Consider the following 57671-nt stretch of genomic DNA (forward strand, 5'->3'; position numbering starts at 1 on the left):
TTAAAAGAGCTTCGAAAAAAAGGACTGATAGAAATGGAAAGAAAGGGCAGAACAACCAACTACACGTTGACAAAGAATGGCAGAGAAGAAATGGAAAAAGCTTGCAGATACTTCTGCAGTGCTTTTGGAGAGATTGTCCACGAATATGAGGAGAAACAATAGAAAAATTTCATGATCAACTTATGTACATGTGGTTCTATGATCATCAAAGAAACCTACGCAAAAACAATCCTATCAAAATCCAAAATCTCAGACTACACGATAAACCCATACATCGGCTGTGAACATGGATGCACCTATTGCTATGCACGGTTTATGAAGAGATTCACTGGTCATAAGGAGCCATGGAGTACATTCGTTGATGTGAAAATCAATGCCGCAACTCTACTGAATCGTGAAATAAAAAGGAAACAACCTGGCAGAGTTTGGGTGAGTGGAGTATGCGATCCATATCAACCCATCGAAAAAAAATATCGAATAACCCGGAAGTGTCTTGAAATCCTGTCGAAGCAGGATTGGCCGGTAACAATCCAAACTAAATCTCCTCTTGTGTTGCGTGACTTAGATTTGCTGATGAAATTCAGTGACCTTGAGGCAGGGTTTTCAATAGCTACAGCTGACGAAAATATCAGAAAGATTTTCGAGCCCAACTCACCTACAATTAGAGAAAGGATTGATACTTTAGAGAAACTACACTATTCAGGTCTTAAAACTTACGCGATGATAGCACCGTTACTCCCAGGAGCTGAAGAATTAGTGACGCTTCTAAGCGATAAAGTTGATCATGTGCTAATCGACAGAATGAACTATCATTATGCTGATTGGGTCTATAAAAAGTATGGACTGGAATATGCGATGACTGACAGATTCTTCAGAGAGAAGAAAGAAGAACTTGCCAGAGCATTAGAAAGGAAAGAGACTCCTTATCAACTACTATTTTAACACACCTACAACAGACTTTCTAATTTATAATTTCTAACTAGAGGAAAAATCTTAGAATCTTCTATCTTTAACTAGGTTAGAAAGTAGAAACTTAGAAACTTCAGGCCATGTAGTTAACCTATGTATTTATGCTCTTTTCTGAAGCTAACAATGAGAATAGCAAATTAAGTCTCCTTCAATGTTTGGATTGTTCTCAAGGATAATACCTCTTACCTTAATGAAGTATTCAACTCCCATTTTGTGTTCTCTGATGCCTTTCAAGATATGATTAGCATACTTAGAATTTGTTCTAGGTCTTTCTTCTTTGTTGACAACAACATATGTTGTTGCAAGCATCTTCTCTCTTGTGTCATTCAATGCATCATCAAGCCTTATCACAACAAAATCATCGATCCTCTTATAAGACTTTGAATGCGCCCCTTCAAAACTATCTAGACTCGGCATTTTATCTTCTGGTATCTCAAATAGACAACCAATGACATAATCATCAGCATTAGCTTTTACGACATCAGAAACTCCAACTCCATCTTTATTAGTATGGGTGAAAGCCAACTTGTATCCTCTCTTTATTGCTAGCCCAGCAAACCTGGCAGCATCTTTTAGTCTTTGATTAATCCGCTTTTCATGCATATTGGAACCATACTGCCAGACCTTTACCATAGCAACATCTCATTATAACATTCGCCTGTGTATGTTAGGCATAAGAGTATTGCTTGATATTTGATGCGCACGCGCGAAGCTATAGAAAGCAGAACCCGCTAAGTTTCTCGTTCTAGAAATCCTTAAGCAAAAGGAAGAATTGCGGAATCTATAAAGCCTCGAGTCAGTCTATACGTTAGAAACTTACGCCAACGGGATTTGTATGAAAATTTTGATTGTGTGCTCGGGAAATGCTTATCGGAGTCCAGTAGCAGAAGCTTTACTGAAGAAGTCCAAGCCAGAGATCGAGGTAGACTCTGCAGGGACAGATCCAGCAATTCCAATATCTGAAGCTGCAAAAACGTATTTAGCAAAAGAAAACGCTCAAGAATATCTGAAGCGTGCCCCCGAGAGTTTAGATGAGAAAGAACTTGGGAACTACGATCTTATCGTAGCTATGAAGCCTAAACACAAAGAAAGTATCTTGAACGTGTGCCCACAATGTGCAAGCAAAATTGTTGTGTGGAACATTGACGATCCGTACTTTTTACCCCATGGATACGCTGGGAAGATATTCAATCAGATCAAAGATAAGGTTGCAGAGTTGGCCAATTCACTATAAAAAATGGCAAGGGAGCTTGCAACGCATGTTTCATACATTGTGCGCGTGTAAAAACGATAGGTTAAAATAGTTTAGAAAATAAACTAGACAGCAAGGTGAAAAACAAAATGTCTTGTTGTGGATCCAAAAAAGCAAAACCCGAACCTGACGATCCATGTAAATGTGGAAGCGGAAAGAAGTATAAAGAATGCTGCGGACAATAAGCATGCAAAAGTAGCCAAGAAACATATCACACCTTTTTTCTTTTAAACACACACCTTATAATCAAAGGCAAACAGCAACTCTAATTATGCTGAGCAAATAATAGAGGGTAAAGTGAACTATCCGTGAAGGTCGTTCTCATTATCGCAGATGGAATGGCGGATGTTCCCCTCAAAGAACTAAACGCCAAAACCCCCTTAGAAGCAGCTGAAAAACCATCCCTCAATCGTGTAGCAGAGTTCGGCATCTGCGGCATGATAGATGTCATAGCACCAGGCATTCCTCCAGGAAGCGACACAGCTCACCTTGCCCTACTGGGCTACAATGTAATAGAAGTTTACACTGGAAGGGGAGCATTAGAAGCAATTGGCTCAGAAATAGACATTCTTCCAAACGACTTAGCTTTTCGATGCAACTTTGCCACTGTCGACGAGGAGTTCAAGGTAATAGACAGAAGAGCTGGAAGAATAGAGAACGATGATGCAGCGAAGTTGACAGTTGCTATCAAGGAATCACTTCGAGCAGACCCACCCCAAGTAGGTGACGTGCTGTTTAGAAACACCGTTCAACATCGCGCAATACTGCGCCTTAGCGGGCCAAACCTGTCCATCATGGTTTCTGACACCGATCCCCATAAAACCGGAGTCAAAGTATCAAATGCTCGTCCTCTTGAAGGAAGCAGAGAAGCAAAAAACACCGCGGACATTCTAAATAAGCTCACACGTCAATTCCACGAAGCACTGAAAAATCATCCGGTGAACAAAGAAAGAAAGAAGAAAGGACAACTGCCGGCTAACATGATTCTTTGCAGAGGCGTTGGACAGCTACCTGAGATTGACCCACTTGCCCTCCTTTATGGGATTCGTCCAGCAGCAATCGCAGCCATGCCTCTTGTAAAAGGTGTTTGTAAAACTGCTGGGATGCGTTTGATTTCGGTTCCAGAAGCTACGGGAACGTACGAAACTGATGTCATTGCGAAGGCAAGAGCGGCAGTAAGTGCTTTGCAATCCTACGATTTTGTGCTTGTTCATGTAAAAGCTACAGATCTTGCAAGCCACGATGGCAAGCCTGAGAAGAAAATAGAGATGATTGAAAAAGTAGATGCATTGGCCGGTCACATCATAAAAAATGTTGATATGGACGAGACGTTGATTGTGGTGACTGCGGATCATACAACTTCGTCGATAAGGAGGGCGCACAGCGGTGAGCCAGTGCCTGTTGCGATTATGGGACATGGCGTCCGTACAGATGATGTTAAAGAGTTCGGTGAAAGGGCTTGTGCAAAAGGAGGACTTGGTCGAATCAGAGGGCAAGACTTGATGCCTATACTTGTCAACTTGCTTGGAAAAGCTGAGATGGCAGGCTCCTAATTTTATCTGATCCGTAATAGTCTCCATTCGCGATAGTCTGTCGCTACTTTTATGTATCCTCTGAGCATCTTATCCACTTGTGCATCACCTGTGTCGACTCTCAAAACTCCTCCTTCAATGCTTCGAATTTTGCTTCTGGTCGCCAACACGATAATCTTCTCTTTTTCAACAAGTCTAATAATTCTCGGACTAATCTGCTGATTACCTCGCCCGAACAAGATTCCTTGTCTCCCAATCGGGGAAACAACAATCCACGTGCTCTGCCAATCGTCTATTTCTTTCATCAATATCCGCTCGTTAACATCCTTTACCACTCTGCCTTCGTGGTAGATGTCAACTCCAAGGAGAGTTTTTTCCACCCCCAGAAAGTCCGCTACACATTTTATGGTGGTGCCGGGGCCGAGGATACATGTGGCTTCAGGGCCAATCTCTTCAACTATGAAACGAGCGACAGCTAGTTGATTTTCATGTTCATCTAACGTCTCTGGCGATACCTGTTTGCTTCCTTGAATGCGCATAGGCAAGAAAGGACCTTTTAGAAAGCCATAGAGCCGAATGTTGAAACGGTCGCTTCTGATGACTGCCTCATCTGCGTCCATTATCTCAAAGTCTGCAAGTTGGGCTTCTTCTTTGAGAAAGGCCTCAATGATGTAGGCTGCATCTTCAGGATTGATAGCAAATATTCCGCTATACATTTTCACGCCAGACGGAATACCCAGAACCGGTACGGAGCCTAAACCGGATAACGCGTCTAGAACGTCTCTTGCCGTGCCATCGCCGCCTACGAAAAGAATGAGGTTGACCTTGCACTCAGCCATCAACCTTACCGCCTTTTTGGTGTCTTCTGCTGTTGTTCTGGTTGTTATTTTCATTGGCAATATGTCAGCTTCCAGACTCGTAGAATGAATCACTTCTTCGCCCATTGTGGCTGGGCATGTTACTAATTGGATTCTCTGATTTAGTCCAAGTTCTTTCAGTTTTTTCAAAAACTCTATTCCTCTTTCAGTGGCAATAGGTTTCGCTCCCATCTCAACGGCTTTTTCGAAGACGCCGTCTGTCCCTTTTAATCCGACTTTTCCACCCATGCCTGCAATGGGGTTTATAAGAAAACCTATTCTCATAATACGTCTTTTATCAAGACCCAAATATTAATGCATGCACATCTTGTTGAACTGTGGTTCGGGCTTGTTCTTCTATGAACTCCGCGAAATGCAAGCATAAGAATAGTCTAGGGCTTCTTCAACCATAGACGCGCTTGAAAGCCTTCTCCGTCAGTACATGCATGCATGCAGATTGATAAAAACCAAACCAACAACCAAACCAACGTCTCTAACTAACGGTTCTGGAGTGGAAAGGGGATTTGGTTTTATTTGTTGTTGGTTGATTTTTTAAAGGGTAAAGGAGTGTAGTGGGGTTTGGTGGCTTAAAGCCTCAATTGATGGAAATATCATGGTGTCTACGTAGTTCCTAATTTGGAGCATACGGTTTAACCGTATGTTAACTTACTAAAAACGCACAAGTATATAGGAGAGAGACATAAGAGATGCATGCGAAGGCTCGGGCTGAGAGATGGAGAATAAAACGAGAAAGAGAACTTGAAGGAGAAATTAGTAATGCCAATAAAAGTATCCCAAGGTAAGCCCCGATTCACAATCTACATATATGACAATGAACACCGAGGCAAAAAACACATCCTGCAAGTACATGCGGACGATAAAACTGCGCTTGTAGATGTCGCAAGAATGATAGAGGATGCACTAGCATGAAAACCACTGAGTATTTCCTGTTAGATAGGCAAGGAAAAATCAATGCGCGCGCGTGCAAACAAGCTAAAGAGACGACATGGAAACGGGAAATGCGATGGTTGTGCTTTTCTATGTTAGCAGTGGAGCTGTCTCCCGATTTCCCCGCGAACTCCCTTTTTTCTTTTTTCAACTGACCATCAATATCCGCTGATACCAAAGCCTATATCAAACCACAACAAAACGATCAGTTGAGATGCATCGCCCTAAGCTTTCGAGAAGGCAAATCAAAATTCTCGTGTGTGTATCAATAATCGCGGCTGTCGTTATAGCGTTTTTCTATGGCTCTTGGCTTAATTTCCAGACGTACTACTTGGGCGTAATGAAAGACCTGAACAGTTCTGAAACCAAAGCATACATGCGCAATAAGATCAATGGATCCCACAACTTTATTGAACTTCTGAACTGGACAAGTCAGAATCTCAATTGGTCCGAGGAGAGCTTTACGCGATACTCTAAGCCTCAACAGATTCTGAACCAAGGGAAAGGCAGATGTGGAGAATTCACTATTGTTTATATAGCTGCCTGTTTGGCGTTTGGCTATGAGGCCAGAATCGTTGTTTCCCGGCAATTCTATCAGATTGGTCACGGTTTTCATACATGGGCGGAAGTGAAATTGGATGGCGTTTGGACTCACGTCGATCCCAGTCCTACAGCTTTCTGGAATGACACTTCACGTTACAGAAGCTGGAATTGGGGACCAAGAATCACACTGAACGTTTTTGCTTTTGAAGATGGCCAAATTGAAGATGTCACTTCACGATACAGATAAGCAAACGCAACTCTCTTTTTTCTAAAAACTGTTAGTAAACGGGCACTCATATGCATGCATGCAAATTCAGAAAACCAGACATGGACGCTTGTGGCATCGGGGAACAGACCAAAGGGTGCTTAGGACTCGTAGGAGCTCAGGCGCAGTCCCATATTCTCCGCAGAAGCCTCGAAACGCAGGGTTCGAGCGCGTAAGAGGGAGAGCGAGCCAACACCAGGGGATATCCACACCCGATTCAAATTGAACACATGAATTAAAAGGTTGAACAACCGTTTTTCAACGGTTGAAAAATCCTGAATTTCCCATGATTTTCTTAAATGATGGTGCACTGTTCAGAACAAAGCTTTGAATTGATGAAGAAATACATAGATATTCCTGACAAAAATCAGAAACTAGGAATCTAGAATCAAATTTCAGTTCTGGAGAAGTGAAACTAATATGCACAAATTATGAGACTTGCCTAAAAGTGGCGGGCCCGTGGGTACTCGAAACGAATTTGTAGCGGGTCCTTCCTTAGAAGCTTACACACCATTAACGAGCGCGTGCTCTCTGTCTAGAGCTGGCAGGGTTTAGCGATAATCTCCTTGATCACCGTGTCAAAGAGTCTATGTGAGTTTGCAGGCTTGATGACAACAGCAGTATCTGCACCCCTTCCTGAACCAGCAATCGCTATCACGTCTTTATCTGCAGGAATTACTCCAGCATCCGTGGCCATCGCAACGATCTCAACTGCTACTTTCGTTCCCTGACCAAACATCCGCAACGTCTGCGCTATAATGCCCACAGGAAACATCGTATCAAACTTGGCTTGTATAGCTCTATTTACCCCTGAGAAAGCATGCGTAGCTATCACTATTTTGCCTCCACTCGCTCTAATCTTCTCTTGAATTTCGTTGATAAGTTCTTGTACGCCGGGTTCCTTGAGACCCGTAACATGGGGTACTACTACAACGCTGTTACCCTTGAAAACCTCGAGTGCTTTAACCGCTGTATTGCCTCTTGTGCTGGCCACTACTATATGCTTAATGCCAAGCTCATCAGCACGAATCTTCGCTTCTTTAAGCGTTTCATCTGTATTAACCTCTCCAGGACCAGGGAAGTATAGAACAGACTTTTTCAAATACAAACACCAACACATAGAATGTGACACATACTTATATCGATTCACCGTATGCATGCATCCACTGTGAGGAGGGATTCAAATCCCACCCTCTCACTTTTCAGGCAAAGCTCATGATTTGTGCATATGGACGATTCCTCGTCGAACCAAAAAGCAATGTCTGGACGTCTCTTAGGCTTAGGCGGCATCTCACTAGAAAAAGGGTGTGAAATTAATCCCGGGATTAATTACCCCCCTCCCCCCCTGCATGTATGTATGCCTCAAGGGAGCCCGCACGGAGCTGGATGAAGCAACCGAAAATAAACGTGGATTTAATTTCAAACGGCCCATGTTACATATGATTTTGCAAAGCTTGTTTTAGATAAGTTTTTTAGCATAAAAGCTAAATGGATTATTTCTCTCAAGCTTATGCCAGCTTGTATGCATACGGAGAGATGAAGAATATGTATGCTGTTGTTAAGACAAAACGAGCACCTGGCGCAGAAGTCACTATTGTGAATATTCCGAAGATTGAAAGAAGCGAAGTTCTTGTAAAAGTTAAAACAGCTGCAATATGTGGCACAGATGTTCATATTTGGGATTGGAATAAGTGGGCACAGGAACGAATGAGGAAAATCCCATTAATATTTGGACACGAGTTTTGCGGTGAGGTTATAGATATAGGCGTAGACGTAACCAGTGTAAAGGTTGGCGACTTTGTATCCGCAGAGACACACATAGTAGACGGCACTTGCTATCAATGTCAAACCGACCGCATGCACGTTTGTCGACATATGGAAATATTAGGTGTTGACAGAGACGGCGTATTTGCAGAGTACGTTGCCTTACCCGAGAGAAACGCGTGGAAAAACGACCCGAAACTTGATCCAGCAGTTGCATCCATCCAAGAACCCTTGGGAAATGCCGTTCAAACAGTCTTGCCGAAGGACAATGTTGAAGACATTGCTGGAAAAGACGTCGCTGTCTTAGGCTGCGGCCCAATCGGATTGATGGCTATTGCTGTCGTTAAGACGTTAGGCGCGGCAAGAATTTTCGCCACTGCAGGTGGTTCAAACAAAATGCGCATGGATTTAGCTACGAAAATGGGGGCAGACTTCGTTCTTAGCGCCAGAGAGGAAGGCGAGAACATTCCTCAGAGAATACTTACCGAAACCGATGGAAACGGCGTCGATGTTGCTTTAGAAATGTCAGGATCTCCGATGGCTTTGAAGCAAGCCTTCGAGATACTAACGCCTGGTGGAAGAGTTTCCTTGCTAGGGCTCTTCGATACATCAGTCATGTTTGATTTCAACGATGCCATGATATTCAAGGCGGCAACGGTGTATGGCATTTCTGGCAGACGCATGTTCCAAACTTGGCATCAAGTCAAGGGTTTACTCTCCAATTCAGAGTTTAGAAATAAGATTGCGTCCATAATTTCGCACAAACTTGCCATGGAGGACGTAGAGGAAGGCATCGAGTTAATTAACTCAAAAAAAGCCGCGAAGGTTGTCTTAGAGCCTAAATGGTAAAAAAAATATTGAAAAATTGAACGTCGTAGTCTGTCGTGTTTTTCTTATTCGGTTTCTTCTTCCGTGGATTCGCCTTCTGCAGTTGTCTCAACTGTTTCAGTTTCCTCTGTAACTGCCTCTGTCTCAGCCTCGACAGGTTTCTCTTCTGCCTCTCCGACTGCCTCTGTAGGTTTCTCTTCTGCTTCTTCAACCGCTTCTGCTTCAGCGATCTCTTCTGTTTCAGTTTCCTCTGTAACTGCCTCTGTCTCAGCCTCGACAGGTTTCTCTTCTGCCTCTCCGACTGCCTCTGCCTCAGCAAATCTTCTGCTTATACTGGTTATGCGTATTCTCACATGGTCACCCTGTTTCGTGTTTGGCACAAAGCATACTAAACCTTTGATTCGCGCTATTCCTTCGCCTCGGCGACTAATCTCTAGGATTTCAACGTCATACTCTTTTCCTATTTCAACTGGTTTTGGAGGAAAACGTTCAGAACCGAAGTTTCTGCCGCCTCTTCTTCCACTACTTCCATACTGCATTCTTTCACCTCTTTTCAATTCATTAATAGACATTTTGGCACAAGGTTTCGAAGTTACATCACGGTTAATTGTCCATATTTACCGACGTTGAGTTGGATTTCTCCGCGGAACGAGGTTACGTAGCCATTTTCGATTTTAACTGTGTCGTTTTCGTTGACTTCTTCGATTTGGTCGTTCCATAATGTTAGTTTTATTTGTCCAGTGTCGTCACTTATAATCGCCGTTGCTACGCGCAATGTTTCGTTTTTGTATCTAGACGTGACTTCGCGCGTTGCGGTTTTTTCAAGGACTTTTGCTTCCACGTCTACTCGCTTCAATCCATTTCTTAAATCCTTTATTTTCATTTTTCTCCTCCCGTATCATTTACTTTTTCCGCTAGGGCGAATTCTCTGTTGGCATTAGCTATTTTGACCATTAATCTTTCGCTGGTCTTAGATTCAAGCACGAAAAATTGAAATCTTCGCATTCTTGCCGTTTCGTCTTCGTGACTTCCAATGCCGCCAATCATAACTTCAAGTTTCTTTTCCTCTTTAACAGGGATTTCCTGCTCAAAAGCCATCTGATGTTGCTGGCTTTCTTCACCAAATCTTAGTAGCTGTTTTCCTTGTATTCTCGCTTTTTCTGTAAGCCATCTTGACATCTGTACGGTTCGTCCCTTAATGCGGTGCTAGCCACCAAAATGGAAACCACGTAAGGAGTGTTGCGACTTACCTGTTACATGGTGTTGTTCTGGTAAGCTAGTGGTGTTGAAGGAAGATTCCGTTGAATATAAGTTTTATTATCGTGCTTGCTATTGAAAGATTATGCATGCTTTACTAGCATGCTGGGTCTGGAGAATAGTATTTCAAGAATAGTATCTTCAGTTAAGGTGGAGCGCTTCTTAACTCCCCTTTTTTAGACTAAGAATTCCATTTGCTTTGGTTGTTCATGTTATTGAAGTAGGTTTGCTATATTTCAAAAACATTTATAGGCTTGAACTGCGTTTAATGGCATTGAACTTAATTTAGGTTGTGTGAATATAATTGAGTAGAGGTCAACCACCTGGAATAAGGATAACTCAAAGGGATTTAGCTGAAGGAAGTGAAGTTGATTTCACAGATGAGCAAGAATATTGGAACACATACAAGCTTTCTGATGGGACAACTCTGAAGGTCAAGCTAGTCTTGAATGGCGTGAAACGACTTAAGAAATGTAACCCTGATGGAATGCCAATATACCTGATTCGAAGCCAGAATATCGTCAGAACAGTTGATGTGCCAGCTGCGCTTAAAGCAAAGCCAAAAGAATCAACATTCAAGCCGGTGTAACTTGCTAATGATTGATTAATGAGTCACGCTCAACCAGCGCATTTAAGCAAGAAGCTCTGAAAGCTAAAAGCGAAACTAAAAAGCCAAACAGAAAAGGATTCCAGTGTAATTTATGCGGTTGACAAACGCAACAACGACTACACAAAAGTTTCTCGGATATGTCCTAAATGTGGAAATGAAAAGGCGTTTCGTTGGTTTTCAACCATTTCTGGTGAACATACAGGTATAAGACGAGAAAGAACAATAGAGCATTTCAAATGCGCAAAACGTTCTTACTCTTGTAGCACGAGTTCTTAAGGAGCTGCGTTCGCGGGATGCATTGGAAGCTCATGATGTTTCATCTGGAACATTGAGTAGGATCAAAAATGTGTTCGAGTTTGAGAAGGCATTAGCTGACGAGTGTGAAGGACAGTTATTTGTTTAGATTTGTGAGTTCCTTCGCTTGTGCGCGCAAGCGAGATTTAAAATGTGAATGCACTATAATTAATGCTGAAAGCACAGCTGTACAGTGATAGGGTGAAACAAAACTGTTCACGCTAGAAGCAAAACAGAAAATCTACCGAATCAACAACTTCAGAATCGGTGGACAGCCTGGAGAATTGCCTACCGTTCTAATCGGCAACATCTTCTATAAAGGCATGCCAGAAGTTTCAAACCACAGAGAAGGCAGTTTTGACAAAAAAACAGTTTTAAAATGGATCAGACTTGCTGAGACGATTTCCGAGAAAAGCGGAGTGCCCCACTTTCTAGACATTATGGCAATGTATCCAGAAGCAATAAGGAGATACATTGCCTTCGTTTCGGAGCAAACAAATACTCCTTTTCTAATTGACGGCGCTAATCCAGAGACGAGAATAGCTGCTTTAGATACTGTTAAACAACTTAACCTTGAGAAATACGTGATATTCAACGGAATTACGCCTAAAACCTCACAAAACGAATTAGTAGCCATCAAAGATGCTGGCGTCAACGCGGCGGTTGCAATGGCATTCAACGAATTCGATTACTCTCCAGAGGGCAGAATCAGCATACTGGAAGGTTCGACAGAATATATCGGACTGCTTGGCATGGCAAAAAAAGCAAAGGTGGAAAAAATCCTTATAGATACAATAGTTTTCGATGTACCTAGCATCTCTTACGCCGCAGAGGCTATCAAACTTGTGAAAGAACAACTAGGATATCCTGCTGGTTGTTCACCCGCAAACGCAATGTACTCTTGGAAACAGGCGTTGAAAGGTTCAGTTTTAAGAGAGGGCTTTGCAGCATCCAACGCATCTGCGCACACAATTGCTCAGTGTTGGGGTGCAGATTTCCTCATCTATGGACCAATAAAACAAGCTAAGAACATGATTCCTGCGTGTGCTGTCAACGACGCGATAATTGCTTACTATACTATGAAACGTTTCGGAACCAAACCGCTGGTCAAGAACCATCCGCTTTACAAAATCTTTTAGTGAGCAAAGCCTTGACTTTTTTCAAGCAGTCTTGCGCGTCAACTGCGTAAGCATCAAGTTCATACTCTCTACATGTCTGTTCGGAAACCGTGTTGCCTCCTATTATCACTTTTATTTTGTCTCGTAGGTTTTCTTTTTTCAAAATGTCCACTACTACTTTTAGGTATGGGATTGTTTCTTCCATGGATATGGAAATAGCTATAATCTGTGCTTCTTCACGAACTACAGCCTTTACAAAGTCCTCAGGAGCGACGTCTTCGCCTAAATTAATAACTTGAAAACCTGCTGATTGAAGTGTCGCGGCTACAATGTCTTTTCCTAAACCTTGAATGTTCCCTTTCAACGAGCCAATAACGATTTTCCCTTTCACTGTGGCGGGTTCAGCCTCTAAATATGGCTCAAGAACTTTGAAAGCTTCCCGCATCGCTGAGGCAGAAGACGCAACGTCAATAACGAAGTATTCCCTTCTTTCGTAACGTTCATCAACAGTTTTCATGGCTTTCATTAGTGTGTCCAAGGCCGTATTGACTGCGATTCCTCGGTTCATTATCTGTTCAGCAATTTCTTTTGCCTTTTTCATGTTACCAACAACAACAGCATCTTTCAGTTCTTCCAAGATCTTCTTACTCAACCCTTAACCTCACCAAGCATGAAGTCTGCATAACTACTTAGGATTATTAGTCTTTTCAACTTCTAGTCGTTGCACGTAGCGACAAGACTTATATTAGTTTTCTCATTCTACCATGAACGGTTTAGAACATGTGCGAATTCACAGTGTTTCTGAATAAAGAAATCGTTTACAGAGACGCAGTCTACGTTAAGCATGAGGGAAACAAGGTGCTGCTAAAAGACGTCTTAGGTGTTACTAAGACAATAGAAAACTGTAAGATTGTTGAAGTTGATGTGGGTTCGGAACGATTAGTTCTCGCTTCAGAGTAACAACACTGAAACATACAGAAAAAAGCTGAGTGGAGATAGTCATTTCTATTCATTGTGGTCATCCTCCGCAAACTGCAGGTCCTTTCAATAGTTCTTGAATCAGCTTATGTATGGCAGATTTAAAGGCGCGCTCTTCTCTGCACATTCGCGGTGTTTTTTGATCGCGAATTCTATTCCTTGGCGCAGATAATCCTTCGTCAGTACACCTACAATGTCTTGAACAGGTTTTCCTTGACAGAAGAACTTCAAAGTAGGTGTACCCATCATACCATATTTGGCAGCAGGCTCTTGGCTCTCTAGGCTCTTCATGACATCGAATTTCGCGAGTTTCAGTTTGCCTACAAACTCCTTTGAAAGTTCAACATAAACCGGCTCAACCATCTTGCAGTAGGGAGATTGTGGATGCCAAAACTCAACAATAACTAAATCCTTTGAGTCTGGAACCTCCTCTTTCCAGTTCGATGCGTTTGTCTCCACTATGCTATTGAACATTCCAAATTACGTAAATTCTCTCTTAACTTGGAGACTTAGTTATTTTCGTGACAAAGACGAAATCGCTCTACTTGAGGAAAGGCAAATAGGTAACTAGGTACCTAACCAAAACGAGGAAAACCGAGTGAAAATAGCGGTTTCCAGCTAGGCTGGAGACATCTCCCGCAACTCCCCATTTTTCTGGAAGAATTCCATGAAATACAAAGATAACTGTCTTTATAGGAATGCGCGCGCTCCCTTGTAGGGAAGGTTCAAATCCCACTCCTCCCGTCTAAAACAAAACTCTGTTCTATGTTGCACCATTAGAAATAATAGCCGAGAGTTAGTTCGAGACCCGGTTTAAACCCTTGATTTTTCCTTGAACCCAGAAATCCAATTGTAAGTTCATCTTGAAGTGGTGATGGGGTTAGTGCTGCACCACAGGTTGGAATTTTCTCCCAAAGACTCCTCGCGCATAAAACTTATGTTCTCACATCCCTATAACGCCGCTGGAGGAGAGAAGTAGTGACCCACGAATCACTCTCATCCCTTGAACCAAAGATCATCAAGAAGCTTGCAACGGCAGTCTATCCATCCTTTGCGATGCTGGCAGGAATGCAACTTGACGTGTTTACAACTCTCAAAGGTGGACCCTTGAGCGCTGAGCGGCTTGCCGACTCGATAGGTACCAAACCTGCCAAACTAAAGCCGCTTCTATATGCTCTTATGGCTGCGAGGCTGCTGACCATGAAAGGAGATATTTTCTCCAACACAGATGAAGCTAACCATTTCTTAGTCCGAGAAAGCCCCTACTATATAGGAGACCATGCATACATCAATCCACTAATAATGCTCGGCAATTGGGACGCTGCCCTCAAGACTGCAGAGTCGATTCGAACAGGAATACCACAGGCAAAGTATGATTTCTCAGAAAAGTCAGAAGAAGAATTGGAATCGCTCTTTCGCTGCACACGCCCAATTGCCGTCAGAGCAGGACTCGAGCTGGTGGCGAGATATGATTTTTCCTCCTACAGCACGTTGTTGGATGTTGGTGGGGGCTCGGGTGGACTTACCATCGCGATAACCGAGGCTTGCCCCAATATTCGGGCGACGGTAGCAGACCTTCCATCCGTTACGCCGGTCACACGACGTTTCGTGGAGGAAGCAGGCGCCACTGATCGGGTTCAAGTCATGACCGCTGACGTGGTGTGTGATCCACTGACTGGTTCATTTGATGTCGCAGTCTTAAGAGCACTTATCCAAGTGCTTTCGCCAGATCAGGCGCGTCGCGTAATTAAAACCGTAAGCGAAGTGATAAATTCAGGTGGGGTAATCTACATTCTTGGCCATATTCTGGATAACTCACGAATTTCCCCCCTAGAAGAGGTAGGGCATGGTATAGTCTATCTAAACGCGTATGACGTTCCTGCTCCTTACACAGAACAAGAGCACAGAGATTGGCTGACCGAGGTAGGCTTCAAGCTAATTGAGCGCGATACGCTACCGAATGGGGACGGTGTTATTAGGGCTCGAAAACCCGCTTGAGGCACAATGTCAATATACTATGGTGATGCGAGCGCAACAAGGATTTAAACCAGAGGTATGCCACGGAAATCCGAAAATTTCCTCTACTCCTCTTTAGCATACGCGCTGTACTTATGCCCATCCCAAAGTAAGAGTCTTTCAATCTTAAATTAAGCATGAGAAATCAAACTCGCTAACTTCTTTTTTTCTTTAGGCTTTTCAATTGTTGATGAATTCTTTCTTTAAGACTTTTCAAGGAACTTCCTAGAACTTCAATTTGGTTTACGTCTCCTTCTCCGAGGCCCCTTTTAATGGCTTCTTGTATCAATGGCATTTTCTCCGGATTCAAGCCAACAAGAGTGGCTCCAACAACCTCCACAGCAACTGCATCCCTGCCAACCAAAAGGATGTTTGTCTTTATTCCTTTATCCGAGGTCGGACAATAGGTGTAAGTGCCATCTAGGATGGCGAGGTCTATTCCACCTATCGCCTCATAGGTGTCAAGGAGGACTGTTACCAGCTTCTTGTGTAGCCTCGCTTTCTTTCGTTCTGGAATCAAGCCCAATAGATTCTTCAAGACAGTTCCTTTCTCATATTTGCGTAATGTATGAGTGCTTACTAGGACGTTGGGCTTGAAGAGGATATTTGAGAAGCTCATTTTTTCATCGGCTATGCTGACTTCTCTAGTGTTTATATCATCGGAGAGGTTGAACGGTACAACTCGTTCAGCGAAGAGCTTTTTATAGATTTGCAGTCGTTCTGAGCCAGTCCCTTTGTAATTATCTGACTCCGCTATGAAGATATGTGGAGCTCTGTTGAAGCTATTGATGATTGCATTAACTATGTTGACTGTGGGATGGTTCTTCTTCTTATGGTCGAAGATTCCTGGCTTGATAACGACAGATCTCCTTGCCGTGTTCAAATCGTCGATTTTCTCGATTAGTTTGAGAGCTTGTTTAAGCGATCTTTGAACATTTTCATCGAGTTCGAATATTGCAACTTTTGATGCCGTGCCTTCCACCTTCAGCTAAAATTAATATGCACGCTTGTTATGGAGGTCTCAATGCCTTTTGAGGATTCGAATTGCTTTGTTTAGACGGAGGTCTGGCTTGTATTTTGCTCTGCATGGATGTCCTTCCGCCCTAAATATTTGAGGTTTCTTCAGGGTGGCGACAATTGACCAGATCGTGCCGAGTTGAATCTTTTTCTGGTGGGAGCACACGTATCCGCTGTGGTTCGACAAGATTTTCTGGGCGGTTTTGACATCGATTTTTCCATCATGTTGTTTGAGTGCATCATAAATCGTTGTGTATCTGGGTACCGAGTCCCAGTTCAGTCCAGATCTTTCTTTTTGGTCTTCCATTTCTAGCATTTCAGGATGCAGAAAATGGTTAGTGCAGACTATGAAGCTGTCGCCCTCTTCGGGGTTGCGGGCTCTTACTTTGTCTGGAGAAGCTTCAATAACCGCCATGTTACCTTCCTTATCAGCGACCAAATAGTTACTTGTGGTTGAGAAGTGTGCATTTGAAAGAGTTTTGACACCTTCTTCCACGTTTGCACATTTATCAAGGACACATCTTATTATGAGGGGGAAGTTGATGCCTGGTTTGATGATTTTTTCTGCTACCCCTGTCATGGCTATTGCTAAATCTTTCTCGTTTACGCCGTCTTCTCTTCCAACAAAAATGTCTGAATGACCCAAGCTCCCATAGCCATCTTCAGGAAGGGTGAGATAGCTTGCGATGTATTTTTTAAAGCTGTAGTAGGAGTCATAGTTGCGTCCAAATACAACATCAGAACCGTTGAATGTTGCGAACACACTGCACATAGGCTCGACTTTGAAAGCCCCAATGCTTAGGAAGAAGGCTGTCAGCTGTTCGTATGAAGCGTGACAAGCCTCTGCGAATCCCTGTATTTCCTCCAAGATTTCTGGAAAAACTCGTCTAACCTCTTTTTCACTTTTTCTTCCAAAATCGAGCTTTTCAGTTGATTGTTCCGAGACTCTGAACCCGTGCTTGTACAAGATGCTTCCGTATTTGTAACCCATCTCATAATATGTGCCTTTGACTCTGGGATGAAACATGAGACATCGCATCTTTACCATTCCAATGATCCTTGCTCCAAAATAATCCTTTCCGACGCTTATAGCAAATTCTTAGGTATTATGCAAATTTTTTCTGCCAATAAGCAAACTTATTTGCTAAATGGCAAATACTATGCCTAATTGTAGGAGGCATTTAGTATTAGCGGCTATGAGAAAACTGAAAGGATTTTGAAAGCACTGGCTTCCAAATCAAGATTACAAATTTTGGAATGTATACAAAAAGGAGTTTCTAATCCTGGTCAGATAGCAAGAGAGTTGAAGCGACACAGATCAACTATTGAAAAGCATTTAAGAGTGCTTCTATCGGCAAAAATCGTTGAAAAAGTTCCATCATTGAGTAAAGGCGGTCAGTTAACAATTCGTTATACGATGCGAGAGAATACGAAAAAACTTCTATTCAGAATTCAAGAAGTTTCCCAAAACTTCTAGGAAGATCTGCTCTACTTCAGGAAACGTAAATAAGCCACTAGGAGAAAAAAGGGTGAAAACGAGGAATATCGAGTGAAAATAGCGGTTTCTGGGAAGGGCGGAGTGGGCAAAACCTTAATTGCAGGAGCCCTTGCCTGCTCTTTCGCTAGCAAGGGATTAAAGACAATTGCCATTGATGCTGATCCTTCTCCGAATCTTGCCTTAACCTTGGGTCTACCGCTAAAGAAAGCACGAGATTTAGTGCCGATATCGGAAAACAAAGAGCTAGTTGAATCAAAAACAAACACTGGGGTCTCAGGCGTCTACCGCCTTTCTTTCACCGTAGACGACATTGTTCGAGATTTTTCTGTTCAAACTCCTTGTAATGTGAATTTAATAGTGATGGGAACAGTACAATCGATGGGCTCAGGGTGCACTTGCGCTGCGAATGCTGTTGTTCGCGCTTTGCTTCGCCATTTGGTGGTGGAGCGGGACGAGGTGGTGCTTCTCGATATGGAAGCAGGTGTCGAGCATTTGGGTCGAGGAACCGCGAAGCATGTCGACACTATGTTGATCGTTGCAGACTCCAGCATAAAATCTTTGGAAACTGCTAAGCACATCCATAGGCTAGCCAAGGAAGCAGGCATTAAACAGGTTTTTCTAATTGGGAATAAGGTGGCAAGCGAACCGCAGAAGGACGCGATTAAGAAATTCGCTGAAAACAACAGCTTGAACATGCTGGATTTCGTGCCTTTCGACGAACAAGTCGTGAAGGCGGAGATGCAAGGAGAGACGCCGCTTAAATATGAAGATTCTTCTGCGGTACGAGCTATTGAAAATTTGGGCGCGAGAATCATCCAGATCAGACGGTAGTACGAGATTAACAGTTGTGTTTATTTGCATGCGCTTGGAGATAATAGATGAGTATTTAATCCTGCTAGCCCCGAAAACTGCAAAGGATGCAAAGATTGCTCATATAGATGTGAGCTAAAGCAATTACAGTAACACACGCTTTTCGAAATACATCAGCGCTAATTTTTGCAGGCGCGCAAAGTATAAGAATCGGCAGAAGTAACACAGAGAAAGATGAGTTAGATGCAAACAATTGTCTCTATGGGTAGAGGGGGAAGCGGAAAAACAACTTTTGTCTCTCTCATGACCAAATACTTCATTGAAATCGGCGATATTCCTCTCCTTCTTGTAGATGTAGATCCTGATCAAAACTTGGGAGAAATGGTTGGAATAGACCTTAAAGAAGAGGGGAAGAAGACAATATCTGAGTTATTGCTTGAAACCTTTAAGGAGAAAGGAGGCACCACAGTCGGGGTACCTCCTTCAGAAAGAATAGAAAGTAAGATCTGGGAAAAGGGACTATATGAAGGAAACTCTTTTGATCTGATTGCCGTTGGTACAAAATTTATGGAAGGCTGTTACTGTTTACCAGATGCTGCGTTGAAAAAAGCCTTGGAAAGGTTAACGAAGACCTACAGACACGTTCTCGTTGATTCTCCAGCTGGATTAGAACACCTAAACAGAAGAATAACTTCTCAGGTAGACGACATATTTGACATAATAGATCCTTCCCAGAAATCCTTCAACCATATTGAGAGAGCATGCAGAGTTGTCAAAGAGGTTAAGATCGATTTCAAAAATTTCTACGTTATCGCGGGCTATCGAGTTCCAGAGAAACTAGAAGCAGAAGTTGAAAAAAGAATAAAACTGAAATATCTGGGGAAAATCGCCTACGACAAAGATGTCGAAAACTATGTTCTCTCTGGAAAACCTTTACTTGAGCTCCCTTCCTCATCCTTTGCATACATTTCAGTGAAAAAGCTCATGGCAGAAGCAGGTTACTAAACTCGTTAAAACGTCTCATTGAAAACTTTTACAGAGCTTACAAACCTAGAAATTGAAAAGCAATCGTTGAAAGGAATGAAGACTTCCTGAAAATAGAAAAAATAAAGTAAAAGATGGGTGCGCGAAAGGTTAATTAAGATTCTTGGCAATTTACTACACTCTAAATATAGATTGTAAATATGTCAGAGGTCATGGATATTGAGTAAGAAAGACTTGTTTTTGAAAGCAGAAGAATTGAAAACAGATGTTACTGTCTTGAAGGACGTTGAACTGTCCATTGGCAGGATTCTCGAAGAGACATGGAAAGAACCCATGGGCCCAACCCAGTTTCCCTCTATAACTAGCTTGCGAGAGTGGGACATGAAGCTCCTCAACAGGTACAAACCCTTCTATCTACCCTTCTGTGACGTCTGCTGCCTTTGCACCTTCGGAAAATGCGACCTTACCGGAGACAAGCGGGGCGCTTGTGGGTTGGATATGGCAGCCCAGCAGTCTCGTATGGTTCTCCTTGCTTGCTGTATTGGCGCGGCCACACATACTGCTCATGCCCGACACCTAGTAAAACACTTGATAAAAAAGTATGGCAGAAACAGTCCCCTCGACGTAGGGGGACTATACATAGACATAGAAGCTCCTGTAACCCGCCTAGTTTGTGGTATTCGACCGCAAAAGCTCAAAGACCTAGAAGACGCCCTCGACTACTGCGAAGAACAAGTTACACATCTTCTCTCAGCCACCCACACTGGACAGGAGGGAAGCAACCTAGACTTTGAATCCAAAGTTCTTCACGCGGGGATGGTGGATCAGGTTGGATTGGAAATCGCAGATCTAGCGCAAATCTCGGTCCTCGGCTTTCCAAAAGCTGACCCAGAAGCTCCTCTGACTGACTTGGGCTTCGGCATAGCCGACATCGCTAAACCTACAATTTTGGTCATTGGTCATAATGTTCCATCCTCTGTTGGGATAATTGACTACCTAACCAACAAAGGATTGCTGGGCAAAGTCGAAGTTGTAGGAATATGCTGCACTGCTCACGACATCACTCGATACAGCTCCATGGCTAAGATAGTTGGTCCGATATCTTGGCAATTACGTTATATTAGAAGCGGATTAGCCGACCTCATTGTAGTGGATGAACAATGTATTCGTGCAGACGCGTTAGTTGAAGCCAAAAAAGTTAAGGCGCCAGTAATCGCTTCAAGCTCGAAAAACTGTCTAGGACTCGAAAATAGAACCGAAAGCCCATCAAAAGAGATAATCTCGGATCTTGTGGAGGAAAAGGCTCTTGGAGTACTCATTCTGGATCCTGACAAAGTTGGAGAAGTCGCGGTTGAAACCGTAATGGCTGTTGCTCCAAAACGAAACAAATTCAATGTTATCCCAGAAAAAGAAGAAATAATTGCTGCCGCACAAGAATGTACGCAATGCAACGAGTGTATACGAGCCTGCCCAAACAATCAACCTATACCTGAAGCGATAAAGGCGGCGGCAAAGGGTGACCTTAATCCACTGGCTGAAATCCTCGAGGATTGTATAGGTTGCGCCCGTTGTGACAGTGCATGCCCCAACGATTTCCCTTTACACAGCTTCATGATAAAAGCTGGAGAAAGGAACTTGTGGGAAGAGAAGTTTAAGATGCGGGTTGGACGGGGTGCCATTCAAGACGTGGAGATAAGGGAAGTTGGCGGACCCATAGTTCTCGGTGAGATTCCTGGAGTTGTAGCAATAGTAGGATGCGCTAATTACCCTCATGGTGGAAAGGAGGTTGCAGAGATCGCAGAGGAGTTCGCAAAGCGTAGGTTTATCGTTATCGCCTCAGGATGCGCGGCTATGTCTATAGCAATGGTGAAGGACGAGGAGGGAAAAACTCTCTATGAGAAATATCCAGGCTCCTTTGAGGCTGGCGGCATACTTAATGTGGGCTCATGTGTCTCTAACTCGCATATAGCTGGAGTAGCAATTAAGATTGCTAGCATTTTCGCAAAAAGAAAACTGCGGGCTAACTATGAGGAGATCGCTGATTACATACTCAATCGAGTGGGAGCCGTGGGGGTTGCTTGGGGCGCTATGTCTCAGAAGGCCGCTTCAATAGCGTCTGGCTTCTGGAGGCTTGGAGTACCTGTGATAGTTGGGCCTCACGGATCTAAGTATAGGCGTATGCTTCTCGGAAGAAAGGACAAGGAGGAGGACTGGTATGTGTACGATGCCAGAACTGGCGACAAGGTTTATGCAGGTCCAACCCCTGAACATCTCTTTACTACGGCTGAAACCAAAGAGGAAGCGATGGTGCTTATAGCCAAGCTTGTCATGAGACCCAACGACACTACTAAGGGTCGCGCCATAAAGTTAACCCATTATGTTGATTTGCACAGGCGTCTCTGCGGCGTCATGCCTGATGATATACACCTCTTCGTCCGAAACAAGGCTGACATCCCAATCACCATGAAAGAGGAATTCCTCAAAATTCTAGAGGAGAAGGGATGGAAGGAGACGAGAATCCCCGACCCAACGTTGCTACCTAGGCTCATTAGAAAGAGGAAAGGTGAATGACATGGGTGTGAAAGCAGAACCGTGGCAAAAAGCCGAAATCGCAGGTCCAAAGAAAGCCCTACTTATTTTGAAGCCAGAAGTAGTTGTTGCAATGGTGAAAAGAGCGGAGCGTTCAATTCTCGTTGTTGGACATCAAGCCACTGAGGATTATTCAGACGACATCAAAATGATCGATTATGCAATCCGTATGAGCAAGACTGCAGGGATTCCAACGGTTGCCACAGCTCACATAACAGCTGAATTTATTAAAAAGGGGTTTCAGCCTGCAGGTTGGATGTCTGCAATGGATATTGGCGCCAGGCTTAAGGACCCAGAATGGAAAGGTCTAGATGGAAAGGGTCCATATGACCTTGCATTATTCATGGGGCTCCCCTACTATATGCAATTCGTAATACTAGCCGGGCTGAAACACTTTTCCACAAACCTTAAGACCATAAGCCTAGACAGATTCTATAATCCCCACGCAACATGGTCATTCCCAAACCTTTCAGTCAAGGATTGGAATGAAAGTTTTGAAATAATATTGAGCAAATTAGGAGGAGAATAAGAAATGTCAATGTTTGAAGACATCCCAGTTGACGTAGGCATCATCTACGAAGGAGAGCGAATTAGACGAAAAAACATGCACCTAGAGCTAGGTGGACCAAAACAAGAACACAAATTCGAGCTGACACGCGTTAGGAAACCAGAAGAAATAGAAGACGGAAAAATTTCCGTGATTGGACCCGACATAAAAGACATGAGTGAAGGAAGTAGCCACCCATTAGGCATAATCATCGAAGTGTCAGGCGAAAAGCTTGAACCAGAGCTTGAAGGGGTAATTGAACGGCGCATCCATGAATACTCCAATTTCATCGAAGGCTTCATGCACCTGAACCAACGATATGATATCTGGCTCAGACTAGACAAAAAATCCTTCCAGAAAGGTCTGAACTCGTTCGAATACATTGGAAAAGTCTTACAGAGGCTGTTCAAAAGCGAGTTACCCATCATTGAGAAGATACAGATATCATTCATCACCGACCCTGAAAAAATCAAAGAACATTGGAAAGAAGCTTTAGACATATACGAGGCTAGGGATGCCAGAGCCCGAGGATTAAAAGACCAAGAAGTCGACAAATTCTACGGCTGCACCCTGTGCCAATCCTTCGCCCCCACACATGTATGTGTAATCACACCGCAACGATACTCAAACTGCGGCTCCATCAGCTGGTTTGACGGAAGAGCATCCGCAAGAATAGACCCAAAAGGACCAATTTTCGAAATAGACAAAGGCGAATTAATCGATGCGGAGAAAGGAGAATATTCAGGGGTTAACGAAGTTGTCAAACAGAAATCGCTAGGAGAAGTTACAAAAGTTTGGCTCTACACCTCTTTCGGTTATCCTCACACCTCCTGCGGCTGTTTTGAAGGTGCCGCCTTCTACATTCCAGAAGTCGACGGTTTCGGGCTAGTTCACCGAGGCTTCAAAGAAGTCACAATAAACGGGCTTCCTTTCTCAACCATAGCAGACTCAACTGCAGGCGGCAGACAAGTTGATGGCTTTCACGGCATCTCCATTGAATACATGCGGTCGCCAAAGTTCCTTAAAGCAGACGGCGGATGGAACCGAGTAGTATGGATGCCTGCTTCTGTGAAAGAACGGGTCATGGAATTCATACCAAAGGAAGTTGTGGACAAAATTGCAACCGAAAGCGACGTGAAAACAATCGGCGAACTCAAACCTTTCCTGAAAAACAGTTGCCACCCGATTGTTGAAACATGGAAAGAAGAGCCAGTCGCTGTAGAAGAAGCGGTGCCCACAGAACTTGAAAGAGAGATCCCATCTGGAACGCCAGTGGCGACCATCCCCACTTTGCCAATTACCACAGGAGGATATAAAATAATCCTGAAAGATGCCAAAATCTACGCAAAGAAAGTCATTATCCGATCCATGAAAGGTGAAAAGATTGGCGAAAAAAGAAAGTAAAGAAGACTTCCAAAACCTTCTAGACATCTTGAATCGATTTCAAGAGATAGAGCTCGAAGACGTAGAGATGGAGATCGGAGATTTGGAACTATGGCTTCAACCAGGTGTCGCAGCTCCAGCAACTTTACCTAAAGCTCTAAAAGTTGTCCCACCTTTAAAGGCAAAACCAACTGCTATTCTGCAAGCAGACTTTATCCCCCCAGTAGAGGAATATCCTGGACAAATCACCGAAGTGACGCTTGGAGCCACTAAAAGTCAAGGAGGAACCCGTGGAAAATCAATAACTATCGGCGGAGAAAAATCTCCCGCATTCTACCTCTTCGAAACCCCTCCTCCCAACCCACCGATAATCTCTCTGGACGTTTTCGACACGACGATTCCGTTAGCAAAACCCGTAAAAACGCATTTCAAAGAAGTCTTGGAGGATCCAGTTGCATGGGCGAAGTTAGCTGTTGACAAATATGGTGCAGACATGATAACGCTGCATCTCATCAGCATCGATCCATTACTTAAGGATACATCGCCAAATGAAGCCGCAAAAACAGTTGAAGCCGTGCTACAAGCCGTAGATGTACCTTTAATAATCGGAGGCTGTGGCGACCCGAAGAAAGACCTTGAAGTCTTTGAGAAAGTAGCAGAAATCGGGGCTGGCGAGCGGTTTATGCTTAGCTCGGTTACACAAGACATGGATATCGAGCGAACATGTGCCGTCGCGAAGAAGTATGGTCACGTGGTGCTTTCGTTTACTCCTATGGATTTGAATCAAGCAAGGCAGCTGAACCGTCAACTCTACGATTTCTTACCTAAAGAACAAATTGTAATGGACACTACTACAGCTGCTTTAGGATACGGCTTAGATTATGCTTTCACAATAATGGAACGAGCCAGATTGGCTGCTTTAATGGGTGATCCTGAACTTCAACATCCTATGTCTTCAGGTACCACAAATGCTTGGGCGGCCAGAGAAGCATGGAAAAAAATGGACCCTGAATGGGGACCGCGAGAGTTTAGAGGTCCAATATGGGAAACTGTAACAGCGCTTACCCTTTTGCTGGCGGGCGTTGATTTGTTTATGATGATGCATCCAGCTGCCATAAAAACTCTGAGAGACATGATAAAAGAACTCACCAGCGGCAAGTCGGGCAACACGGCGAAAATTGTAAGCTGGGTAACCGCCAATATCTAGAGGAGATGCAAAAGAGTGTCTGAGAGGGAAGTAAAAAAAACTAGCATAAGGGAAATCAGTCCCATCGACGTTTACATGTTGCTGCCGAAAACAAACTGCAAAGAATGTGGCGAAGAAGCCTGCATGGCATTCGCCGCCAAACTGGTAAACCGCGAAGTAACCTTAGAGCAATGTTTACCCTTATTGAAGGCAGAGCATGAAAAAGCGTACAAGCAACTCTGGGAAATGCTAAAACCCCCAATAAAAGAAGTCACCATCGGCCCAAAGGAACATTCGATAAAGGTCGGCGGCAAATACGTTATGTACCGCCACGAATTCACCTACACCAACCCAACAGCTGTCGCCATTGACGTCACCGATGAAATGTCCGATGAAGAATTGCTCGACAGAGTTAATAAAACACAGCAGTTCAATTACGAATACATAGGTACAACACTAAAACTCAACATGATCGCTGTTCGCTCCACCTCCAACGACCCGGAAAAATTCAAGGCAGCAGTAAAGAAAGTGTTAGAAAACACTACTTTGCCCCTTATTCTATGCTCATTTGACTCAAAGGTTCTAAAGGCAGGCTTGATGATTGCGTCCAAAGCCAGACCTCTTCTTTACGCGGCCACAAAAGAAAACTGGAAAGACATGGCTGAACTTGCCCTTTTGCATAATTGTCCTCTCGCAGTCTTTGCTCCAAATAACCTTAAGCTTCTTCGATCGCTGTCTAAGACTTTAACGGAATATGGCGTGAAAGATTTGGTATTGGACCCTGGAACATTGTCTGGTGAAGGCCTTGGAGACATGATTAGCAATTTTACCATGATTCGGCGTGCAGCAGCAAAGAAGGGAGATGAGCTTTTGGGCTTTCCACTGATCGGCACTCCTATAACAGCGTGGATAGAGAATGCAAATGCTCCTGTGGAGGTTGCGGAATGGAACGAGGCGTATTTAGCAGCGATACTGATCAATCGTTATGCTGACATATTGATTCTACACAGCACTGAAGGATGGGTGCTATTGCCTAATGTGATTCTTAGAGAAAACATTTACACCGATCCGCGGAAACCGGTAGCCGTTGAGCCTGGACTGCGAACGCTTGGAACGCCCGGTGAAAGCTCGCCGGTGATGTTCACGACAAACTTTGCCCTTACCTTTTATACTGTGGCTTCAGACATAGAGTCGGCTGGCATAGATTCTTATCTCTTGGTAGTTGACTCGGAAGGAATTGCTGTAGATTGCGCGGTTGCGGGGCGAAAGCTGACGGCGGATAAGGTGGCTGAAGCCATTAAGGAGGCTAGGATGGAAGAGAAGGTGAAACATCGAAAGCTGATTATTCCCGGGAAAGCGGCGCGCCTTAGCGGCGAAATAGAAGAAGCGAGCGGCTGGGAGATAATGGTGGGACCCAGAGATTCCTCCGATATCCCAAAATTCCTACAGGAAAAATGGGGAAAACCCTAAAGTCAAATACGATTCTTCTTTCACTCACTCTATTGCACGCGCTATCAGAGTTTTCTATATCGTTTCAAGTATGCTTCATCATCTGGAAAAAGAGATTCAACTCTGCTGTGTCTCCTTTGCGAATTGATGCTATTGAAAAGCAAGACAACTGCCCCGGGTCTACTAAAGCTCTCCACCTTCCCATCGAATCGTCTTCTACTCACTTTAATGCAATCATCCACAATGCAGCAGAGAACGCAGGCACCACAATACACACACAAGTCCCCAATGATGCCTACATTTCCATCCCGCCAATACAAAGCCTTTGAAGGGCAGGCTTTGATGCAGAGCTCACATTCAAGCCCCTGGCACGTTCTTTCATTGATGCTTATGCTTCCCTTTTCAAAGAACTCTTTCACGTTTAGCGATTCAAGAAGCTGCTCCCTTACGCTTTTTTTTCGCTTTTCCGATGTTTCAAGAAGAAGCTGAAATATGTCTCCCTCAGAAGATTCCTTCTTTCTTGCCACTTAGTCCAACTCCCTCTTGCATTTTCCTGCTAGCCGATTGTTTTTTGTCGTATAATAGAATGATGAATGGCACCTATTTATTTTAGATTAAAGCTCTAACAGTATAGACAAAACGGAAAGATGACAAAACTATGAGGCTTTGTGTAATCTACAACGACGAGTATGCTGAACGCGTTATGGGGAATCTTATTAACGCGTCAAACTACTGCCTGTCATGCGGGTTTACATGCACCTACTGCAGGCAGCTCTACAGCTCCTTCGCTGCAGACATTCAAGCAGTCTACAAGACTCCGCCAAATCTACCCGCTTTTATTGATGAGCCGGAAAAATACTTACCCCATGATTTACCCAACTGTGACATCATACTTGCCATTGGATTGCATCCAGACCTACTCGTGGCAATGTCAACTCTCGCAGAGAAAGCAAAAGCGAAGGCTGTCATCGTTCCTTTGGAAAATCGAAACTGGTGTCACCGCGGCTTGCAAAGACAGCTTGAAAAGTCACTAAGCGAAATAGATGTCGAATACGCGTTTCCAAAACCTTTCTGCACGCTAGAAGAAACTGGAAAGTCAGCCATAGATAATTTTGTTCGGCGATATCAGATAGGGAAGCCTCTTGTCGAAGTGAAAGTTGCAGGAAGTATGATTACTGACGCTCAAGTCTTGAGGAGTGCACCATGTGGCTCAACTTGGTATGTGGCTCAACAAATTAAATGGACAAAAATCTCCGACATAGAAGATACTGTAGCAGTGGCACATCATGCCTTTCCTTGCACAGCAAGCATGGATGTCGACCCAGAAATCGATGAGCCAATTCTTCATATGGCTGGCTACGCCATTAGAGAAGCAGTGAAAGACGCTATAAAACGGGCTCAAAAAGATGCATATGTATAGTTCTCGATTTCAAAAATTTTATAGATTGATTTGTTCACTAGTTAAAGTCAACTTGAAGAGGTACAGCAATGAAGTATGTCAAGATTAGTGCTTTTGATTGTCCAGATGCGTGGTACAAGACCTTAGGAGCTATATGGAATGAAGGCGACATTTTTGAAGTATGCTACGGCTCTGAGTACGCCGAAACTAAGAAACTCAATCTTTCTATAGAAGTCGCTAAGCCGGAAACTAGACCGCTCGTTGATGACAAGGCGCCATGCGACATGAAGTATGTGCAGTGGTACGCGCTGAAATATTTATGGTCAGGCATAATTGAAGATGAAACATACACCTACGGTAGCAGACTGAGGAAGCCCATAGACCAAATAGAAGCAGCAATTAAGCGATATCTCGAAGAGCCTGCCGACAGACAAATAACATTAGCGGTACGATTACCGGAAGATATAATGAAACGTGTCAATGACAGAAAGCATGAGCCCCCGTGTTTAAGCCTCATCGACACAGAGGTCCTAGAAGGAAAGCTTCACTTGACATGTTACTTCAGATCATGGGATGCTTATGCTGGATTGCCCGCCAACGTAGCTGGAATTCAATTGTTTAATGAAGCTTTCGTCTCAGAAATCAACAGACAGGGGAACCTCAACCTCAAATCTGGCAAGCTGATTTTTCACTCTAAGAACTGCCATATCTACAAGAGACAATTCAAACTTGTGGAAGACATGTTGAATCCAAAAAACGAGGGTAGAAGAAAAATGTTTAGAGCCGAAAATCGGCTAAAGGAATCAAGAATGTAAGCTGAAGCTTTTCTCTCGAAAGTGTATGCTACTAAACAGGCTAAAAACAAGGAGGAAAACGTTAGTTCCTTAGAGAATTTCGCCGCTTCTTTTTTGAAAGCTTAGTCAAGAGAGTTAGCGCAAAGGGCTCTTCATCTACCGCTCTGGTCCTAAGCTTTCCAGCTTCCACCGCGCCATCAAGAATTCTTTCACCCTTTTCAGTTCGAAGAATTACGAATGTCCAGCCATTAAGCCCTAAGCCACCAGCGGAAATGTCGGCTAGCTCGGCGCTGAAGTCGCTGCAAAGATGGCAGCTCTCCCTAGTGTACTGCTTTGCCTCAGACAAGGAAACACTCTTTACTTCGCCCGATCTCAGAGAGACAAGAACTTTCCCTTTAATGTTCATCTTTTCAATGTTGTTCAGGTCGAGACCCATGTTTTCTTTGAGATGCTTTTCAAAAAACCCGTCGTACGTGAAACTTTCCGTGCACATCAATCCAACAGTAAATTGCAGCGAGTTGGAATACTTTTTTAGAGGAAACATCTGTATTTTCCGAATTGCATGAATCTGACAAGGAGTACCCACAAAAGCTAAACTCTTCTTTCTCTGTTTCACCCCCTCTTGCAGAGCTAACATGTTTGGCGAGTATGAATAACGAGTTCCGGCGTTTTCCAAGACTTCTTCGGGAGTTGTCGCTAGTTTTGGCATGGGATAAAGAGGCTTGTCTGCTGCGAGTCCTGAAAGCGCCACTCCCTCAATTATACCCTTTTGCAAGGCATAAACAAGAAGAGCAGTTACAGCACCTCCATCTTGGCACCTTTCTAATAGTTCCTTTTCAGTTGCTTGAGCTAGAATAAGATGGCGATAGATGCCAAATTCTTCATTTCCCTCTCTTTGTCTCATAAAGACAAACTCTTCTGCCTTAGACCACGACCAATCATATTTCGGGCAAACCTGAGGGCAAATGCCGCAAGTTTCACATTCTTTCACCAATCTCGGTTGTCCTTCGCCATAATCCAAGCAGTTGAACGGGCATACTACAACGCAAGTGGCGCAGCCTACACATTGGTTAGTTAGAACCACGTCTTTCTCTAAAGTTTCCTCGAAGCTTAATTTACGAGTCTGCATGCTCAACCCCAAAGAAGTGTTATTGTTTGAGTTAAGATATACATAAGTTTCTCTTAAAGGCAAGTAATTCTGCGATCTCTCCTGTTCTATGGCTTATTTGAGCGGGGTTGATCCAATGCCTTCGAGTTTAGCTGCGAAACTTTTAAGAACTTCACTAAGATGCTGTTCATTACCTACAGAACATCGTTCCACCTGCAGCCTTTTAGACTCGATTCCCACAGCTTGAAGCCATTCTTTCATTTGCTTGACACGTTTCTCAGCAGTGAAGCTACCAAAAACGTAATGACAATCTTTAGAGTCACAACTTATAATTAGAACTCCATCGGCACCAAGCATGAAAGCGTGGAGAACATGGAGAGGGTCAACTCTGCCGCTGCATTTTACTGGGACAACGTGAGTGTCTTGTGACCATTCAAATCCGTTTGCGTTGTAGGACCAGTTGCAAACAAAAGCTAAGGTTTGAGGTCCCTTTCTGGTTGCCCATGAGGTTGCAGCGTCTTTTATTTGGGCTGAAATTTTCTCATCAGAGAAGTTCTGCATGGTGATCGCTTCTGCTGGACATTCTACAACGCACGTCCCACAGCCCTTACACAGGATTAAGTTCACTTTTGCAACAGACTTTTCCAATTTTATGGCGCCATATTCACATACTTTCTCGCAGTTGGCGCAGGCGATACATCTGTCCTCGTCCACAAGTGCGTCGTCTGCTTCGCAAAGTTCTTCCATCTCCAAACATTCTGAACAGGGGCCACAGAAGAGACATCTGTGGGCTTCTAACAGTCCAGCATCAGGTATCAACCCTAATTCAACCTCTTTAAAGCAACTCACTCGCTCCTCAGGTGCTAGACAATGCATTGTTTGTCTCGGCTTTTTCTTCAGAACGCTTTGGTCTGAAACCCATGTCATCTCAGGAATCTCCTTTGTCCTTCCAGCCTTGAGGTCGGCTCCTTTTATGTAGCGGTCAATGGACACTGCTGCTTTTTTGCCGGCAGCGATGGCTTCAATCACAGAGGCTGGGCCAGTGACAGTGTCGCCGCCAGCAAATACACCGGGCAATTTTGTTTCAAGCGTAACTTCGTCTACAATAACTCTGTTTCCTCTCACCACTTCGATTTCTTTTGGCAAGAAAGAAATGTCAGGCATTTCACCAATGGCAAGCAGCACAGAGTCAACTGGAACGACAAACTCTGAGCCTTTTACTGGTACAGGACGCCTACGACCGCTTTCATCTGGTAGTCCCAGAGCAGTCTTGGTGCATTCTATTCCAATGACCTTGCCGTCTTTTCCAAGAATTCTTTTAGGCGCTGCGAGAAAATGGAGATTTACGCCTTCCAGTTTTGCCTCTTCAACCTCTTTGTGATGGGCAGGCATCTCCTTTTCTGATCTTCTGTAAATTATCGTCACTTCATTTGGGCCAAGACGTTTAACTGTCCGAGCAGCGTCGATGGCGACGTTTCCACCCCCTATGATAGCAATTCTACTTCCGAGCTCAACACGGTTCCCAATATGCACTTCTTTTAGGAAGTCGAGAGCGTGAAAGACGCCGTCTAATTCTTCGCCTTCTAGGTTTATGCTGACACAGTGGTGAGCGCCTGTGGCTATGAAAATTGCGTTGTATCCTTGTCTTTTGATTTCGTCAATGGTTATATCTTTGCCAATCGTTGTGTCAATGCGAATTTCCACTCCAGTTTCTCTAATGTAGTCAATTTCAGCATCCACCACCATTTCAGGCAACCTATACTCCGGGATGCAGAATCTTAGGCTACCCCCAGGCTTTGACGCACTTTCAAAAACTGTTACTGGATATCCTATTCTAGCTAGCTCGTAAGCAGCAGTAAGCCCTGCTGGCCCCGAGCCTATAATAGCGATTTTTTCGCTGTGGCTTTTTGGTACTGGCTTTGGTTTTTCTCTTATCTCTGAAGTAAACTCGTAGTCGGCAACCAAACGTTTAAGGGCACGAATTCTGAGCGGCTCGTCAATGTCTTTTCGAGTGCACGCATCTTCGCAAGGGCTGAAGCAAACTCTGCCGCAAACAGATGGAAAAGGAATAGATTTCCTGATAATTTCTAGGGCTTCTTTGAGTTTTCCTTGAGCAATAAGTGCGATGTAGGCTTGAACGTTTATTCCAGCTGGGCAAGCTTTACGGCAAGGGGGATATTTTTTATCAAGCGTTTTAGAAATGGTAGCCGTAACAAAGTCCTCCTACATTGGTTATTGGATTTTTAGTCTTAGAGAGAATGCTAAAAGGAAAGGAAACGGCAATATTAAACTTGCGTACAAGCTACAAAAAGCATGCCCAGTGTTCTCTTATAGGAATTTTTATATCACTGATTTGGCTTTCACTGATTTTCTTTAAGGAGTGACTCTTGGTTGATTATAGTTCAGCAAAAGCCGCTAAAAGAAATTTTTGAAATGACGAAAACTCTCGGGAGTCTTCTAATCGTGGGCTGTGATGGATGCGCTTCCGTAATTCAAGCAGGAGGCAAGAGACAAGCAGAGGTGTTAAAGTCTTTGTTGGAAATGGAGAGAAAAGTGAAAGGAGAAGAAGCACCTAACGTGAAGGCTATATCCATTCTACGCCAATGCGACCGACAGATCACCTCAACAGCCCTTAATCCCTTAATCGAAGACTACGATGCAGTTGTTTGCCTAGGCTGCGGAGTTGGAGTTCAAACTCTTGCAGACCTCTACAAAACGAAGTTGATTATCCCAGCAAACGACACAAAATTCCTCGGGATGCACGACACCCAAGTAGACAAATTCTATGAAATGTGCAGAGCATGCGGCGACTGCATCCTCTTCGAAACAGGCGGCATATGTCCCTTAACTCGATGCGCAAAAAGCCTACTAAATGGCCCCTGTGGAGGACAAACAAAAGGCAAATGTGAAGTAGGCGGATGGAAGAATGACTGCGCATGGATTCTCATATACAACCGCTTGAAAGAGCGAAACCGTCTGGAGCTATTTACAAAGTTTAGACCCCCAAGAGATTATCAAGTTTCAGAGCATCCCCGCGAACTCGGTGGCGAAACAGAAGAAGAGGAGGCAACAGAATGACGCGAGAGGCATATGGCGAGTTAATGAGGCAAATAAACGCTGGCAAATTCGTTTTTACAGGCGAGCTTGAGCCAGTTAAAACCACAAGTCTCGACGAGGTCATTGAAGGGGCAAAAGTTTTGAAAGATCACGTGGTTGCTATAAACATTACTGATAACCCCACAGCATTTGGCTACATGAACGCACTTGTGCCCTCTTATATGATTCAAAAAGAGGCTGGAGTGGAGGCTGTCTATCAGATGACAACTCGAGATCGAAACCGCTTGGCTTTAATTTCAGATGTACTGGCTGCTGGAGCTTTGGGAATAAAAAACATCTTGGCCCTGACAGGCGACCACACAACCGTCGGCGATACCCCTCAAGCCAAACCAGTTTTCGACCTAGACTCAGCTACCTTCGTATACATGCTAAGAAAAATGATGGATGAAGGCGTAGACCTAAACAACAACGAAATCGAAAACCCCCCGAAATTCAACATCGGCATCGCTGCGGCCCCAAATGCAGATCCGTTAGAACCTGAGCTTCTGAAAATCGAAAGAAAAGTAAAGCTGGGAGTAGATTTTATTCAAACTCAATGCGTCTACAGCGTTGAACAGGCTAAAAACTTCTTAAACGCTGCTTCTTACCTTAACACTCCGATACTCATCGGCATTGCCCCGTTTAAATCCGTTTCCATGATGAAGTGGATGGTTAAATTTGTGCCAGGTGTAAAAGTTCCGGAGGAAATTCAAGAGACCATTCGCAAGGCTAAAAAGACTGGCGGAAAACAGGCGGTGTACGAGGTGAACATTGATGTTTTCGGAGAAATGTTGAAGGATATTAGGAAAACAACCAATGCCGCGGGCATACATACTATGGCAATTGGTTTCGAATGGATTGTTCCAAAGATAATAGAACGCGCTGGACTATAGCAAACAGTAAACTTAATACCTAATTTCTTTTTATTCAAGATAAAGTGTTTTCAATGCTTGGAAAGATCTCAGAACGAGAGGCAAAACTTCGAATATCTAAGCATTTTCCATGGTGCCCTTTTTGCTGCTTTGAACATTTGGAAATCGATGTGGAACCTGAACGCAAACATGACTATATTCTTTGTGACAACTGTGGAGCCAAATGGGAGATGAATATTCAAGAAAAAATCAGATCCGTGAAACTGGTTGCAACAAGCGTTGACTGGAAAGGAAAAGACCTGTTAGAAAAAGAAATGGAGCCAAAATTCTGGCAAAACAAAGCATGGCTCTGTGTCTTAACACGGAGAACCCCCGAAAAGCGTCCATGACTTTACGCGTGCACAAAGTCTTTGCTAAGAAAAAGAAGGCTTAAGTTGTGAAAATGTTATTTCTTTTGCAAACCACCCATCAAAAAGAGGGATCAGATTGAAAGAAGTGACTTTCACAATATCTGACGATTTATACCGCTATCTAAGCTTTCTGGAAAAATCTCGTTTTATCAAAAGCAGGGGAGAAGCCCTAAGCACAGCGTTGGAGTTTTACAAAATGCTAGCAATGCATGATTGGCTGCCTTTCACCTACCGCATGGGCGGTGGGCGCGTCATGCTTATGGATACAACTATGGTTCTAGATTTTTTCCATATGCTAACTAACCAAGAAATCCTTAACGCTGCACGAACAACTGCTTTAAAACGAAAAGTAACTAATCTGTTTTTCAGAGATGTTGACTTCTCACGTCCTGAGAACTGGCTCATAGTCTTACGAGAGATGGAAATCATGGGATGGGGCAAGTTCACTCTATTTCGAAATAAGATACAAGTTGAGTCGTGCGTACTTCCGGCGCTTTACTTGAAAGGCTATTTCGAAGGAATGTTTGGACGACAATTTAGTATCTATCCTTCCAAAACATCGAATGTTATGGTTTTTGTTAGCAGGAAGAAAAAGGAAGAAAGAGGTTGAAGGAAAAACTCTAAAGACCTGTCCATGGACACCGTTTATAAGGTCCAATAACGATTGTAACGATAGTGCCTACGATACCTTCCAATTTCAACTCTTCTTCGAGAAAAGAGTTTAAATCTTCCATATTCTCAAAGATAACTTCAGTGACGATGTCGGTGTCACCGCTTGTTCTATAGACCACTTGTGTATCTGGATGCTTCGCAAGGTGCTCAGCAATGGCTTTTAGCTTAGTAGGTTCCACTCGTAATCCTATGAATGCTTTGATGACTCTGCCCAACTTGTGATAGTCTAGCACCACAGTAAACCTCTCAATGATGCCATTTTTCAAAAGCTTGTCGATACGTCTCCTAACCGTAGCCTCATTAGCATTTACTACCTTTGCTATCTGCACTATAGGCTTTCGCGCATCTGTCTGCAACGCTCTAATTATCTTCATATCCAATGCGTCGATAGTCGACAATTTCCACCACTTCTTATCCGAATTATAGTTATTTGGTTCACTTATTTATACGCTTTTTGTATCCCTATTCTATAGTCTTATACAAGATTCTTATGCATAAAACGTCTAAAAACGCTGTTATAATTGCTTGAATGTTTCATACATTTCGCCCTTTGCGACTGTCTTTTGGCATAAACCTTCATCAAAATGACGAATTCTCTCACCAGAACCTTTATTTTCCGTTAATAGCATATATGTTTATGCGTAATTTGTTGTGGAGAATTTAATATGACTCTGGAAAAAATCGTTAGGAAAATTCCATCATCGTCGTGGGAGGATACTTCGGAAAGACTCATTGACGTTGTTCTCAACTCGCCAAATGGCAACAAGATGCCCAGTGGCTTAGCAAAGACCATACTTTATTATTGGCAGAGGGATCAGCTTGCTACAGAAGTTGGGTTGCAGCGGCTTCTTGAGGCTTCTATGACGGTAGATCCCGAGAAAACGATCGGTGTCTTAAGGGAATTGGGTTTTCAAGAACTCGTCGCAATGCTTGAGAGCCACTAAAAGCTTTATTGCAAATTCCTTAAATTGCATGGGGCCGATGTTCCTTAGGAAGGGTTATGAAAGAGGTATCCTTAAATGATAAACTTTGGCATCGAATTCGTGCCCCGCGACCTCTATTGGAAAACCACCTTCTACGCTATCCAAGCAGAAAAAACAGGGTTCAACACTTTGTGGGTCACAGACCACTTCAACAATAGAAACGTCTACGTATCGTTAGCGATAGTTTCAGCCTATACTAACAAGATAATTTTTGGTCCAGGCGTAACAAACCCTTACATGGCACACCCAATAGTAACTGCTCAGGCAGTTTCAACACTAAACGAGATAGCCCCTGGTAGAGTAGTATGTGGAATAGGCGTTGGAGACAGAACAACATTAGAAATGGTTAGTATGAAACCGTCTAAACCCCTCGCAACTATAAGGGAGTCAGTTAAGATAATTCGGGAAATTACTTCTGGCAAAAAGTTGGAAATGCAAGGCAAAATCTTCACAATTTCGGGCGCCAAACTAAATTTCAAACCAGCTGGCGAAATTCCCATATTCGTCGGAGCTCAAGGGCCAAAAATGTTAGCCTTAGCTGCAGAAATCGGCGATGGCGTGCTAATCAACGCTTCACACACGAAGGTTGTGGAAAATGCCATCGAGTTCGTTAGAGAAGGAGTTACCAAGGCAGGAAAGAAATTAGAAGATTTGGAGATAGCAGCTTACACGTCCTTTTCGATTGCAAAAGAGCCAAACAAGGCGGCAAAAGCGGTTGTTCCAGTTGTATCATACATTGTTGCAGGATGCCCCGAAACAGTTCTCCAAAAACATGGAATTTCTATAGAAACTGGTACAAAAATACGTCAAGCCATCATCCGAGGGAAATGGAAGGAAGCCTTCTCACACATCACCGACGAAATGATAGAAGCCTTTTCGATATGTGGCAATCCGGATACAGTTGTAGAAAAGATTGATAGCTTAATCAAAGTGGGAACTACCCAAGTAGTTGTAGGGTCGCCAATTGGACCTAATATACGCAAATCTATCAATATGATTGCTGCAGAAGTATTTCCGCACTTTAGGAATAAGGAGGGAGAACTATATGATTGACGCATATGTTTTGTTGAGAGTTAAGCCAGGTATGGATAGATCTGTTTTTCAAACAGTTAAGAAATTGAAACAAGTGAAGGATTTGGAAACATTATATGGTGAGTATGATTTGCTGATGAAAATACAGGTTGAAACTATGGATGACTTGGACGCTTTTATTTTTGACACTGCTAGGGCGATACAAGGTGTAGAGAGGACGACCACTCTGATAACTATTGAGCCGCCAAGTTAATCTGAGAAGGAAAGAAAATGGAAGACAAGAAACCACCCTCTACCGTTCGAAGTGTTATGACCAAACTTGTCATTACGACAAAAACAGATAGTTCTGTACGTGAAGCAGCTGAGCTTATGAGAAAGAAAAATGTGGGCTCTATCGTAGTTACCTATGAAGGTAAACCAGTAGGCATCGTCACCGAGAGGGATATGGTGGAAAGAGTTGTGGCAAGGGGACTTGATGCTTCGAAAGTACAAATGAAAGAGGTTATGAGCAAATCATTGATTACTACGACAGGCGAGATGCAAATAATTGAAGCAATTCGGATGATGCAAAAGAAAAAGATACGGAGACTTTTAATTATGGAGAACAAGAAATTAATCGGAATAATTACTCAGAGAGACCTCCTTCGTGCCCTCGCGTTTCATGTGGTAATCTCTTTCAGACCCTTACTAGAAACAAATTGGGAAGCAAGCAAATGATTTCAGCTTTCACGCTAGTTAGAGTTTCTCCTGAGAAAAATGTGCACGTTTTCGAAAAAGTAAAGAAACTTCCAATGATAAAAGAAGCAACGTTAGTTTACGGCGAATATGACATCATTGTAAAAACTTGGACAAAAAACATGGAGGAACTGAACAAATTCATCTACAATGTACTCCGCAAAACTCCCTTTATAACTATGACAACCACCATGATTGTAGCAAGGATACCAAAGAAAGAATAGGTTCTGGCGTATGTATTTAGCAATATATATTATATAGACCATAGAATAAATTTGATTAAGCTGGGGTTCATTTGAACAGAGTTAAGATAGGAGTTTTTAAATGTGGCAACATCGGAACAGCCCCACTATTAGAACTACTTCTTGATGAATTAGCTGACCGCAAAGACATAACAGTGCGAACAGTGACAACTGGTTCCAAAATGGACGTTGAAGCCATTGAAGATGCCATAGAAAAAATCTTTGAATTCACCCCTGACATTGTGCTCTTCGTTTCACCAAACACGTCCGCACCTGGACCGGCCAAAGCCAGAGAGGTCTTGTCAAAGAAGAAAGTGCCTGCCATTGTTTTCACAGACGGACCTGGAAAACGTGTAAAAACTGAGATGGAAGCACAAGGATTAGGCTATGCAATAATCATGGGTGACCCGCTCATTGGAGCACGAAAAGAATTTCTCGATCCAATAGAGATGGCGATTTTCAACGCAAACGTAATAAAAGTTCTCGCAAGCACCGGAGTTTTCAGGTTAGTATTCAGAGAAATCGACAAGTTAATCTCAGCCCTAAAGACCGGATCAAGCCTCTCTATGCCAAGGTTAATAATCGACACCGATAGTGTTCGAGACTCTCAAAACTTCAAAAATCCGTATGCGAAAGCCAAGGCGATGGCTGCCTATGAATTGCTAAAGAAAGTTGCTGAAATCAATGTTCGAGCGTGCTTTATCGAGAAAGACAAGGAAAAGTATATCCCCCTTGTTGCATGTGCACACGAAATCGTTCAAGCGAGTGCTAATTTAGCTGAAGAGGCTAGGGAAATCGAAAAATATGCTGACACGCTGTTAAGAACGCCTCATGCTAAGGATGGTAGACTCAAGACGAAAGACAAATTAATGCTTCCACCAAAGTGAGGGAAGCAAAGAAGAAAACAAAATTTTTCGAAGTTCCATTCTTGCCGCTACAGTTTATCAAAACGACTTTTGGATTTTCTTTTTGTGGAAACTGGGAGATTCGAATAATATTTCTTTTGCGTGTGCAACGCTTAAAAAGGAATTTATTAGGGTGAAGTTGCCTTTTAAATAGTGAAGAGAAGTTTTGTGGAATGGAGGCAGTTTCAGAGGTTGGGCGTCGAAAACTTCGACAAGCTCTTTAGTCCGAGAAGAATAGCCGTCATTGGAGCAAGTGACAGAGAAGGATCTGTAGGCTCCAAACTGCTTCGAAACTTGATTGGTGTGGGATACAAAGGAGCAGTTTACCCCGTTAACTCTTTCAGGCGCACAGTGCACGGTATAACCGCCTACCCAACAATAGAACGAATCCCGCGACAAATAGACCTTGCAATCGTGGCGACACCGGCGCACACTGTTCCACAAATTGTTGAAGAATGCGGAAGAGCAGGAGTTTCAGGGATCATAATCATTTCAGCAGGTTTTAAAGAAGCTGGGGCAGAAGGAGAAAACTTTGAAAAACAAATTCTCGAACTCAGAAATCGTTATAACATGCGTATAATTGGACCTAACAGCCTCGGAGTAATACGCCCAAGTATCAAGCTAAATGCCACCTTTGCCAACAGAGCAGCTAACCAGGGAAAAATAGCTTTTATTTCGCAAAGCGCTGCGTTGTGTACCTCTGTTTTGGATTGGGCTTCCGAAGCTCAAGTAGGATTCAGTGTTGTAGTTTCGGTGGGTTCTATGTTGGATGTAGACTTCGGAGATTTAATCGACTACTTTGGAACTGACGCCCAAACAAGAAGTATCGTACTTTACGTTGAATCCATCAAGAATGCGAGAAAATTCATGAGTGCAGCAAGAGGTTTTGCTAGAGCTAAGCCAATCGTGGTGGTGAAAGCTGGAAGGTTCCGTGAGAGTGCAGAAGCAGCTATATGTCATACTGGTGCCTTATGCGGAGAAGATGCCGTTTATGACGCTGCTTTCAGAAGAGCTGGGCTTGTCCGTGTTGAAGCGATAAGTGACCTTTTTAATTGTGCTGAAACATTAGCCATGCAGCCAAACCCCAAAGGTTCTAACCTTACAATAATCACGAACGCTGGTGGACCTGGAATTATGGCGACAGATTCTTTGATAGCTAAGGGGGGAAAGCTTTCGCCTTTGAGCGATGAAACTGTCCAAGCTTTAAATGAAGTTTTACCTTCTTACTGCAGCAAATTGAATCCCATCGACATCCTAGAGGAAGCCACCACTGATAGGTTTAGAAAGGTTATGGAAATCTGCTTTAGAGACCCAGGCACTGACGGTTTTTTAATTATTTACACCCCTCAAGGAGCGTCCGACCCTGTTGAGACTGCAAAGGCGATAGCGGAGCTTTCAAAGAAAACTACGAAACCGATTCTCACTTCCTTGATGGGTGAAGATAGCTGTTGGAAAGCAAGAAAAATTTTGCGCAAGAACGGTATCCCAGCCTTTACGACCCCTGAACAGGCGGTCTCTACTTTCATGTACATGTGGAGTTATGCGCAGAATTTAGAGCTTTTATATGAAACCCCTGAAGAACTTTCAATTGAGCTGTCAATCCCCGTATTTCTTAGAGAGGTATTACAAAAAGCGTTTGAGGAAGGACGAACGGTCTTAACAGAGCCGGAATCAAAACAATTTCTTCAAGCATATAAAATCCCAACAATAAAATCCGTAGTTGCCAAAACTTCTAAAGGAGCTGTTGACGTCGCTTCAAAAATCGGGTACCCTGTTGTAATGAAAGCTCTCTCACCGCAGATAACTCATAAATCACGAGTTGAAGGAGTTATTCTGGATGTGCGTTCAAAAGAAGAGGTTGCAAAATCTTTTAAAGAATTGACTCAGAAAGTCAAAAAATACAAACCTCAAGCAGAATTTCAAGGTGTAATACTTCAGCCAATGATTAAGAAGAAAGGATACGAACTGTTAATCGGCTCTAAGAAAGATCCGCATTTTGGCTCTGTCATTGTATTTGGAATGGGCGGAGTGGCTGCCGAGTTACTGAAAGATGTAAGCATAGGGTTTCCCCCGTTAAATCAGGTGCTCGCAAGAAGGTTGATGGAGAAAACAGCAATATACAAACTCGTTTCCGACAAAAATGACCACCGTGTCAACACAAAGCTCCTTGAAGAAATCGTGGTGAATTTTTCTCAACTTGTGATAGACTTTCCTGAAATAAAAGAAATTGATATAAATCCTCTAATAGTTGACGAGAACGACGCTGTAGCAGTAGACACTCGTATAGTGATAGATACCAACAGAATTTCAGCTAAAGTTCAACCCCACGAACACCTAGTGATTGCTCCTTACCCAAAAAAGTACACCACTCAGTGGAAACTAAAGAATGGAAAACCCGTTGTTCTTCGCCCTATAAAACCTGAAGATGAAACCCTCCTCAACGAGCTATATCAATCCTTTTCTGAAGAAACAATGCGTTTCCGATTCTTCCAAATAATTAGAGAAATGTCCCATGATACTTTAACCCGATATTGCAACATAGACTATAACAGAGAAATCGCCATAGTAGCTGAAGTTGAAGAGGGCAAAAGGGGAAAAATCATCAGCGTAGCTCGACTTATTCTACAGCCAGGTCGGAAACTTGGAGAGTTTGCGGTTGCTGTAGGAGACCAGTGGCAGGGGCTTGGCTTAGGGTCAAAGCTAGTGGACTACATGGTTGAGATTGGCAAAGATATGGGGCTGGAAAGCATCTGTGGTGACATTATGTCGAGGAATCTCAAAATGTTTCGTTTGTGTACAAAAAAAGGCTTCAAAATGGAGCCCTTGGATGAAGAGGTTACGAGGGCAACGCTTGACCTGAAAACTCAAAATTGCACGCGCGCGTAATTCAGAAATTATCTCCTTGGCACCCATTTAGCACCCATTTTGGGTGACAAGACGGGGTTGTCACCAAGGACGTATGTCACCCATTTTTCCTGCAGCGTAAAATAATCTTTTCCATGCTGTTGGTGGAGGATTTCGCGGGCCTAGAACAGTTTAATGACTCGCGCACTTTTGCTGATCTCAATACCCCAGAGGCTTTTCGCCAATATCCATCCTTTTTTCTACGAGGTTGAAAATTCACTTCGTTTGCGTATATAGTGCTTATAAACGATGAAGAATGAGGTATTTCCCGAAAAAAAGAAGATCGCTCCAAGCAATGCGTGCTCACGCAATTGTCTTCTGAACCTAATAGAGGGGTCTTTGAGTTAGGCGTGTTTGATTTGGAATCTATTTCTACAAAAATATCTTGCAAAATTCAAATAACAATGAGAAAGAGTAAAAGTATGTGGGAAGAGGATTTATTGATATGCGTTCAAATCCTTCAAGTGATATAAAGAATATATCTTTGCTAGGGTGTCTATGAGTGAGGATAGGTTAAAATAATGGGGGATTTTGAAAGCCAAAAAGACCAAGACATAATTCGTCTTGGGGGTCATCTAGATAATAAGAAGATAGCACTATTTGTGACAGGCAGTATAGCTGCATATAAAACGCCGTCACTCGTCAGGCACTTTCGGCAATATGGAGCAGTTGTTCATGTTTATCTTACCGAAGAAGCACAAAAGTATGTTACCGAAGATAGTTTAGAATGGACTAGTACAAACCCAGTTATAACTAGACTTTCTGCTAAGGCAGAGCATTTGTACGAATTTGATGCTTATGTAGTTGCCCCGGCAACGCTAAACACCATCGGGCAAATGGCAGACGGAAAAGCAAGTAACGCAGTAACTAGCACACTTGCTTCTGCTCTAGGAAGACTTGAACGAGGTAGCGCTTCTATTTTGGTTGCACCAGCGATGCATGGAACACTGGAAAATAACCCTGCGTATCAACAAAATCTTCGAAAATTAAAATCCTATAATGTCAAAATTATCGAGCCTGAAAATAAATATGGCAAAGCAAATCTTCCAAGTTCACATAATATTGTTGTTGAAACGATCAGAGAATTAAGCGTAAGTCCTCTAAAGAGAAAGCGAATTCTTATCACTGCGGGACCAGCACCTGGGCGTATAGATAGTGTGCGATTGGTGACCAATAGATTTAGAGGTCGGTTAGGAATTGAGATTGCCGATGAAGCCTATATGAGGGGAGCAGATGTCAAATTGATTTTAGGTCCTAGTGGAATTCAACAGCCAACGTATTTAAATACGATATCAATAAGAGATTTCCATGAATACTATTCAAAAGTTATGGATATTCTCAAGAATAACTCTATTGAGATTGGGATTTTCTCCGCCTCGGTAGCAGATTATATCCCAAAAGAAGTGTTTGATGGTAAAATTCCTTCTCAAAGTGAGTTACAATCAATTCAACTAAAACAAACCCCCAAAGTCATCAAAGATGTGAGACAGAAATTTCCAAATTTACTTATAGTTGCGTTTAAATACGAAGAAAAGATATCAAGAGAAAAAATAGAAAAAATAGCTCAAAGTAGAGTAAAGCAAGGTTACCAACTAGTCATTGCCAACAGAGGCGAAGATATGACCCCATGGGGGGAGTATAACAGTATTATAGTGGACAAAAACGGTGTAGTTGCAAAACCATCATCAAAAAAAGAATGTGCGACATTACTCTTAGATCTTCTAGAAAAATCATAAATTACTTCGAGACAACCCTTTCCTTTTACAATGTTGTTTTCTAGTAAGCCTAACAGAATACTAATGCGCACGCGTATTGCGCTAGATTTGCAGTGAAATAGAAGAAAGTTCCAGATGGTTTATATTATTTATATGAGTGTTATATTATTACAGAATTGAAGGGAGAAAATACCATGAAGCTTCTGCTATCCAGAGAATCAATAGCAACAATCGTTTTGCTGATGTTGCTGTCGCTGAATGCCATTGCAGGCATGACGATCCTTGTTAGTGCCACAACAGCCATTAAAGACCCAACCGTTTACATCAACGGCAGTGGTTCTGTAGAAATAACTTGGAAATCTGGGAAGTCACAAACATATAGTTCCAATGCCTATGCAAACTTAGGTGGCTTGGACACTGTTACTATCACTCCAACCCATGGTTGGTATATCGATGCTGTTCTAATTGACGAAAATCCGCAAGAAATTTTAGACGAAGATGGATTCAGTCTCATCAATGTAAAAGCCAAAAGCATGGTTTCTGTCACTTTCCTGGAAAACGGCGGGATTGACGATGTGGAAACAGGGTCTAACGTGGAGGCTTATCCAGATCCTGATGTCGGCTTAATCTTCGATGATGTGCTAGTAAATGGGTTTGCATATGCGTATACAATTGGACTGCCGCACCCTGATCAAATAAGTGAAACTTGGGATATTCAAACAGACGCTATTTTCGATCAAAGCGTAACGGTAATACTAGTATTAAATCTCGTTGACTTAGGTGGTTCTGATCCGACAGCGCTGAGATTGTTTAGAACCGAATATGAGCTCGCGCGCGCGGACGTCAACTTAGACGGAAAGGTAGACGGAACTGACGTCTCCATTGTAGCCAATTCTAACCCCTCAGAACTCGGTGATCCAGAATACGATCCAAGACTCGATCTGAACGATAATGGCGTAATAGACGATGACGACGTAAACATAGTGAACAATTACGTTGGAGAATCAGTTTGGGAACCACTCGAATCGAGGGTTTTCTTAGATAATGACCTCGTCTACGTTTACGGAGTAACTGATCACCTCTCGTTATTCGGTGTTCATAAAAATTAGGCAGACCCCACTCACGCAAGGCGAGTAGCTGATTCACACTCGAGGTATTCACTATGTCTTCGGAGTGCATTCAAAGGCGCATGCAATGTAAACTGCGAATCAAAATCATACCCCTTTTTTCTTTGTTGTGTTGAGCCAGGTTTATTCAATTGGAAACCCTTTCAAACGATTAGTAGATGTTCTTCTAGACAACTGGTGAACTCCGAAAACATTACATGCGAGTGCTCTTAAAACATACAGATGTAAAACGTTACAGAGGGAACGGTGCTAGGCATTTCATGTTTTCTAGCTCTAATATTAAGTTCGTTATTAGGAAAGCAAAGGAGCACGAAAAACAATACAATTGGCTCAAAGCAGCAAAATTCTATGAACAAGTCTTACACACCAAATCAAGAAATGCTTCCTTTTCCGCAAAAACATGGCAGAGGATAGGTCTCTGCTACGATCGAGCGTCTAGACAGACTGGAGATATAGAAAACTTCAAGAAACTTAGACAGCTGGCAGTAGAAGCTTTCGAAAATGCAGCTGAACTCTACGAAAAGGAAGATAAATTAAAAAATCGAGCTGAAGCTTTGCTGAGCAAAGCTATCGCTAAGTACATACTCTCTTGGTCAGCATCCAACCCTTCAGAGAAGAAGAAAATACTTGATGAAAGTCGCACATTTGGAAACAGGGCCTTACAGGCAGACAGAAATGCGAGGGATAAATTAACCTATGGAAAGACTTGTAACAACCTGCTATTGTGTCTTTATGAACGCTTATATGTTACATCTGACGGGGAAGAAAAGCAACTCATAGCACAAGAAGGAATAAATTACAGCAAACAGGCCATCTCTGTCCTATCAAAGCTTGGTAGCAATAGTGAACTTGTCCTAGCCTATTCAGCAGCAAGCCTGCATAGCTGGTATGCCGCAAACATCAGTGAACAGGAAAAGAAGAGAAATGAGTTAGCCCAAAAAAGCTTGAGCTACTCAGAGAAAGCCGTGGCTCTTTCCAAGGATGTTGATGATCCCTATTACACTACGATGTCACGCTGGGCAGCAGCTCTAAGCACACTTTTCTTCGCAGGAAAAATCGAAGTATCATTGCAATATGCCCAGGAAATGCTGGAACAAGGGTCAATTGCAAGAGATAATTACTTAAAAGGTGTTGCGTGTTACCTCCTTACATTTATCACAGATTGGATCAAATCCCAAGAATCAAATGCAAGCAAAAAGAAGGAAAGATGCGAAGAGATCATCAGATATGCCAAAGAGGCTATACGCTATCTTACACTTGTCTCTCAAGATTCTATCATAGCAGAAACCTATCTGTTCTACGCTGAAAGCTACTCTTCATTAGCACATGATGTTGAAGCCGACATGGAAAACAAACGTGTTTTGCAAGAAAAAGCAGTGGGAATTGGACAGAAAGGATTAGAATATGCAGTCCGTTCAGGTTCCCCAGATGCTATGGGTTCTGCCCTCCACGCTTTAAGCAAAGCACTGCATTTTTATTCTAACTTGCAATCTGAAAAAGATGAAAAAAGAAAGATATTGAAAGAAGCTTTGATCAATAGAAACAAGTATATCGAAACTGTTCAAGCATCGTTTCCATCAAACTATTGGATTTTTGGTGTTGGCAAATACTATGCAGCATTAATGGAAGCAGAGTTAGCAAGATTAGAGGCAGATAGGAATAAGAAGATAGATCTTCTTGAAAAAGCTATCTCAGATATGTTTGATGGTGTTTCAAATTGCAAAAAATGGATTTCATCACGCTCTTCCCTCTTCCACAAAATCATCATTGCAGAATACCAAAACACGTTTGGAGACATACTTTGCCAGCTATATTCACTGAATCATGATGAAGCAAGTTTAGCCAGAGCAATTGAAGTTTATAATGATTCTGCCAAAAAATACAAGGAAGCTGACTTACCAAGTCGCGCTGCTGAGTCTTATTGGAAAATGGCGCGAAACATGGACCATCTTGGCAATCATGCAGAGGCTGCTGAAAATTTTGAAGATGCATCTACGCAATACAAGGCTGCTGCTAAAAAAATCCATCAGTTCGCTGATTTCTATGAAGATTATGCCATCTACATTAAGGCCTGGGCCGAAATCGAAAAAGCCAAAACTGCCCATAAGCATGAAGAATATGCCACTGCACAGCAACATTACCAAGAAGCAACAAGCTTTCTCACACAATCCAAAATGTGGAGCTATCTGTCTCCAAACTTCCATGCATGGTCACTTCTAGAACATGCAGAAGACTTGAGTAGAAAAGAAAGCAACACCAAGTCAATAGAAGCCTTCAGAGAAGCAGCAAGTCTGTTTGAAGAAATAGAAAAACACATCAAATTTGCACACTCACAACTTCAAAGCTTTGAAGTTAGAGACGAGAAGGAAATGGTAATTGAGTTAGTGGAAATCTCATATATAAGACGCGAATACTGTATCGGAAGAATTGCGATCGAAGAAGCAAAAATCCTTGACAGACAGGGCAACCATACTTCTAGTTCCGAAAAATATGCCTCTGCGTCCAAAAGATTCCAAAACGCAGTTGACGCCATGAAACATGAGGCAGATCGCCTAGAATTCAGACCGATAATTTTTGTCTGCAAAGCTTGGCAAATGATGACGCAAGCAGAAGCCGAAGCGTCGCCTGACTTATATTTAAAGGCTGCCAAATTTTTTGATGAAGCCAAAGAATATAGCCTCAGTGAAAGAGCAAAGATTTTGGCTTTAGGGCATAGTCGATTTTGCAAAGCACTTGAAGCTGGGATGAGATTTGAAGCCACAAGAGACAGAAAGTTGCATTTATCTGCAACTCAGCATCTTGAAAGCGCTGCAAACTACTACATAAAAGCTGGGTTCAAAACAGCCTCAGAATACGCTGTCGCCACCCGACGCCTTCTTGATGGCTACATATATATGGACAGTGCCAATATCGAAACAGATCCCGAGAAGAAAGCAAGATATTATGTAGTCGCTGAAAAGGTCCTTCAAGCTTCAGTGGAATCATACTTAAGAGCACAACACCCTGAGAAAGCTCAGCAGGTTCGCCAACTTTTAGATAGAGTTAGAGAAGAACGAACTCTAGTAACATCATTAAGCGAAGTCTTACACGCACCAACTATTGCCTCATCAACGACGAGTTTTATCACACCAACACCAACGCGCGAAAATGCCGTTGGACTGGAGAGATTTGACCACACTAATGTCCAAGCTCATCTAACAATTCCAGAAGAAGTAACTATGGACGAAAATCTCCAAATCCAGTTAGATCTCGTTAATGTTGCCAAAAACTCTGGGTTACTCATCAGAATTGACGATATTCTTCCTGAAGGATTCATTTTAACTGAAACGCCTCTCGAATATAATGTAAAGAATGGTTCAATCGATCTGGGAGGAAAAAAGTTTGAACCCCTTAAAGTCGAATCAATAAAAATCTCAGCTCGAGCGACTGATTTTGGGATCTTCAAGGTGAGCCCTCAGGTAATATACATCGACGAAGCTGGGAAATTTCGAACTTGCAGTCCACAACCTGTGAATCTAAAAGTGCAAGCCCCTGCACGGATTGCTAGAAAGGGAGGTTTTAAGAGGAAATATGAGCTTGTCTACAAGGACCTGCTCAAAGAATACCCACGAATGCCAAAGAGTAATTGTAGAGTCGCCATCGCACAAATTGTTTTTTCTAAATCAGGTGATGTCTTAAACGAGTTTTACGAGGAGAAAGCCCCGGGTCTCTTTAGCTTCCGAAAAGACAAAATTGAAACTGCTAGATTGAAAGTAAAAAACATGATACAAATCGCCCATACAAAAGAAGTCAATGTATTACTCTTTCCAGAACTAACCGTTGACCTTAGCTACAGCGCATTATTAAGAGATATAATCAACTTGGCAAAAGCCTACGAAATGTATATAATCCCGGGATCATATCACGACCAGAAAACAAAACAAAACATCAGTCTAGTCATAGGGCCTACCGGAATCCTTTGGCGACAAGAAAAACATATTCCAGCAATTATCCACCATAAAGGCAAGAGATTCAACGAGGGAATAGATGTTAGAGAAATTCCCAGAAAAATTTTCGTCTGCAACACGGAGTTCGGAAGAATAGCGATTGCTATATGCCGTGACTTTCTTGACATGGATCTAAGGGTGGAGTTGAAAAACTTTGAACCTCCAGTGGACATTGTCTTAAACCCAGCCTTTACTCCAGTAACAGCTGATTTCCAAGCAGTCCACTTTGATGCCCGTAGGTCTATCTATGCCTACTGCTTTTTCGCCAATGTTGCAGAATTCGGCGAATCTATGATATTCACACCGGAAAAAGAACGCGTAGAAAGGAGGATTCCTGCAGGAGAAGAGAGCATTATCTTCAAAGATGTAGACTTCTTCAAACTTCGTTCAGCACGTAAAAAATGGGAAAAAGAAAAGAGAGGAGAAAGAAGATTCATCCAAAGCACGAGATAGCTACGATTGAAAATCGTAAAACTAAAGACATACTTTATGCACACGTGCATTTAGAGTGATCTAAGAGAACAAGGAGACCTACAGCTGCTCTTCTACCAAAGAAGAAAGAGAAAAGCTACATCTTTCTAAGAATTATTTAAAGCGACAATCAAAGAAATAACTACTGCAAGAGAAAAAAAGGGCGAATGCGGGCAACACCATCACTGATCACTTGTAACAATCCCACTCCACCACCTCTTTTGTCATGTACTATTCTTCGCAGGAAACCTCATTAACTAAGACTTCAAAAAACTAAAAAGCGTAATTCTTAAGTTCCAGAAAGATCAATAGGATAGCTCTCAACAATCAAGACACCGAAATTCAAAAGATGACGAAAATGACACATCAAGAGAGAGAAGAAGTGAATTATCAAGATATTCATCCAACTGCAATTATCGGAGACGGAACAAAGATCTATAACTTCGTATACATAAGTGAATATGTAACAATTGGGCGAAATTGTTTAATCGCCAATTTTGTTCATATTGACCACGATGTGAAGATAGGAAATAACTCCAAAGTAATGTGCATGGTTCATATTCCAGAGTACACAAAAATCGGAAACAACTGTATGATTTACCCCAACGTTTGCCTCAGCAACGAAAAATACCCTCCAACTGGGAAAAAGGTTGAGGTAGTCATCGAAGATAACTGTATTGTTGGTACCGGAGCTATCATTAATGCTGGTGTAAGGTTAGGTGAAGGATGTGTAGTCGGGGCAGGCAGTCTTGTCACAAGAGATGTGGAACCTAGAACAGTCGTTTTTGGCCACCCAGCTCACAGACAGTATTCGAGAGAAGATTATGATAAAAAGCAGAAAGAATTTCTTTCTTAACGATGCATTCAATGTTTACGATGCATTCGCGAATAGGTCGAGGCTTGACTTTTTCTGCAGGTTCTGGCGTAAGCTCTCAACAAATTTGTCAACATTCTTGCTTGGGACATTTCCGCAGAAATCAACCTCCTTCAAAATGCATGCATGCGTAATCAGCTAAACATACATCGCGCGCGCATTATTAGTGAGCATAATTTCGTGTGTAGTGTTTAGGGTCCTGAACGACCTCTAACTCGTTGTTATCGGGATCTAAGAAGTCAGCGACTATGCCACCCCATGGCATTTTGGTTGGCTTCAGAGTGAATTCTACTCCTCGTTTCTTGAGTCTTTCATAGAGTGCGTAGATGTCGTCCGTATCGAAGACTATCCCAGTTCGTCTTTTCCTCTTAGATTTCTTGCCAGTGGCATGCAAACCAATCTTGGCTAAAGGCTCATCTGGGCCAACTTCTGCATGGTTGAACCCTCTAGCGTTAAGGGCTACTGGTAAGCCAAGGATTTCATTGTAAAAACGCAGAGCTCTGTCCATGTCTGATACACGGATCATGGTCAACCAAAGACGAGTTATTCTACCTTTTTCTTCTTTCATTCTCACGCCTCGAAGTCAGATTATGAAGGAAGAACATTTTAGTTTTTGGCACGCGCGCGCACAATTCAGGGCTGATTAAGAGGTGCAGTCTTTAAGAAGTCAAAGGGAAAAAAATCCGTCAGAGTGGAGCTTGCTCACAAGGTGTGGTAAACGAGTTCAACCAAGAACTCAAACCTTGCAAGCTAAACTCCATACACACTTCCTTTGTTGATGGTATAACATTTCGGTTTTCGTAATATTGAGATGTGTAAATTCTTACGTATATCGTAATATAGGTTAAATCTTTTAAGTACAAAGACATACACAAGTAACAAATAACTATGACAGGCGAGATTTCAATGGGAGAAAAAGTAAAGGAGAAGCAACTGGAAGAGCAGATTACAAAGGTCCTTACAACCTCAGAAATTGCAGCAATTAAAAAGATGCTTGAGAAAGACCATGCCATTGATTGTCTGTTTCTTTTGATTTTGGACAAGGGGAAATGGAAGAAGGCTAAGACCTACATGAATAAACATAATCTCACACTGAGTGACGGTACATATAGGTCCCGTATGATAGAAATTACTCAACTGGGCTTGGCGAAGGCTATTCCTATCGATCCTCTCAAGAAGAAGTATGCTATCACGAAGAAGGGTAAGAAGCTTGCTTTGGCGTTGCTTGAGTTGCTTCAAAACGTCTAGTTGAAAACGATAATTTTGTTTGTTCGATGTTGGGAATGGTGCCTTCCTACTGGGCGTTGCGTAACTTGTATTTTCTGAGAAATGTTCTTACTCGTATCGATTCAAGAATAGACGTTTCCGTCTGGGAATTAGTATTGAAAAGATTTGAGCAGAAGCTTCTTGCTGCTTAGGCGTTTGAAGCGTTGGTATAGTTGTAAAGCATGTATTCAGCTTGATGTGTCTGAGCGGGCGTCTTTAGCTTTTCCCTTTTTGTCTTTTCACTATTTGTCTGGCTGCAACTACGCCTGAAACCGATGCTTGAACTAGTCCTCGCGTCAATCCCGCCCCATCTCCAATAGTAAATAAGTTATGAATCGGCGTCTCCAAACATTCATTTAACTCTAGTCTTGACGAATAAAACTTCACCTCAACTCCATATAGCAATGTATCCCTCGAAGCCAAGCCGGGCGCAATTCTATCTAAAGCCTCCAACATTTCCCGGATATCCACCAAGTACCGGTATGGCAAGACAAAACTCAAATCTCCAGGTGTTGCACTCTTCAATGTAGGCGCTACTGTACTGCGACTAATCCTCTCCTCGGTTGACCGTCGCCCCGCCTCCAAATCCCCTAACCGTTGAATAATAACTCCTCCACTCAACAAGTTGGTCAACCGCGCAATATACTTACCATACGCAATAGGCTCCTTGAACGGCTCAGTAAAACTCGTGCTCACCAGAATAGCAAAATTGGTATTCGCGCTCCTCCTCTCCGAATAGCTCTGCCCATTCACCGTTAAAATACCATCATAGGACTCCGTGATAACTTCTCCATATGGAGCAACACAAAAAGTCCTGATAACATCATCAAAAAATTTTGAATAGTAAAAAAGTTTCGGCTCATACAAAACCTCCGTCAACTCCTCCAGAACCGGAGCTTGAACCTCCACCCGAACCCCCACATCAACTGGATTGTTCAACGTTTTCAAACCCAAAGCCTGAGCCTCACACTTCAACCACTCAGCTCCACTTCGTCCGGGCGCAACAACCACATACTTCGCAAAAAACCTCTCACCATTAACTGTTTCAACGCCTTCAACACGCTCATCCCTAACGATAAGCCCCTTCACCTCACTCCTTGTTCTCACCTCCACATTAGCATCCAAGAAACTCCGCATTTTCCGAAGCGTCTCAGCACATTTCTCAGTTCCCATGTGACGAACCTTTTGTCGAACCAGTTTCAAACCTGCAAGAGACGCCTTCCGCTCAATTTCCTCAATCCGATTCACGTCAACCCCATAAACGTTGTTCGGAGCACCAAATTTAGTGTAAATTCCATCAACATACTCAATCAGCCCTTGAAGCTCCTCCTCAGTAATGAATTTACCGAGCCAACCACCCACCTCCGTAGAAAGCGTCAACTTCCCATCACTGAACGCGCCCGCACCACCCCAACCATGAAGAACATGACATGGATCACAGTTAAGACATCCAAGCCCTCTACTAGCAGGACACTTACGCTTTTCAAGATCTACGCCTTTGTCGAGAATCAGAATATTCAGCGACGTATTTTCCATAAGCTCTAAAGCCGAGAAGATGCCAGCTGGCCCAGCACCCACAATTACGACGTCATATTTCAAGAGGCATCCACCAAAGACCTTACACAAAATAGCTTAACTACAATATATCTTTAGTGTCTTTCAAATTCGGGAATAAAATTTAGTTTGCCCACTAACAAAACCAGCAGGCATAGGGTTTCTCAAGCATCTGGCTCCATGAATTCCGCATTCCACTAGTCTTTGATGGCCTCTAAAAGGCTCATCACGTTCCAAAGCTTAACCCGAGTATAAGGCGGCATGTTTGGGTCTTGAAGAATCTCGTCAAGAATAGAAATCGCGTTTGAAGCCTTCACAGCAGGAGTCAACTCTCCACTCTGAAGCGTCGCCATCGACTCTTTGGCAGCCCGCCTTATGTTCCGTGGAGTTGTTCTGTCTTCAGAAATCTGACCTAACACTACCATAGCCTGTCCCGTTCTCTCTTCATATTCCTTTAATTTCTTCTTACTCACCATAAGCTGTGCCTCCACTCGACAAAATTGAGAGCAAGCCTCAAATTAACCAGCAGTAATATTACTGTTTGAGGTTTTAAACTTGTCTAAGAAGTCCAGTGATATCCAACACATGGTTGACATGTTAAAGCAAGGTGCCACGCTTACGGAGCTTGCTTGTCCAGCGTGTGCGTCCCCCTTGTTTAGGTTTAAAGGCGGGGAGCTGTGGTGCGCCAAATGTGAAAAACGTGTCATTGTCGTGAAAGAAGGTGAAAATGTGGAAAAGGTGACGAGTCAGGTGCGGTTAAGCGCTCTTGAGAGTACGATACTAGCGAAGATACAGACAGTTGAAAAGAGGATCAAGGAAGAGGAGAATTTGGAGGAGCTGCATAAACTTAATGCGGCTTTGGCTTCGCTTTTGGAGAATCTCGAAAGGTTAAAGAAAATGAAAGAAACCTAAGTGTCAAGCATGTTAGGGCGTTACGAGAACTTTCCAAAGATTATTCACGGTGTCGCTCGTTTTTCTTACAGAGCTTCATCGAAGAAGGTTCAGCAGGTTATAGTGTCGGTTTTTCATCGGCTAAACCAAAAAAGGTGTAGGCTTGAGGAAATAGCTTATTCTTCTCCAGCAGAATGCGAGGTGAATTTTGAGTTTGGGGTTGGAGAAGGTAATGTGTTCACTTTTCTGGATAAAAGCGAGTTAGCTGTGGTGGAAGCCGAAATCGCAGGGAAAACGTTGATTTTTCTGGATTTTTTATGCGTTATTCAGTATCACATTGTTGATAAGTTAGGGAAACGTACCCCATTGAAGTTTGATTATTATCTAATGCGGTTTGCGTTTGGAAGGAATTATGTGGAGTTCTTGATTTCTCATGAGCGTGGACCACAACGGGTTCATGTTGAAGACTTGATAGGCTTTTTAACGGGGCATATCAGGAGTAAACTGGCTGACCGGTATTCTGTTGCTCTACGACTTGAAGAAACGCGGACAATCTAACGTTTCTCTAGAAACCTCAAAACAATGTTTTCGATTACTTGTGCCACTTCTCTTATTGAAGCATTTCCATAGACCTTGAAAAGCTGCTTATCCTCCACCAGCTTTAGGTAGAGCTCTCTAACATCCCTCTGTGTCTGCAGTGTCTCCATAACCGTTTTTCTTCGTTTGATGCGGTCTATTACGATTTCTGGTGGTACGTCGATGTAGATTGCGAGGTCTGGTTTGATGGCATGCTTGTTGATTTCTTTTATCCATTCTATGTTGACATCTGCTGCTCCTTGGTATGCGATGGAAGAGTAAACATAGCGGTCGCAGACTATTATTTTTCCTGCTTTTAGAAGTGGTTTTATTTCGTTTTCGATGTGATAATTACGGTCTGCTGCGAAGAGCACAGCTTCTACTACTGTTGGAACACGGGTGTTTCCTTGAAGTATGTTTTTTCTTATTATATTGCCATAAATGCCTTTGCTTGGCTCGGTGGTATAGACGGCGTCGTATCCTTTCTTTGTCAGAGCTTTTACAAGGCGGCGTGCTTGGGTGGTCTTTCCACTGCCATCGATGCCCTCAACGCATATGAACATGCCATTACGCTCAGCTGCCGCCACTTACATCAATCCTCTGCTGCCTAGCATTGTTGATTCAAGCTGACTGTTTAAATAGTAATAACCAAGATAAAAATTGGAGCGTTACAGTCATGGGTCAACGCTGGGGCGAAATAAAAGACCCGGTTCACGGATACGTCTACATAAACGAGACAGAGAAAGACATCGTAGATTCCTTCCCAATGCAACGTCTCCACAGGCTTCGCCAACTGGCAGGCGCGGAATATGTCTACCCGGGCGCCAACCACACCCGCTTTGAGCATTCAATCGGTACCATGTACTTGGCCCAACGATTAACAGAAAACTCCAACCTCTCCCAATACCTATCGAAAGAAGAAGCTCAAACGATTCACTTTGCAGCTCTACTTCACGACGTAGGACATGGGCCATTCTCACATGTCTTTGAGCATTTACTTGAGAAATTTCTCGATAAAACTCACGAAGAAATGACCGTTTGGATAGTTGAGAAATCTGAACTAAGCGACATCTTAGAGAAAGCAGGATACGATGCAGATGCAGTAGCAAAACTCGCCACAGGCTCGCTGCACCTAAAAGGAAAAATGTTCATGGACCAAATAATTCAAAGCGCCGTTGACGTCGACAAGCTTGACTTCATCGTCAGAGACTCCTACCACACCGGCGCAGAATATGGCAACGTAGACGTTTTCCGCATAATCAACATGCTAGACGTCCTCAACGACAACATAGCGGTCGACTCTGGTGCTCTCTCCGCCCTCGAATCTTTCATATTAGCCCGTATAGAATCCTTCAAAAGCATCTACTTCCACCGCGTAAGCAGAGCCGCCCAAATAATGCTCGCAACAGCCATGGAAAAAGCAAAAGACGAACTAGACCTAATCAATTTCAAAACACCCGAAGAATACCTAGCCCTAGACGATTACACCGTCTGGACAATGCTGAAACTGTGCAAAAAATCCAGCAAAATCATGAAAAACTTGGAAAGGCGGCGGTTGCTCAAATGCGCCTACGACCAGACCTTTCATGTCAAAGACAAGACAGTTTCAAATCTTTTCAGCGCTGAAGAAATCCGCAATGAGATGCGAGACAAAATCGCGGAAAAAGCACGTGTAAGCCCCCAATTCGTGGTCATAGATGTACCAACACTTCCCTCTGTGCCTTACCATCATTCTGCCCTCATAGAACCCATGGAAATCCCCGTCTTCCACAAAACCAGAGACGGAAAAAAGATTCCTCAACGCCTCAGTGAAATCTCGAAAATCTTCGAAGCATTAAGAGGGTTCATAAATGTTATTCGGGTGTACACTGAGGATAAATACCGCACAGAGGTCACCGAAGCCGCGACAAAAGTGTTAGGCGAACTACCGTACTCAGCAAGAATATCCTATTAGCAAGAGGGCGTTGAACCAAATTGAAGGCTCACACGTTAAAAGGAAAAACCATTGTCTCAGGGCCGCTGCAGAGGAAAGGCGAAGGCGGAATTCTTGTGTGCGGTGGCTAACCTATTAAACTGACAAAATGGAGAGCCTATTTAAGCCTGCAAGCATCAGCCATAACTTTCTTCAGCTCTTTGAAGTTTGCAACCAGCGAAAGTCCTATCCTAGTTAGGTCGGTTTTGCCTCCATGTTTTCCACCTCTCCGAGTTCTAACCACTGGCATTCCAAGATGCTCTTCTGCGTCTTTAATGAGGCCCCAAGCATAACGGTAAGACATGCCTAATGTTTTTGCGGCAGCACTTAGTGAGCCTTCTTTGCTGATTTTTTCAAGAAGCTTGTAGGTTCCTTCTCCAAATATGTATTCTCCGTTGATTTCGAACCACAATTTAAAGGCGGGTTTGATTTCTGGTTTTTTCGTGGAAGGCAACTAATTCATCTTCTCAAAGTTGTCTAAGTTAGGCTATTGTGTTCTTGGCTAATAAAAAAGCATGTTCCCCCCCGTTTATGGTTCTTTGGTGAAGCGGGTTTCGCGACAGATCGAAATGTGGCCGCAACAACCTTCGACATAGGTTTCTATGCTAGTTTGGTTATCTTAGCTGCTTATTCCTATATTCTCATGCTCGCTGGTACATAGGGAAGTCTGTGATTTTTTTCTGTATGCTTCCTTCTCTGAGTGCCAATACATATTCAACCACATCTGAGGGTTTTTGAAAAATCAGCTTTTTTGTGGCTTCAAATCCCCATCGTGAGCATTTTATGCTTGAGATTATTGAAGCAACGGTCACTGACTTCATTAGATCGTTGGTTGTCTTGTACGTCGCAAGGAAGGCACCATTCCACGTGTCTCCTGCTCCTGTTGTATCTATCACTTTACCTGTTGGAATGGTTAAGGCTGGAATCATTTGCGGTTCAATTTCGGATCCGCTCACTATTGCACCTAGTTTTCCCATAGTTACTATCAGTCTTTGAGCTTTCATTCGTTCCAGGGCAAGGGAGAGGGAACTGGATTGGGTGAGTGCTTTTGCCTCGAACTCGTTGAGCATAAAAAAGTCGGCTTGTGAGGCAAGTTTCTTGAGTAATCTTCTGTTTCTCGGTTCTTTTGTGTATCCTATCCAGGTGCTGATTGATACTTTTACGTCAGATGAACGCTGCTTTATGTCATTTATTATCCTAGTGACTTTTGCGGGTTTCATTGGGGATAAATGTATCATGCTTTGCGGTTTGAGAAGTCTTGAGGGAATCTGTGAGGAGGTTATTCTGGCTCCAGCGCCAGCGTGTGCTTCGATGTATTTTGCTTCCCAGTTCCTATTGTAGCGAATGTAGAATCTGGTTGAGGGCATGTTAAATGTTTTTACGCCAGTGGAAT

At 43.0% G+C, this 57671-nt stretch carries 59 protein-coding genes and 1 pseudogene (2 of these 60 cut by a window edge); 40 read left to right on the forward strand and 20 right to left on the reverse strand.

Annotated elements, in window-relative coordinates:
• Together NWE91_09120 and NWE91_09125 are read left to right on the forward strand one after the other, a co-directional pair.
• Nucleotides 1–162: the 3' portion of a PadR family transcriptional regulator gene (locus NWE91_09120; GenBank protein MCW3986547.1), read on the forward strand. 120 nt of this gene lie to the left of the window's left edge; only the last 162 of its 282 coding nucleotides appear in the window; its start codon lies beyond the left edge, outside the window; its stop codon occupies nt 160–162.
• 36 nt (nt 163–198) lie between these two features.
• On the forward strand, nt 199–942 hold the full coding sequence (locus NWE91_09125) for a radical SAM protein (protein ID MCW3986548.1): 744 nt from the start codon (nt 199–201) through the stop codon (nt 940–942).
• Nucleotides 943–1086: 144 nt separating this feature from the next.
• On the opposite strand, the gene NWE91_09130 is transcribed toward NWE91_09125, so the two are convergent.
• Entirely contained in the window at nt 1087–1602 is a 516-nt protein-coding gene (locus NWE91_09130) for a gamma-glutamylcyclotransferase (GenBank protein MCW3986549.1), read from the reverse strand.
• Nucleotides 1603–1804: 202 nt separating this feature from the next.
• On the opposite strand from NWE91_09130, the gene NWE91_09135 reads away from it, so the two are divergent.
• Together NWE91_09135 and NWE91_09140 are read left to right on the forward strand one after the other, a co-directional pair.
• The gene (locus NWE91_09135; GenBank protein MCW3986550.1) at nt 1805–2203 is read left to right on the forward strand and encodes a low molecular weight phosphatase family protein; all 399 of its coding nucleotides are present in this window, start codon (nt 1805–1807) and stop codon (nt 2201–2203) included.
• Nucleotides 2204–2529: 326 nt separating this feature from the next.
• Entirely contained in the window at nt 2530–3774 is a 1245-nt protein-coding gene (locus NWE91_09140; GenBank protein ID MCW3986551.1) for a 2,3-bisphosphoglycerate-independent phosphoglycerate mutase, read from the forward strand.
• Nucleotides 3775–3776: 2 nt separating this feature from the next.
• Here NWE91_09140 and NWE91_09145 read toward each other — a convergent pair whose 3' ends face one another.
• The gene (locus NWE91_09145) at nt 3777–4895 is read right to left on the reverse strand and encodes an ATP-NAD kinase family protein (protein ID MCW3986552.1); all 1119 of its coding nucleotides are present in this window, start codon (nt 4893–4895) and stop codon (nt 3777–3779) included.
• Between the two features lie 492 nt (nt 4896–5387).
• On the opposite strand from NWE91_09145, the gene NWE91_09150 reads away from it, so the two are divergent.
• Together NWE91_09150 and NWE91_09155 are read left to right on the forward strand one after the other, a co-directional pair.
• Complete coding sequence (locus tag NWE91_09150) at nt 5388–5540, forward strand: hypothetical protein (protein MCW3986553.1); 153 nt, start codon at nt 5388–5390, stop codon at nt 5538–5540.
• Nucleotides 5541–5772: 232 nt separating this feature from the next.
• Nucleotides 5773–6348, forward strand: coding sequence for a transglutaminase-like domain-containing protein (locus NWE91_09155; GenBank protein ID MCW3986554.1), 576 nt, complete (start codon nt 5773–5775; stop codon nt 6346–6348).
• A gap of 553 nt (nt 6349–6901) precedes the next feature.
• On the opposite strand, the gene NWE91_09160 is transcribed toward NWE91_09155, so the two are convergent.
• Nucleotides 6902–7468: a hypothetical protein gene (locus NWE91_09160; GenBank protein ID MCW3986555.1), complete on the reverse strand. Its 567-nt coding sequence runs from the start codon at nt 7466–7468 to the stop codon at nt 6902–6904.
• Nucleotides 7469–7902: 434 nt separating this feature from the next.
• Here NWE91_09160 and tdh point away from each other — a divergent pair, with 434 nt between their 5' ends.
• Nucleotides 7903–8979, forward strand: a complete 1077-nt coding sequence (gene tdh / locus NWE91_09165; protein MCW3986556.1) for an L-threonine 3-dehydrogenase — start codon at nt 7903–7905, stop codon at nt 8977–8979.
• 278 nt (nt 8980–9257) lie between these two features.
• Here tdh and NWE91_09170 read toward each other — a convergent pair.
• The 3 genes and pseudogenes from NWE91_09170 to NWE91_09180 form a co-directional block, all read right to left on the reverse strand.
• Nucleotides 9258–9497, reverse strand: a pseudogene (locus tag NWE91_09170) (TRAM domain-containing protein).
• 53 nt (nt 9498–9550) lie between these two features.
• On the reverse strand, nt 9551–9841 hold the full coding sequence (locus NWE91_09175) for an OB-fold nucleic acid binding domain-containing protein (GenBank protein MCW3986557.1): 291 nt from the start codon (nt 9839–9841) through the stop codon (nt 9551–9553).
• Nucleotides 9838–10137, reverse strand: a complete 300-nt coding sequence (locus NWE91_09180) for a hypothetical protein (GenBank protein ID MCW3986558.1) — start codon at nt 10135–10137, stop codon at nt 9838–9840. The genes NWE91_09175 and NWE91_09180 overlap by 4 nt, the downstream gene beginning before the upstream one ends.
• A 382-nt stretch (nt 10138–10519) precedes the next feature.
• Here NWE91_09180 and NWE91_09185 point away from each other — a divergent pair, with 382 nt between their 5' ends.
• Nucleotides 10520–10804, forward strand: coding sequence for a hypothetical protein (locus NWE91_09185; GenBank protein ID MCW3986559.1), 285 nt, complete (start codon nt 10520–10522; stop codon nt 10802–10804).
• A 554-nt stretch (nt 10805–11358) separates the two neighbouring features.
• Nucleotides 11359–12258 carry a tetrahydromethanopterin S-methyltransferase subunit H gene (locus NWE91_09190; GenBank protein MCW3986560.1) on the forward strand — a complete coding sequence of 300 codons (900 nt, stop codon included), beginning with the start codon at nt 11359–11361 and terminating at the stop codon, nt 12256–12258.
• Here NWE91_09190 and NWE91_09195 read toward each other — a convergent pair.
• The gene (locus tag NWE91_09195) at nt 12227–12889 is read right to left on the reverse strand and encodes a cobalamin-dependent protein (protein MCW3986561.1); all 663 of its coding nucleotides are present in this window, start codon (nt 12887–12889) and stop codon (nt 12227–12229) included. The genes NWE91_09190 and NWE91_09195 overlap by 32 nt on opposite strands.
• 128 nt (nt 12890–13017) lie before the next feature.
• On the opposite strand from NWE91_09195, the gene NWE91_09200 reads away from it, so the two are divergent.
• Nucleotides 13018–13197, forward strand: coding sequence for a CooT family nickel-binding protein (locus NWE91_09200; GenBank protein ID MCW3986562.1), 180 nt, complete (start codon nt 13018–13020; stop codon nt 13195–13197).
• Nucleotides 13198–13296: 99 nt separating this feature from the next.
• Here NWE91_09200 and NWE91_09205 read toward each other — a convergent pair whose 3' ends face one another.
• Nucleotides 13297–13689, reverse strand: a complete 393-nt coding sequence (locus NWE91_09205; GenBank protein MCW3986563.1) for a thioredoxin — start codon at nt 13687–13689, stop codon at nt 13297–13299.
• A 504-nt stretch (nt 13690–14193) separates the two neighbouring features.
• On the opposite strand from NWE91_09205, the gene NWE91_09210 reads away from it, so the two are divergent.
• The gene (locus tag NWE91_09210) at nt 14194–15213 is read left to right on the forward strand and encodes an acetylserotonin O-methyltransferase (protein ID MCW3986564.1); all 1020 of its coding nucleotides are present in this window, start codon (nt 14194–14196) and stop codon (nt 15211–15213) included.
• A gap of 172 nt (nt 15214–15385) precedes the next feature.
• Here NWE91_09210 and NWE91_09215 read toward each other — a convergent pair whose 3' ends face one another.
• Entirely contained in the window at nt 15386–16213 is an 828-nt protein-coding gene (locus tag NWE91_09215) for a DUF362 domain-containing protein (GenBank protein MCW3986565.1), read from the reverse strand.
• A 39-nt stretch (nt 16214–16252) separates the two neighbouring features.
• A complete protein-coding gene (locus NWE91_09220; GenBank protein MCW3986566.1) occupies nt 16253–17275 on the reverse strand; it encodes a C45 family autoproteolytic acyltransferase/hydrolase in 1023 nt (340 codons plus the stop codon).
• Between the two features lie 189 nt (nt 17276–17464).
• Here NWE91_09220 and NWE91_09225 point away from each other — a divergent pair, with 189 nt between their 5' ends.
• The 8 genes from NWE91_09225 to acsC all read left to right on the forward strand — a co-directional run bounded on the left by NWE91_09225 (nt 17465) and on the right by acsC (nt 26715).
• Complete coding sequence (locus NWE91_09225; GenBank protein MCW3986567.1) at nt 17465–17725, forward strand: helix-turn-helix domain-containing protein; 261 nt, start codon at nt 17465–17467, stop codon at nt 17723–17725.
• 72 nt (nt 17726–17797) lie between these two features.
• Nucleotides 17798–18577, forward strand: coding sequence for an AAA family ATPase (locus NWE91_09230; protein ID MCW3986568.1), 780 nt, complete (start codon nt 17798–17800; stop codon nt 18575–18577).
• A 222-nt stretch (nt 18578–18799) separates the two neighbouring features.
• The gene (locus NWE91_09235; GenBank protein ID MCW3986569.1) at nt 18800–19561 is read left to right on the forward strand and encodes an AAA family ATPase; all 762 of its coding nucleotides are present in this window, start codon (nt 18800–18802) and stop codon (nt 19559–19561) included.
• Nucleotides 19562–19759: 198 nt separating this feature from the next.
• Nucleotides 19760–22111, forward strand: coding sequence for a CO dehydrogenase/acetyl-CoA synthase complex subunit alpha (cdhA, locus tag NWE91_09240; protein MCW3986570.1), 2352 nt, complete (start codon nt 19760–19762; stop codon nt 22109–22111).
• Between the two features lies 1 nt (nt 22112).
• Nucleotides 22113–22658 (forward strand): CO dehydrogenase/acetyl-CoA synthase complex subunit epsilon, encoded by a 546-nt coding sequence (gene cdhB, locus NWE91_09245; protein MCW3986571.1) that lies wholly within the window; start codon nt 22113–22115, stop codon nt 22656–22658.
• Between the two features lie 9 nt (nt 22659–22667).
• Nucleotides 22668–24080: a CO dehydrogenase/CO-methylating acetyl-CoA synthase complex subunit beta gene (gene cdhC / locus NWE91_09250; GenBank protein MCW3986572.1), complete on the forward strand. Its 1413-nt coding sequence runs from the start codon at nt 22668–22670 to the stop codon at nt 24078–24080.
• Nucleotides 24061–25266: a CO dehydrogenase/acetyl-CoA synthase subunit delta gene (gene cdhD / locus NWE91_09255; protein MCW3986573.1), complete on the forward strand. Its 1206-nt coding sequence runs from the start codon at nt 24061–24063 to the stop codon at nt 25264–25266. The genes cdhC and cdhD overlap by 20 nt, the downstream gene beginning before the upstream one ends.
• A gap of 15 nt (nt 25267–25281) precedes the next feature.
• Nucleotides 25282–26715, forward strand: coding sequence for an acetyl-CoA decarbonylase/synthase complex subunit gamma (gene acsC, locus NWE91_09260; protein ID MCW3986574.1), 1434 nt, complete (start codon nt 25282–25284; stop codon nt 26713–26715).
• A gap of 44 nt (nt 26716–26759) precedes the next feature.
• Here the strand turns inward: acsC and NWE91_09265 are convergent, their stop codons facing one another.
• A complete protein-coding gene (locus NWE91_09265; protein MCW3986575.1) occupies nt 26760–27221 on the reverse strand; it encodes a hypothetical protein in 462 nt (153 codons plus the stop codon).
• A 131-nt stretch (nt 27222–27352) separates the two neighbouring features.
• On the opposite strand from NWE91_09265, the gene NWE91_09270 reads away from it, so the two are divergent.
• Together NWE91_09270 and NWE91_09275 are read left to right on the forward strand one after the other, a co-directional pair.
• Nucleotides 27353–28114, forward strand: a complete 762-nt coding sequence (locus NWE91_09270; protein ID MCW3986576.1) for a DUF166 family protein — start codon at nt 27353–27355, stop codon at nt 28112–28114.
• 68 nt (nt 28115–28182) lie between these two features.
• The gene (locus tag NWE91_09275; GenBank protein MCW3986577.1) at nt 28183–28908 is read left to right on the forward strand and encodes a thymidylate synthase; all 726 of its coding nucleotides are present in this window, start codon (nt 28183–28185) and stop codon (nt 28906–28908) included.
• Between the two features lie 61 nt (nt 28909–28969).
• Here NWE91_09275 and NWE91_09280 read toward each other — a convergent pair whose 3' ends face one another.
• A complete protein-coding gene (locus NWE91_09280) occupies nt 28970–30016 on the reverse strand; it encodes a Coenzyme F420 hydrogenase/dehydrogenase, beta subunit C-terminal domain (protein MCW3986578.1) in 1047 nt (348 codons plus the stop codon).
• 93 nt (nt 30017–30109) lie between these two features.
• Complete coding sequence (locus tag NWE91_09285) at nt 30110–32197, reverse strand: FAD-dependent oxidoreductase (protein ID MCW3986579.1); 2088 nt, start codon at nt 32195–32197, stop codon at nt 30110–30112.
• A gap of 189 nt (nt 32198–32386) precedes the next feature.
• On the opposite strand from NWE91_09285, the gene NWE91_09290 reads away from it, so the two are divergent.
• The 4 genes from NWE91_09290 (at nt 32387) to NWE91_09305 (ending at nt 34983) form a co-directional block, all read left to right on the forward strand.
• Entirely contained in the window at nt 32387–33073 is a 687-nt protein-coding gene (locus NWE91_09290) for a methylenetetrahydrofolate reductase C-terminal domain-containing protein (protein ID MCW3986580.1), read from the forward strand.
• Nucleotides 33070–33984 (forward strand): methylenetetrahydrofolate reductase, encoded by a 915-nt coding sequence (locus tag NWE91_09295; protein ID MCW3986581.1) that lies wholly within the window; start codon nt 33070–33072, stop codon nt 33982–33984. Before NWE91_09290 ends, NWE91_09295 begins: the two co-directional genes overlap by 4 nt.
• Nucleotides 33985–34037: 53 nt before the next feature.
• A complete protein-coding gene (locus tag NWE91_09300) occupies nt 34038–34352 on the forward strand; it encodes a hypothetical protein (GenBank protein ID MCW3986582.1) in 315 nt (104 codons plus the stop codon).
• A 97-nt stretch (nt 34353–34449) separates the two neighbouring features.
• On the forward strand, nt 34450–34983 hold the full coding sequence (locus NWE91_09305; protein ID MCW3986583.1) for a hypothetical protein: 534 nt from the start codon (nt 34450–34452) through the stop codon (nt 34981–34983).
• Between the two features lie 10 nt (nt 34984–34993).
• On the opposite strand, the gene NWE91_09310 is transcribed toward NWE91_09305, so the two are convergent.
• Entirely contained in the window at nt 34994–35443 is a 450-nt protein-coding gene (locus NWE91_09310; GenBank protein ID MCW3986584.1) for an Lrp/AsnC family transcriptional regulator, read from the reverse strand.
• Nucleotides 35444–35710: 267 nt separating this feature from the next.
• Here NWE91_09310 and NWE91_09315 point away from each other — a divergent pair, with 267 nt between their 5' ends.
• From NWE91_09315 to NWE91_09365, 11 genes are all read left to right on the forward strand, one after another.
• Nucleotides 35711–35989 (forward strand): hypothetical protein, encoded by a 279-nt coding sequence (locus NWE91_09315; protein ID MCW3986585.1) that lies wholly within the window; start codon nt 35711–35713, stop codon nt 35987–35989.
• A gap of 75 nt (nt 35990–36064) precedes the next feature.
• Entirely contained in the window at nt 36065–37081 is a 1017-nt protein-coding gene (locus tag NWE91_09320) for a 5,10-methylenetetrahydromethanopterin reductase (GenBank protein MCW3986586.1), read from the forward strand.
• Entirely contained in the window at nt 37074–37313 is a 240-nt protein-coding gene (locus tag NWE91_09325; protein ID MCW3986587.1) for an Lrp/AsnC ligand binding domain-containing protein, read from the forward strand. Before NWE91_09320 ends, NWE91_09325 begins: the two co-directional genes overlap by 8 nt.
• Before the next feature lie 17 nt (nt 37314–37330).
• The gene (locus NWE91_09330; protein MCW3986588.1) at nt 37331–37777 is read left to right on the forward strand and encodes a CBS domain-containing protein; all 447 of its coding nucleotides are present in this window, start codon (nt 37331–37333) and stop codon (nt 37775–37777) included.
• Nucleotides 37774–38019: an Lrp/AsnC ligand binding domain-containing protein gene (locus NWE91_09335; protein ID MCW3986589.1), complete on the forward strand. Its 246-nt coding sequence runs from the start codon at nt 37774–37776 to the stop codon at nt 38017–38019. Before NWE91_09330 ends, NWE91_09335 begins: the two co-directional genes overlap by 4 nt.
• Nucleotides 38020–38090: 71 nt before the next feature.
• The gene (locus NWE91_09340; GenBank protein MCW3986590.1) at nt 38091–38924 is read left to right on the forward strand and encodes a F420-dependent methylenetetrahydromethanopterin dehydrogenase; all 834 of its coding nucleotides are present in this window, start codon (nt 38091–38093) and stop codon (nt 38922–38924) included.
• A 210-nt stretch (nt 38925–39134) separates the two neighbouring features.
• Nucleotides 39135–41828 carry a bifunctional acetate--CoA ligase family protein/GNAT family N-acetyltransferase gene (locus NWE91_09345; GenBank protein ID MCW3986591.1) on the forward strand — a complete coding sequence of 898 codons (2694 nt, stop codon included), beginning with the start codon at nt 39135–39137 and terminating at the stop codon, nt 41826–41828.
• Nucleotides 41829–42367: 539 nt separating this feature from the next.
• Nucleotides 42368–43582 carry a bifunctional phosphopantothenoylcysteine decarboxylase/phosphopantothenate--cysteine ligase CoaBC gene (coaBC, locus tag NWE91_09350; protein ID MCW3986592.1) on the forward strand — a complete coding sequence of 405 codons (1215 nt, stop codon included), beginning with the start codon at nt 42368–42370 and terminating at the stop codon, nt 43580–43582.
• A 173-nt stretch (nt 43583–43755) separates the two neighbouring features.
• Nucleotides 43756–44670: a hypothetical protein gene (locus NWE91_09355; GenBank protein MCW3986593.1), complete on the forward strand. Its 915-nt coding sequence runs from the start codon at nt 43756–43758 to the stop codon at nt 44668–44670.
• A gap of 278 nt (nt 44671–44948) precedes the next feature.
• Entirely contained in the window at nt 44949–49127 is a 4179-nt protein-coding gene (locus tag NWE91_09360) for a carbon-nitrogen hydrolase family protein (GenBank protein ID MCW3986594.1), read from the forward strand.
• Nucleotides 49128–49503: 376 nt separating this feature from the next.
• Complete coding sequence (locus tag NWE91_09365; GenBank protein MCW3986595.1) at nt 49504–50001, forward strand: N-acetyltransferase; 498 nt, start codon at nt 49504–49506, stop codon at nt 49999–50001.
• A gap of 181 nt (nt 50002–50182) precedes the next feature.
• On the opposite strand, the gene NWE91_09370 is transcribed toward NWE91_09365, so the two are convergent.
• The gene (locus tag NWE91_09370; protein MCW3986596.1) at nt 50183–50587 is read right to left on the reverse strand and encodes a VOC family protein; all 405 of its coding nucleotides are present in this window, start codon (nt 50585–50587) and stop codon (nt 50183–50185) included.
• A gap of 338 nt (nt 50588–50925) precedes the next feature.
• On the opposite strand from NWE91_09370, the gene NWE91_09375 reads away from it, so the two are divergent.
• A complete protein-coding gene (locus NWE91_09375) occupies nt 50926–51267 on the forward strand; it encodes a hypothetical protein (GenBank protein MCW3986597.1) in 342 nt (113 codons plus the stop codon).
• A gap of 234 nt (nt 51268–51501) precedes the next feature.
• Here NWE91_09375 and NWE91_09380 read toward each other — a convergent pair whose 3' ends face one another.
• Nucleotides 51502–52884, reverse strand: coding sequence for an NAD(P)/FAD-dependent oxidoreductase (locus NWE91_09380; GenBank protein MCW3986598.1), 1383 nt, complete (start codon nt 52882–52884; stop codon nt 51502–51504).
• 152 nt (nt 52885–53036) lie between these two features.
• Nucleotides 53037–53315, reverse strand: a complete 279-nt coding sequence (locus tag NWE91_09385) for a UPF0147 family protein (protein MCW3986599.1) — start codon at nt 53313–53315, stop codon at nt 53037–53039.
• A gap of 79 nt (nt 53316–53394) precedes the next feature.
• On the opposite strand from NWE91_09385, the gene NWE91_09390 reads away from it, so the two are divergent.
• Together NWE91_09390 and NWE91_09395 are read left to right on the forward strand one after the other, a co-directional pair.
• A complete protein-coding gene (locus tag NWE91_09390) occupies nt 53395–53751 on the forward strand; it encodes a hypothetical protein (GenBank protein ID MCW3986600.1) in 357 nt (118 codons plus the stop codon).
• Entirely contained in the window at nt 53752–54288 is a 537-nt protein-coding gene (locus NWE91_09395) for a hypothetical protein (GenBank protein MCW3986601.1), read from the forward strand.
• Here the strand turns inward: NWE91_09395 and tmk are convergent.
• Entirely contained in the window at nt 54285–54893 is a 609-nt protein-coding gene (gene tmk, locus NWE91_09400; GenBank protein MCW3986602.1) for a dTMP kinase, read from the reverse strand. The genes NWE91_09395 and tmk overlap by 4 nt on opposite strands.
• Before the next feature lie 89 nt (nt 54894–54982).
• Between tmk and NWE91_09405 the strand changes: the two genes are divergently transcribed.
• Nucleotides 54983–56260 carry an HD domain-containing protein gene (locus NWE91_09405; protein MCW3986603.1) on the forward strand — a complete coding sequence of 426 codons (1278 nt, stop codon included), beginning with the start codon at nt 54983–54985 and terminating at the stop codon, nt 56258–56260.
• Nucleotides 56261–56396: 136 nt separating this feature from the next.
• Here the strand turns inward: NWE91_09405 and NWE91_09410 are convergent, their stop codons facing one another.
• Complete coding sequence (locus NWE91_09410) at nt 56397–56732, reverse strand: winged helix-turn-helix domain-containing protein (protein ID MCW3986604.1); 336 nt, start codon at nt 56730–56732, stop codon at nt 56397–56399.
• A gap of 187 nt (nt 56733–56919) precedes the next feature.
• On the reverse strand, nt 56920–57671 hold the 3' portion of the coding sequence (locus tag NWE91_09415; protein ID MCW3986605.1) for a carbohydrate kinase family protein. 214 nt of this gene lie beyond the right edge of the window; 752 of the gene's 966 nt are visible here — the last part of the coding sequence; the start codon falls outside the window, past its right edge; it ends in the stop codon at nt 56920–56922.

It is taken from the genome of Candidatus Bathyarchaeota archaeon (assembly GCA_026014805.1).
Taxonomy (GTDB): Archaea; Thermoproteota; Bathyarchaeia; order Bathyarchaeales; family SOJC01; genus JAGLZW01.

Coding starts and splice junctions, on each gene's coding strand:
- NWE91_09180 (MCW3986558.1), bottom strand. CDS start 10,137: ATGTCAAGATGGCTTACAGAAAAAGCGAGAATACAAGGAAAACAGCTA.
- NWE91_09360 (MCW3986594.1), top strand. CDS start 44,949: ATGTTTTCTAGCTCTAATATTAAGTTCGTTATTAGGAAAGCAAAGGAG.
- NWE91_09330 (MCW3986588.1), top strand. CDS start 37,331: ATGGAAGACAAGAAACCACCCTCTACCGTTCGAAGTGTTATGACCAAA.
- NWE91_09320 (MCW3986586.1), top strand. CDS start 36,065: ATGATAAACTTTGGCATCGAATTCGTGCCCCGCGACCTCTATTGGAAA.
- NWE91_09365 (MCW3986595.1), top strand. CDS start 49,504: ATGACACATCAAGAGAGAGAAGAAGTGAATTATCAAGATATTCATCCA.
- NWE91_09200 (MCW3986562.1), top strand. CDS start 13,018: ATGTGCGAATTCACAGTGTTTCTGAATAAAGAAATCGTTTACAGAGAC.
- NWE91_09135 (MCW3986550.1), top strand. CDS start 1,805: ATGAAAATTTTGATTGTGTGCTCGGGAAATGCTTATCGGAGTCCAGTA.
- NWE91_09370 (MCW3986596.1), bottom strand. CDS start 50,587: ATGAAAGAAGAAAAAGGTAGAATAACTCGTCTTTGGTTGACCATGATC.
- NWE91_09375 (MCW3986597.1), top strand. CDS start 50,926: ATGGGAGAAAAAGTAAAGGAGAAGCAACTGGAAGAGCAGATTACAAAG.
- NWE91_09280 (MCW3986578.1), bottom strand. CDS start 30,016: ATGCAGACTCGTAAATTAAGCTTCGAGGAAACTTTAGAGAAAGACGTG.
- coaBC (MCW3986592.1), top strand. CDS start 42,368: ATGGGGGATTTTGAAAGCCAAAAAGACCAAGACATAATTCGTCTTGGG.
- NWE91_09130 (MCW3986549.1), bottom strand. CDS start 1,602: ATGGTAAAGGTCTGGCAGTATGGTTCCAATATGCATGAAAAGCGGATT.
- NWE91_09155 (MCW3986554.1), top strand. CDS start 5,773: ATGCATCGCCCTAAGCTTTCGAGAAGGCAAATCAAAATTCTCGTGTGT.
- NWE91_09270 (MCW3986576.1), top strand. CDS start 27,353: ATGAGGCTTTGTGTAATCTACAACGACGAGTATGCTGAACGCGTTATG.
- NWE91_09405 (MCW3986603.1), top strand. CDS start 54,983: ATGGGTCAACGCTGGGGCGAAATAAAAGACCCGGTTCACGGATACGTC.
- NWE91_09385 (MCW3986599.1), bottom strand. CDS start 53,315: ATGGTGAGTAAGAAGAAATTAAAGGAATATGAAGAGAGAACGGGACAG.
- NWE91_09125 (MCW3986548.1), top strand. CDS start 199: ATGATCATCAAAGAAACCTACGCAAAAACAATCCTATCAAAATCCAAA.
- NWE91_09235 (MCW3986569.1), top strand. CDS start 18,800: ATGCAAACAATTGTCTCTATGGGTAGAGGGGGAAGCGGAAAAACAACT.
- NWE91_09275 (MCW3986577.1), top strand. CDS start 28,183: ATGAAGTATGTCAAGATTAGTGCTTTTGATTGTCCAGATGCGTGGTAC.
- NWE91_09325 (MCW3986587.1), top strand. CDS start 37,074: ATGATTGACGCATATGTTTTGTTGAGAGTTAAGCCAGGTATGGATAGA.
- NWE91_09205 (MCW3986563.1), bottom strand. CDS start 13,689: ATGTTCAATAGCATAGTGGAGACAAACGCATCGAACTGGAAAGAGGAG.
- cdhB (MCW3986571.1), top strand. CDS start 22,113: ATGGGTGTGAAAGCAGAACCGTGGCAAAAAGCCGAAATCGCAGGTCCA.
- NWE91_09315 (MCW3986585.1), top strand. CDS start 35,711: ATGACTCTGGAAAAAATCGTTAGGAAAATTCCATCATCGTCGTGGGAG.
- NWE91_09300 (MCW3986582.1), top strand. CDS start 34,038: ATGCTTGGAAAGATCTCAGAACGAGAGGCAAAACTTCGAATATCTAAG.
- NWE91_09220 (MCW3986566.1), bottom strand. CDS start 17,275: ATGTTTCATCCCAGAGTCAAAGGCACATATTATGAGATGGGTTACAAA.
- NWE91_09145 (MCW3986552.1), bottom strand. CDS start 4,895: ATGAGAATAGGTTTTCTTATAAACCCCATTGCAGGCATGGGTGGAAAA.
- tdh (MCW3986556.1), top strand. CDS start 7,903: ATGAAGAATATGTATGCTGTTGTTAAGACAAAACGAGCACCTGGCGCA.
- NWE91_09150 (MCW3986553.1), top strand. CDS start 5,388: ATGCCAATAAAAGTATCCCAAGGTAAGCCCCGATTCACAATCTACATA.
- NWE91_09335 (MCW3986589.1), top strand. CDS start 37,774: ATGATTTCAGCTTTCACGCTAGTTAGAGTTTCTCCTGAGAAAAATGTG.
- NWE91_09355 (MCW3986593.1), top strand. CDS start 43,756: ATGAAGCTTCTGCTATCCAGAGAATCAATAGCAACAATCGTTTTGCTG.
- cdhC (MCW3986572.1), top strand. CDS start 22,668: ATGTTTGAAGACATCCCAGTTGACGTAGGCATCATCTACGAAGGAGAG.
- NWE91_09175 (MCW3986557.1), bottom strand. CDS start 9,841: ATGAAAATAAAGGATTTAAGAAATGGATTGAAGCGAGTAGACGTGGAA.
- NWE91_09295 (MCW3986581.1), top strand. CDS start 33,070: ATGACGCGAGAGGCATATGGCGAGTTAATGAGGCAAATAAACGCTGGC.